Source organism: Arthrobacter sp. TMN-50 (assembly GCF_054511125.1).
On sequence record NZ_JBTNDG010000011.1, the window covers coordinates 1 to 57,671 of the forward strand.

A 57,671-nucleotide genomic window follows, 5' to 3' on the forward strand; every position below is an offset into this window, starting at 1 on the left:
CCTCGAACGGCCCGGCCGCGAACATCCCCCTACCGGAAAAACCAGCTTTAGCGGATGAAAACACGGTCGAAGGTTTGGAAGCGTTCACCGAATACTGGTTCGAACTCCTCAGCTACGGGTACGAGACAAATGACTGGGCCGAGTTCCTGGAAATCACTGATAGCGGTTGCGGAACCTGCGCAAACGTCGTGGAGGGTGTGAAGGAACATTTCACGACTGGCGGATGGGTCGTGGGTGGAAACGCTGAGATGGGTGACTTCTCATCGAGATTTGAAGTCAATACCGCAGGCTCGATTAATTCCTTCGTTGAAGTGGGGCAGGACGAAGTAACGATGTTTTCCCCCGCAGGAAGGATAGTCGGAGAGTCACCGCGTTCAGATCCGACTATTGACGTCGTCATTGCCATTTACGAAGACGATCGATGGATCATGCTTGACTTCGGGTCGCCCGAGGGGACGTGAACACGGTGTACGTGAGGCGACCCGTCTATGCAACAGCCATAGGTATCAGCATCCTAGGATTCATGCCTTTATTCGCCCCTGCTTATGCGGCCGATAATACGACTGGAATCACGTTTGAAGAGTCAAATGTGAACGCGAGAAACTCGACCCGAGAATCAGTACCCGGGTTCGGCCAGTCTGAGGCAACCCGGACGACCGGTGCCTCGAGTGCCAATCTTCCGTCGGATGATGGGGTCGATTATACGTATGAGCGGGTGTGTACTGCTGGGGTGCAGGATTATATGGATCCGGCGTATTGCGTGGAGTTGAATGCTCAGTGTGATGCGCGTGAGGGTGGGGTGTTGGTGCAGTGGATTGAGGTGGATCGGAATGTGAGTCCGCCGGTTCGGACGGCGACGGGTCGGAGTGGGTGTTTGTATCCGGGTTTGCCGCCGGTGGCTCCGACGGGTGGGGCGTTGGAGGAGGCGCCGATTGTGGTGTCGTTGGTTGAGTTTGAGAGTCAGCCGATTGTTGCTGCTGGGGTGTTTTCGCAGCCGGATCATTTTGGGGTGCGGAATGCTCACAGTAATTTGTATGCGGTGGCGGGGGAACAGGAGTTCACGTTCGTGTTCGAGGATGCGCGGATCCGGTTGAGGGCGTGGCCGGTGTCGTATGAGTGGTCGTATGGTGATGGGTCGGTTCTGGTGACTACTGATGCGGGGTCGGCTCTGCCGGGTGATGGGTTCAATGTTGAGACGCCGACCAGTCATGTGTTCACGGAGACGGGGGATTATTTGGTGGGGTTGGATACCTTGTTCGCTGGGGATTATTCGGTGGATGGGGGATCGTGGTTACCGGTTGCTGGGCTGGCGAGGGTCCCGTCCGAGCCGCATGTGATGAGTATTTGGCGCAGCGAACGTCACAGTGTCGCGGAGACGTGTCTGGAGAATCCCGCCGGAATCGGCTGCTAACCCAACTTTCGATCGGGAGGCTGGGACGGCCGGACAACCAAACCAGTTAGTGTCCACTAACTGGACTATGTGTCCATATAGTGAGACGCCTTGGGTGCTCGTTTGACACCCCCAGAGGGTGAGTGGAAACTACAGATATGCAGTTCGAATCCGTAGTAGTCCTTCTTACCAAGCGCGTGGCCTAAAGCCCGACTGGTAGTACTACGTCACGCGCAACCCCTCACGGAGCCAACCAGGCTGAGGGGTTTTTTTGTTCCCACCAGACGCAAAGCGCACGACACCCGAAGTACACGAGCAGTATCGATTCATCAAGGAAGTCACCAATGTCCAAGGGATCGCCCTCCAGCCCCTCGCTGATGGCCAAACCAACCGCTCCGGCGGCTCCGGCGCGCAGCCAGCCCCGCGACGCAGCGCAGGCCGCCCAGCCCACTGCCGTCCGAGGCCCCAACACCGTTGTTCCACCCACTGAGATGCTCGGATCGGCCGCGATCGTGCGCTCCCTTGAGGAACTCGGCGTCGACGACATCTTCGGCCTTCCGGGTGGTGCAATTCTTCCGACCTACGACCCACTGCTGGCCTCCAAGAAGCTCCGGCACATCCTGGTGCGCCACGAGCAGGGTGCTGGCCACGCGGCTCAGGGCTACGCAATGGTTACCGGCCGGCCGGGTGTCTGTATCGTCACGTCCGGTCCCGGTGCCACCAACCTGGTGACCGCCATCGCTGACGCCCATATGGACTCGGTCCCTATGGTGGTCATCACGGGCCAGGTCAACAGCGCTGTGATCGGATCCGACGCCTTCCAGGAGGCCGACATTGTGGGTATCACCATGCCCATCACCAAGCACTCCTACCTGGTAACCAAGGCAGCTGACATCCCGCGGATCATCGCTGAGGCCTTCCACATCGCGTCGACCGGCCGCCCCGGTCCCGTCCTTGTGGACATCTCGAAGGATGCGCAGCAGGCGACGACGATGTTCTCCTGGCCGCCCAAGATCGACCTACCCGGCTACCGCACTGTGGTCCGCGGGCACTCGAAGCAGGTTCGTGAAGCCGCCCGACTGATCGGCGAGTCCCATCGACCCGTGTTTTACGTGGGCGGCGGAGTCATTAAGGCGCACGGTGCAGCCGAGCTGCTGGAACTGGCCGAGCTGGTCGGTGCGCCCGTGGTCACCACACTGATGGCCCGTGGCGTGTTCCCCGACTCACATCAGCAGCACGTTGGCATGCCCGGCATGCATGGTTCGGTGTCGGCGGTAACGGCACTGCAGCAGTCGGATCTGCTTATTACCCTCGGCGCCCGGTTCGACGACCGCGTCACCGGTGTCCTCTCCACCTTCGCCCCCGGCGCCAAGGTGATCCACGCTGACATCGACCCGGCTGAAATTTCCAAGAACCGCACCGCCGATGTGCCCATCGTCGGGTCGGTCAAAGAGATCATGCCCGAGCTCACCAACGCCCTGCGCGAGCAGTTTGCGGCCACCGGCGCGCCGAACCTTGAAGCTTGGTGGACCATGATCAACCGGCTCCGCGAGACCTACCCTATGGGTTACACCCAGCCCGACGACGGCCTCTCGGCACCGCAGCACGTGATCAAGCGCATCGGCGAAATGACCGGACCTGAAGGGGTCTACGCCGCGGGCGTGGGCCAGCACCAGATGTGGGCCGCACAGTTCATCAAATACGAGCGCCCTCACGCTTGGCTGAACTCCGGCGGTCTCGGCACCATGGGGTACGCGGTGCCCGCCGCCATGGGCGCGAAGGTGGGCAACCCAGATCGCGTGGTCTGGGCGATCGACGGCGACGGCTGCTTCCAGATGACCAACCAGGAACTCGCCACCTGCGTGATCAACAACATCCCCATCAAGGTCGCCATTATCAACAACTCCTCTCTGGGTATGGTCCGCCAATGGCAGACCCTGTTCTACGAGGGCCGGTATTCCAACACCGATCTGAACACCGGCCATGACACGGCGCGGGTGCCCGACTTCGTGAAGCTCGCTGACGCCTACGGATGTGCAGGCCTTCGATGCGAACGGGACGAGGACATCGATGCCACCATCGCCCAGGCGCTGGAGATCAACGATCGCCCGGTCGTGATCGACTTCGTGGTGAGCCGCGATTCAATGGTGTGGCCGATGGTCCCCTCGGGAGTCAGCAATGACCTCATCCAGATTGCCCGCAACATGACCCCGGATTGGGAGCAGGAGGACTAACATGGCTCGACACACGCTTTCCGTTCTAGTGGAGGACGTCCCCGGCGTCCTGACCCGCGTCGCCAGTCTGTTTGCGCGCCGCGCGTTCAACATCAACTCTTTGGCAGTCGGCCCCACCGAGGTCCAGGGCATGTCCCGGATCACAGTGGTGGTCGAAGCCGAGGGTGACCTGCTGGAGCAGGTCACCAAGCAACTGAACAAGCTCATCAACGTGATCAAGATTGTTGAGCTGATTCCCGAATCCTCCGTGCAGCGAGACCACATCCTGGTCAAGGTGCGGGCGGACGCCGCAACACGGCTGCAGGTAACCCAGGCAGCCGACCTGTTCCGGGCCTCGGTGGTGGACGTCTCGACCGACGCCCTGATCATCGAGGCCACCGGCACCGCCGAAAAGCTGACAGCGCTATTGTCAGTACTCGAGCCGTTTGGGATTCGCGAAATTGTTCAGTCCGGGACCCTGGCCGTTGGCCGCGGGGCAAAGTCCATGAGCGATCGAGCTCTCCGCAGCGCCTGAAACACGCCGGCAGTTCCACCACAAGACCACAAGCTGGACTCCAGCACGAAAAACACAGGAGAAAATCAAGTGACTGAGTTGTTCTACGACGACGATGCAGACCTTTCAATCATCCAGGGCCGCACCGTGGCCGTCATCGGCTATGGCAGCCAGGGTCACGCTCACGCGCTGAGCCTCCGCGACTCCGGCGTCGACGTCCGCGTGGGCCTCAAGGAAGGCTCAAAGTCACGCGCGAAGGCTGAGGCCGAGGGCCTGCGAGTCCTCAGCGTCGCCGACGCCACCGCTGAAGCTGACCTCATCATGGTGTTGACACCGGACCAGGTGCAGCGCCACGTCTACGCAGACGACATTGCACCCAACCTCCAGGCCGGCGACGCCCTGTTCTTCGGTCACGGCTTCAACATCCGCTACGGCTACATCAAGGCACCCGCCGACGTCGACGTCGCACTGGTCGCGCCGAAGGGCCCCGGCCACATTGTGCGCCGCGAGTTTGAGGCAGGCCGGGGTGTCCCTGACCTGATCGCCGTCGAGCAGAACCCGTCCGGCAAGGCCCGCGAACTCGCGTTGTCCTACGCCAAGGCGATCGGTGGCACCCGCGCAGGCGTCATCGAGACCACCTTCACTGAGGAGACCGAAACTGACCTGTTCGGCGAGCAGGCAGTCCTTTGCGGCGGCGCCTCACAGCTCATCCAGTACGGTTTCGAAACGCTGACCGAGGCTGGCTACAAGCCCGAGGTTGCCTACTTCGAGGTCCTGCATGAGCTGAAGCTGATCGTGGACCTGATGGTGGAGGGCGGCATCGCCAAGCAGCGGTGGAGCGTTTCCGACACGGCTGAGTACGGCGACTACGTCTCCGGTCCCCGTGTCATCGACGCTTCGGTGAAGGAAAACATGAAGGCGGTCCTCGCCGACATCCAGAACGGTGCCTTCGCGAAGCGCTTCATCGACGACCAGGACAACGGTGGCAAGGAATTCGCCGAGCTGCGCAAAAAGGGCGAGGACCACCCGATCGAGGCCACTGGCCGCGAACTGCGGAAGCTCTTCTCCTGGATCAAGACGAATGACGACTACAACGAGGGCTCAGTAGCCCGCTAGGACAGCGGCAACGCAGCGACACCACGCACTCGGCCAGGACGCTCGCTCCGGCGTCCTGGCCGAGTGCTGTGACGACAAGGCAGGCCAGCGAGGCTCCGAGTCACAAAGCGGACCCAATTGCGGCGCGCATTTAGACTTGCCAGAGCGCCCCGAATTCACTAGTTCATACAGCACAGCAGCGAAGGATCACCCCCGTGACCAGCAAACCCGTAGTTCTCCTTGCCGAAGAGCTGTCGCCAGCCACTGTCGAGGCTTTGGGCCCCGACTTTGAGATCCGGCAGACCGACGGGTCGGATCGCGCCCAGCTGCTCGCCGCGATTGTCGACGCCGACGCCATCCTGGTGCGCTCGGCCACCCAGGTGGACGCCGAAGCCATCGCTGCGGCCCCGAACCTGAAGGTCATCGCCCGCGCCGGCGTCGGGCTGGATAACGTGGATATCAAAGCCGCCACCCAGGCCGGCGTCATGGTGGTCAACGCGCCGACCTCCAACATCATCTCCGCCGCCGAACTGACCGTCGGCCACATCCTCAGCCTTGCCCGCCACATTCCGCAGGCCAGCGCAGCGCTCAAGGGCGGCGAATGGAAGCGTTCCAAGTACTCGGGCATCGAACTATACGAAAAGAAGATCGGCATCATCGGCCTCGGACGCATCGGCGCCCTCGTCGCGGCCCGTCTGCAGGGCTTCGACACCGAGATCCTCGCCTATGATCCGTACATCACCTCGGCACGCGCCGCCCAGCTCGGCGTCCAGCTTGTCACCCTTGACGAGCTCCTCGAACATTCCGACTTCATCACCATCCACATGCCCAAGACTCCCGAGACGCTAGGCATGCTCGGCGAGGCTGCCTTCAAGAAAATGAAGCGGTCCGCCTACGTGGTCAACGTGGCCCGTGGTGGGCTCGTGGACGAGGCGGCGCTGTTCACGGCGCTTCAGGCGCACCAGATTGCGGGCGCTGGCGTCGATGTTTTCGTCACCGAGCCCAGCACCGATCTCCCGTTTTTCACGCTCGACAATGTCGTGGTTACCCCGCACCTGGGCGCGTCCACCGACGAGGCGCAGGAGAAGGCGGGCGTTTCGGTTGCCAAATCGGTCCGCCTCGCCCTTGCCGGTGAACTGGTGCCCGACGCCGTCAACGTCGCTGGCGGCGTCATCGCACCCGAGGTACGCCCGGGCATTCCCTTGATTGAAAAGCTGGGCCGGATCTTCACCGCGCTGACCCACGACTCGCTCACCCAGATCGAGGTGGAGGTAGCCGGGGAAATCGCGTCCCTGGATGTTAAGGCGCTGGAGCTCGCCGCCCTCAAGGGAGTCTTCACCGACATCGTTTCCGAGCAGGTCTCCTACGTTAACGCACCGATCCTCGCCGAACAGCGCGGCATTAACACCCGCCTCGTCACCACCCCCGACTCGGAGGAGTACCGCAACGTGCTCACCATCCGCGGTGCGCTGTCCGACGGATCGCAGATCTCCGTGGCTGGCACCCTGACCGGTCCCAAACAGATCGAGAAGCTGGTCGGGGTCAACGGCTACGACCTCGAGATCCCCATCAGCGAACACCTGCTGGTGCTCCTCTATCAGGACCGACCCGGCGTGATCGGCACCCTCGGCCGGCTGCTGGGGGAGAAGGACATCAACATCGCCGGCATGCAGGTGGCCCGCAACACTCAGGGCGGCCAGGCCCTCTCCCTGCTCACCGTTGACAGTTCGGTTCCCCAGGACGTGCTCGACGCGCTCAAGGAAGCAATCGGCGCCACCGTGGCCCGTGAAGTGGACCTGCAGAGCTAGCCACCCTCCTGTTTGAGGGCCTCCCATCCCAACACCGGTCGGAGGCCCTGTACGTTCGCCCGGGTGTGCCGGCCGGTCACGAAGCGACAACCAGCAGGAAAACAGGGTAATTTCTTTAGGTGACATCCACAGAGCAGCTGCCCCCGTATTACCTCACCACCGCGATCTCGTACCCCAACGGGATCCCGCACATCGGTCACGCCTACGAGGCCATCGCCACCGACGCGCTGGCTCGGTTCAAGCGGCTCGACGGCTTTGATGTGATGTTTCTGACCGGCACCGATGAGCACGGCCTGAAGATGCAGCAGACCGCCGACCGGGAAGGGATCCCCGTTCGTGACCTGGCCACCCGCAACGCCCTCGCTTTCAAGGCCATGAACGACGACGTCGGCAGCTCCTATAACCGCTTCATTCGCACCACCGACGCGGACCACTACGCGGCCGCGTCCGCGATCTGGAAGCTGATGGAAGCCCGCGGCGACATTTACCTGGACAAGTACGCAGGCTGGTACTCGGTGCGGGACGAGGCCTTCTACAGCGACGACGACACCGACCTCCGCGACGACGGACTCCGCTACGCCACCGAAACCGACACCGAGGTGACCTGGACCGAAGAGGAAAGCTACTTCTTCCGCCTGTCCGCCTATCAAGACAAGCTCCTCGCCCTCTACTCCGACCGGCCCGAGTTCGGTGCACCCCAGTCGCGGTTCAACGAGGTCATCAGCTTCGTCAAGCGCGGCCTGGAGGACCTCTCCATCAGCCGCACCACCTTCGACTGGGGTGTGCCAGTCCCCGGCAACAAAGACCACGTGATGTACGTGTGGGTGGACGCGCTCACCAACTACCTCACCGGCGTCGGCTTCCCCGACGTCGACTCGGAGCGCTTCAAAAAGTACTGGCCAGCCGACGTCCACGTCATCGGGAAGGACATTTCACGCTTCCACGCCATCTACTGGCCGGCGTTCCTGATGTCCGCGGGGCTTGAACTCCCCAAGCGGATCATGATCCACGGTTTCCTGTTCAACAAGGGCGTCAAGATGTCCAAGTCGCTGGGCAACACGGTGGCGCCCAAGGACTGGGTGGACCAGTATGGGCTTGATCAGGTGCGTTTCTTCCTGCTGCGTGAGGTGCCTTTCGGCGCCGACGGGTCCTACAGCCATGAGGCGATCGTGGGTCGGATGAACTCCGATTTGGCCAACAATCTGGGCAACCTTGCCCAGCGGTCGTTGTCGATGGTCGCCAAGAACTGCGAAGCGCAGGTACCCTCACCGTCGTTGTTCGCGCCGGCCGACGAGGCGATCCTTGCCCAAGCCAACGGGCTCCTCGAGGCGTCCCGGGCAGCGTTTGACCGGCAGGAGTTCTCCCGTGCGCTCGAGCAGATCTGGGCGGTGCTTGGCGACACCAACGCCTATTTCGCCGACCAGCAGCCCTGGGTGCTCCGCAAAACCGACCCCGAGCGCATGAACACCGTGCTGTTCGTGACGCTCGAGGTGCTGCGGATCGTCTCGATCCTCGCGCAGCCGGTGATGCCCGACGGCGCCGCGCGTCTGCTGACCGCACTGGGTCAGGGGATCAGGCCCGACGACGCCGCCCGTCAGTTCAGCGCTATCGCTAGCCCGCTGGTCCCGGGCACACCGCTGCCAGTGCCGTCGCCGATCTTCCCGAAGTACGAGGAGCCGGCCGAGCCCCCACCCCCGTCCCCGAACGGTTGATCTGGCGACTTGCCGGCTTTATGAGTCGCCCGATCTCACCCGTCGGCGGGAGGGGAAGGGTCTCGGGCTAGTGATCTCCGGTGAGGAAGCGCTCGTGGGCCGTGACCCGCATGACGTGTGCCAGCTGCTCCTGCTGGGTGCGGGCCCTCTCGGCCAGGCGCCGAAGCTGCGCCCCGTCCAGCGCCGTCGACCCGCTCTCGGTCAGAGCCTCAAGGGTTTCCCACATACATTCCTTGCCGCGGACAGCGCTCTGCAGGGCTTCGAGTTCCAACTGGGCGCCGCTGCCCTTTTCCGATCGGCGCAGGTTGAGCGGATTTACCTTGCTCAACTGCGCACCAATCTGGGCGATGACCATCTTCACCTTGCTGGGCGTGTAGCCGAGGGAGCTGATAATTTGCACCAGTTCCTCCCGGTCAGCAGAAATCTCCTTCACCAGCGAGGCGAAGGTCTGCTCGTGCCCCGTGCCCGCCCAAGATGCTTTGGCGGTGGCGAACAGCTTTACTCCCGACGCCGCGGCAACCAGATGGTTATCGAGGTAAGCCGATAGCCTGCTGGAGTCCGCCGGGTTTGAGTTGCTGCGCGGTGTTGAAGACTGATCCATGGGTCTGACCTTTCGAGCGGAACCTGCGAAGTGGAAAATCTTATCTTCGCAGGTTCTGCCCCGGGACGCCCGTGGTTCGGGATGCGTCAGCAATAGTAGGTGGGGAGGCCACCGGACGCGCTGCAGCCATATCTCAGTAAGTGAGACAAATTGTCCATCATGTGATCTAAATCCCTAATCTTTTCGTATGAGCGAACTACCTTCAACAGTCCAGCTGGCCGTTATCCCGGGCGACGGGATCGGTCCCGAGGTGATCACCGAAGCGGTCAAGGTGCTGCGCAGTGTCACCGCGAACCTTGAGACCACCTTCGCCCTGACCGAGTTCAAGCTGGGCGCCGAACACTGGCTGGAGTCCGGTGTCACTCTTCCCGACGAGACACTGGATCAACTGCGCACGCATGACGCGATCCTTTTTGGTGCCGTCGGCGCCGCCCCGGGCGACACCCGCATCCCCTCCGGGCTCATTGAGCGCGAAATGCTGTTGAAGCTCAGGTTCTCGCTGGATCACTATGTGAATCTGCGACCCTCCCGTCTCTACCCGGGCATAGCGAGCCCGCTCGCATCCCCCGGTAACATCGATTTCGTCGTCGTCCGTGAAGGAACCGAGGGTCCCTACGCCGGCAACGGCGGCACCCTGCGTGCCGGAACCGCTCACGAAATAGCCACCGAGGTCTCCCTCAACACCGCCCACGGCGTAGAGCGGGTCGTCAGAGACGCATTCCGCCGGGCGAGCGGCCGGCCCCGCCGTCACCTGACCCTCGTCCACAAACACAATGTGCTCGTGTACTCGGGTCACCTCTGGCGTCGGACGGTCGAGGCGGTTGCCGCTGAGTTCCCCGAGGTGACCCACGACTACCTGCACGTTGACGCCGCCATGATCTTTCTCGTCACCGACCCGGCGCGGTTCGACGTCATCGTCACCGACAACCTCTTCGGCGACATCATCACGGACCTCGCTGCCGCAATCACCGGCGGAATTGGGCTCGCTGCCTCAGGTAACATCAACATGGACCGCACCGCGCCGTCCATGTTCGAGCCAGTCCACGGGTCAGCACCGGACATCGCTGGGCAGCAGAAAGCCGATCCCACGGCGGCCATCCTGTCGGTCGCGCTGATGTTGCGCCATCTTGGTTTCGACGACGCCGCCGCGCGGGTTGAGGGTGCTGTGGACGACGACGTCGCCTCCCGCACCGAGGCCCGGCGCACCACGGTGCAAATTGGCGATGCGATCGCCGCGTTGGTGTCCTAAGCTGGTTAACCATGACAGCCACCGACCTGGAATTTAGCCAGTACCCGTCCGCCAACCCGAAATCTGATCAGCAGCGCGCGGAGATTCTCGCCGAGCCCGGGTTCGGTAACCACTTCACTGATCACACGGTTGTGGTCGATTTCAAGGCGGACACCGCCGGAAACGGCGGGTGGGGCAACGCACGGCTCGAAGCCTACGGCCCTATTGCGCTTGACCCGGCGGCGGCGGTGCTGCACTACGGTCAGGAGATCTTTGAGGGCATGAAGGCTTACCGCCACGAAGACGGGTCGGTGTGGACGTTCAGGGCAGATCAGAACGCTGCACGTTTGAACCGTTCGGCAGCCCGGTTAGCCCTACCGCAGCTCCCGGAAAGTATTTTCCTTGAGTCTTTGCGCCAACTGGTGGCGGCGGACCAGAACTGGATCCCTACCCGGGAGGGCGAGAGCCTGTACCTCCGGCCATTCATGATCGCCACCGAGGCGTTCCTTGGTGTGCGCCCAGCGCGTGAAGTGTCCTTCAGGGTGATCGCTTCACCGGCCGGCAACTACTTCGGCGGCGAACTAGCGCCAGTCGACATCTGGGTCTCCCGGAACTACGCCCGCGCCGGGCGGGGCGGCACGGGAAACGCCAAATGCGGCGGCAACTACGCTGCGTCCCTCGCGGCACAGCTCGAGGCCGAAGCCCAGGGCTGCAAGCAGGTCCTGTTTCTCGACCAGTTCAATGACAACGCGGTTGAGGAACTAGGGGGCATGAATGTCTTCTTCGTCTTCAAGGACGGTTCGTTGGTCACCCCAGCTCTGTCCGGCACCATCCTGGAGGGTGTCACCCGGTCGTCGGTGATCCAGCTGGGCAAGGACCGCGGCCTGACGGTGACCGAACGGAAGATCACGCTCGACGAATGGCGCGACGGTGTGGCCTCCGGCGACATCACCGAGGTTTTTGCCTGCGGCACAGCGGCGGTCATTACCCCGATCGGACAGTTGAAGGATGGCACCGAGGTTATCGGCGCTCCTGACTCAAGGGCTGGTGAGGTCACCATGTCCATTCGGGAGCAGCTTCTTGGTATCCAGACGGGCACCTCGCTTGATACCCATGGGTGGTTGACCCGTCTGGTCTAACCCCCCCCCATTGCGGGTGGACGCGTCCGCAGCTTCGGTAGGTCAGACCTAGCGAAACTGCGGACGCTTTGCCGTTCGGCGCAGGTCAGGAGCCGAGGGGAAGTTTGGCGGCTGACTGCAGGAGGGCGGTGGTCTCCTCAACGGGCAGCGGCCGGCTGAAGTAATACCCTTGGCCGCCGACGCAGCCCATCTCTTGCAGCCTCAGCGCCTGTTCCTTGGTTTCGATTCCCTCGAAGACGGCTTCCAGCCCCGCAGCACGAATCAGCTGCAGGATAGCCGCGATGAAGCCGAACTGGATCGACCCGGTGGCCAGCTCGCTGAGCAGTGACCGGTCCACCTTCACCATGCTAACCGGCAGTTTCCGCAGGTAACTGATCGAGGAGTAGCCGGTGCCGAAGTCGTCAATTTCGATGCACACACCGAGCTGTTTCAGGCTCAGCAGGGAATAGGTTTCCACTTCACCACCGGTCACGAGGGCGGTCTCGGTGATCTCCAGCACCAACGCCACCGGGGGAATGTCGAACCGTCTAAGCAGGGCGCGCACGTGGTCCACCAGGTCGAGCTGCTGCAGTTCGACCGCCGAAAGGTTGAGCCGCAGCTGGAAATCGTCGTCGAGCTGCATTTCTGCGCGCCACAGCGAATACTGCTGGATTGCTGAGCGCATCACCCACCGGTCAAGTTCGATCACGGCCCCGATCTCCTCCGCCAACGGGATGAACTCGTCGGGCATGATGAAGCCGCGGGTCGGATGGTTCCAGCGGACCAGTGCCTCCAGCCCAAGTACCCGACCGTCGCGCAGGTCGACCACCGGCTGGTAGTGCAGGCTCAACTGATCCGATCGGATGGCGTCCCTCAGTTCGGACGCAATCTGGCTGCGGAGCTGGCGCTGCAGCAGCATCACCGGTTCGAAAACCTGGATGGTGCTGCGGCCCTCGCGCTTGGCAGCATACATGGCGGTGTCGGCGTCAAGGAGAATACTCTCGGCACTTTGCTCGGCGTCCGCGAGCCTGACGCCGATGCTTGCACGGGAAAAGACGTGAAGTTCTTCCAGCGAAATGCGGTCGTCCAACGCAGCCAGGGCGCGGTTAGCAATCCGGAGGGCAATTTCCTGGGTCGCCTCGGGCACCAGAATAGCGAATTCGTCGCCCCCCAGCCGCGCAACAGTGTCGGAATCCCGCACCGCCCCCATCAGGCGGTGGGCAACCTCCTGCAGCACTCGGTCGCCGGCGTCGTGCCCAAAACTGTCGTTGACATCCTTGAACGAGTCCAGGTCTAGAAGAATGAGGGCCGGCGGCGTGGTCTCTGCGGCGGCACTCAGTTCATCCTCGAGTTTGGACAGCAGGGCGATCCGGTTGTCCAGGCCGGTCAGGGCGTCGGTCATCGCCATAGACCGCATATCCTGGTGCGCCTGATGAAGCATGGCCGTGCGGCTGGCTACACGCTCCTCGAAGTCTCGGTGTACCAGTTCGAGCTCCTCCGCGAGGAGGTTGAAACCGGTGATAACGGCGTCGACGTCGTCGCGTGCGGCGGAAGGTTCCATCCGGCTGCTGAGATCGCCTCGGGAGAGCCTCACAATTCCGTCGACCAACATGGCTAGCCGGGGATCAGCGTCCTTCTCAGGCATCGGGAGAGCTACCTAGCCAGGCCAGCGCCTCGGACTCGGTGGTGAAAAAACGTGTGGGGCACGGCGGCGGGTCACCGCCGAGCAGGAAGCTGGCTAAAACGCGGTCGACGGGGGAAACACCCAGCACAGCAATTGCTGATGAGCTACGTGAGCCGCTGAACACGGCCCTCGCCTCGCGGCTGATCGAGCCAACCCCCGAGATGTCCAGCAGCAACGGGCGGAGGCTACCGTTGGCGATAGTGCGCGCGCGCTCGGCGTGGGCCGCAGCGATGTCACCGGTGATCTCCACACCTTGCGGCATGACGAGGCGGATGACGTCATCCGGGTGGCCCTCGCCCGGATGGTTGCTCTGTGTAGCTATTGCCGACATGGTTCCCTTCACTGCTCCTGGTACTGCCATTCGGCCCTGTGGGTGGTGGATGGACGGCTACCGCGAGGACACGCGACGACGGCGGTCGTTTGATCCCCGCAGGTCACGGTTGAGGCGGCGGTCTCCGTGGTACAGGATGGAGGACCAATCTGCTTCTTCCGGTGTCTTGTCGATGACCGGTGACTTCGTTTCAAGCTTTTTACGGGGAGGAACGTAGAGCCAGTTCAGGACCCCGAGCACCATGTCCACAATTGAGTTGCTTACTCCAATGTAGGCGCGAATGGCCCCCGCCGCCAGCACCGCGTTCAGACCGGCAAACGCGGCGTTGCCCCAGTTCCCCTGCTGTACATCGCGCCAGAGGGTGAAAAGGGAGAACACGACAATCGCATAGGGAATGAATACGTACAGAGCCGGGGCCGCCGTGCGATTCTTGACCTTGGGTGTGCGTACAAAGGGAATCTTCTCGCCAGTGAACGCCTGCTGGATAGACTTCAGCACACCTGCCAGGTTCACGGGGAGCAACACAATGTTGAAGCCATAGATCCTGAAGATGTCGCTGAAGCGGTGCCCGCAGTCACGGAGGTCGCTTCCCATGGCGAGGAAGTACGGCAGGGCGGTAAGGAACACCAGCGGACTCAGGAGCCGGCTGTCGTAGGGATACCCCAGCAGGAACATCAGCCCGAAGCTGGCCCACGCGATGGAGGCCATGTAGTTGACGCGGAGCATCACTTCACGCACCAGAATCCGGTCACGGCGGTAGCGCCGGTCCTGGAGTTGGTTCCACAGCTTCGGAAGTATGAGGAGCCCGCCGTTCGCCCAACGACGTCGCTGCACCACCAGGGAGCCGAAGTCCGGGGGAGTAGCGCTGTAGCTGAGGCGTTCGGGATAGTTGACCAGCGACCAACCGTGCGCGCCAAGGTCAACGCTGGACTCGGTGTCCTCGATGACCGTGCGGTCCTGGATATAGGTGTGGATCTCGAAACCGCCGACATCCTCGATCTCGAGGATGTCCATCAGGGCCTCCTTCCGAATCACCGCGTTGGCGCCAACCCAGAAGGTGGCGCCGTAATAGGTCATGCCCTGGTGCAGAATGTGCTGGATGTCGGTGGTGGCGCCAGCGACTCGTTCGATGCGGGTCGGTGCCCCGCGGAAGGAGGAATAGGGGGTCTGCGTCACGGCGACCCGTTCATTTCCTGGCGATTCCAGAAGGTAAACGAGGCGGAGGCAGTAGTCGCGAAGGAGCAGCGAGTCAGCGTCCAAAGTCAGGAGATAAGTAGAATCCGGCACGTCGAGGTCCACCTGGGCGGGACCGTCGGCGGGCCGCAGGAGGATGCCGTTGGGGGACTCCTCACGGTGCCAGCGCTTTCCCATCAGTGAAATGTAGGAATTAAGATTCATGGCCTTGTTGGCCTCATGGGAAAGGGACGCGAACATTTTCCGTTCGAATGTTTCAAGACGAGCGGTGAAGATGCGGCACAGTCGGAGGTATAGCTCCGTCAGCCGGTCCTCGTTGGGTTGTTCGCCCTGTGCATGGGCCGCGGTAAGTCCCAGTACCGTCAACCGAAGCTCGCGGGCCAAGCCCATTAGCACCAGATCGACGAAGAATTCATCGACGTGGTCCTCGACCCGCTCCGCTGCTGCCATGTCCTCAAGCCAGGCGGCGGCTGCGACGTACTCCTTGGTGAGAGCTTCCAATTCGTCTATCCCGGGTGGGACCGGCGCGGCTATCCGCTCGCGATAGCTGGCTAACGCATCGTTGAAGCGGGTTGACGGCTCGAGCAGCTGCGACTCGATCCCGTCGGAGAGCTCACGGGTGGCCTTCAGACGTTCCGCAACCGCGGGATCGGTGGGGAATGGAGGATCATCGAGGAGCAGGACAACCCGGAGGTCAGGAAACTCCTGGAGGGCGGCAGACCAGAGGGTGGCGCGCACCACCTGGGGTTCTTCGGCGTAGGAGGGCACCAGAACGGTGATGCCGTCGTCGTAGTGGGCAAAGTGGCGGTCCAGTTCACCCCGTGGCACCCGCTTGTGGTCCCGGAATCGGTACAGCGCACCCTGGCGCGCAACCAGATAGAGCAGGGCGGAGAAAGTCAGGAACGTGACGACGATCAGATAGGACACCGCCTCGAACTGGAAGCGGAAGCCCGCATTGGGGTTGTCGACAAGCTGCCGCAGGATCGTCGAGACGACGTACGACGCCCAACCCACCATGGTCGCAACGATCGCCAACCGGCCGAGGGCTATCTTCCGGCGAGACGGGATGGGGTGGACTATGGAGAGGGGCTCGGAGCGCTTCTCGGCACCCCATTGACGCTTACGCGCGGCCGGACTGGTTTCCTTGGTGTGCGCACCGGACGTTGCAGACACTTTGTGATCCTTCATTTCGCTCCCCAGCGACTCGACTGCAGGATCGGTACCTGCCGCTCCTTCCGCAAACGGCAAGAGCCACCCACCCGACGGGTGGAGTTTTATCTGCGTTCACTTGGCGGCTCCGCGCAGCGGCAATGAGCCGGCTGCAGCCGTTATATGACGCTGCAACAGTAGCACTAGGAAAGGGGACTTATAGTAGTGATGTAACACAAAAGTTTATAGTTCAAGTTCCCACTGTAAGGCGGGAGCAGGATTCGTGGGGGCATACATTGGCAAGGCACTTTCCCGGTCGGAAACTTTCGTTCGTTCGTCTTGTCCTGGTGGTCGGTGTCGCTGCCGCAGTGGTCGCGGCGTCGTTTACCGGCTGGAACCGTTTCGAGGATGCCCGGGCGGCAGAGAACAGCGGTTCCTGGTTCGCCGGCTACGTGGATGCAACAGCCACCCCCTTCTATGCCTTTGAACGGCCGCAGACTGATGAAGGTGGCAGCGTGGTGCTGTCCTTCATCGTCGCGGATCCCGAAAGCCCCTGCGAGCCGTCCTGGGGTGCGGCCTATACCTTCGACGAAGCCGAGTCCACGATGGACCTGGATCGCCGGATCGCCCGCCTGATTCAGGGCGGCGGAGAAGTTGCAGTCTCCTTTGGGGGCCTGCTTAACGACGAACTGGCAACCTCCTGCACCGACGTCGATGACCTGAAGGATGCTTACGCCTCAGCGGTTGAGCGCTACAACCTCACCACTATCGACCTAGATGTGGAAGGCGAGAACCTGCTCGACACCGCGGCCGGAAAGCGCCGGGCCGAAGCCCTCGCGCTGCTCCAGGAGGAGCGCCTCGCTGCCGACAAACCGTTGAACGTCTGGCTGACGCTGCCCGTCGCGCCATCGGGGCTCACCGAACCGGGCACCACAGCAGTGACCCAGATGCTCGAAGGGGGAGTCGACCTCGCCGGCGTCAACATCATGACCATGGACTTCGGAGGAAGCCGCCCGCAAACCATGAGCATGCTTGATGCCTCAATCGCGGCCGCCGAGGCGACCCACGCGCAACTGTCCACCCTGTACAGCCGGGCGGACCTGCCGCTTGGCCCCCAGGCGCTCTGGACCAAGCTGGGGCTTACCCCCATGATCGGTCAGAACGACGTCGTCAGTGAGGTCTTCTCTCTCGAACACGCCGCTGGCCTCAACGCCTTCGCCGTCGAACGCGGCATTGGCAGAATGTCCATGTGGTCGTTGAACCGCGACGCCACCTGCAGCGACAACTACGCCGATGTGACAGTGGTGTCTGTGGGCTGCAGCGGCATCGATCAGGATGGCCAGAGCTTCGCGCAGATCCTCGGCCAGGAATTTGAGGGCACCGCAGAGAGCATTGCCACCACATCGGCGTCGCCGGAGCCAACACCGGAACTGGTGGAGGATGACCCCAAGACCAGCCCGTATCCCATCTGGTCCGAGGAAGCCACCTACGTTGCCGAACAGCGAGTGGTGTGGCACGGCAACGTTTACGTGGCCAAGTGGTGGAACGAAGGGGCAGTCCCCGACAACCCGGTCCTGCAGGCTGACGAAACGCCGTGGACTCTTATCGGCCCCGTTCTTCCCGGCGAAAAGCCGGTCTCGGCTCCTACCATTCCGGCCGGAACCATTGACGAATGGGATCCGGAGAAGGTGTACGAGAGCGGTGACCGTGTTCGGCTCGACGACCACGTGTTCGAATCCAAGTGGTGGAGCCAGGGCGACAGCCCCGAGGCCGCACTGCAGGGGTCGGCTGGCTCGCCATGGAACCGGCTGTCCAACGACGACGTCGTCAAGCTCCTGGAAGGTCTTGAGGGGAAGGACTCTGCTAGCGCTAAGCCAACGACGACGCCGAGTCCCGCCGCGAAGCCGACGGACATGCCGAGGGCCGACAAAGACTCCTGAGACGAGTTCGACGTCAGCGCGGGTAACCGGGCTTACGTCGAACTGTCCTGAGGCTGCATCAGGGACTCAATCAAGCCGCTGACGTGTGCCGCGCGGTCATGCGCTCCGGACTGAACGAAGAACGTCTTGGCCGTATCAAGGTAGCCCATGGCCACGAGATCGTCACCACGTCCGGCGAGTGCTCGTCCGAGCAGGAGATTGGCTTCGCCAGCCGTCTGCGGGGCAAGAATGATTGCGTCTGTGCAGATCGGCTTTAGTTGTTTGACGGCCGCATTGAGTTGACCTGTCAGAACCAGCCAGTGCGCACGGGTAAGAGCCAGTTCGAGCTGGTCACGGTCGTTTCCACCGACAATTGAGCTGGCGGTTTCGGCGCGCTCAATGCATTCGAGGGTTTCGGCGTCGACCACGCCTGCGGCAAGCCGTTTTGCAGCGGACGCGCGATTGAACCGAGCCCAAAGGTCGAGGTCGTTGTTTGGGGACAGATGCGCGGCAGCCAGAGAATGGAACTTAGTACCGTCGGCCACCTTTTGCCGCATGAAGGCAACGTTGCCGATCACCCAGTACGCTTTTCCGGAGATCTGGGTGGACGTATCGGGGGTAATTAAGGCCGAAAGGATCAGGCACTTATCCCATGCTTCGTCGACCCGATCGCTTTCTGCGAGGGTCGCGATTAGTGCACGCAGCGCATTTATTTGGAGCTCAGGAGGAGCATCATCGTCGACCGCCAGATCGACAGCGCTCCGTGCCGCGTCAACGGCGGATGGAAGCTGGCCTATTCCCTGAAGCCCAATGCCAAGCAGGGTGAGAACTCGAGCTGCGAGGGCTGGTGACTGGCTTGTAAGCGAGTGCGCGCGGAGTAGTTCGGCGACTTTGACCGATTCCTCGACGGACCCTTCCTCCCGAAGGCACTCGGCTTGGAAAAAAGCCATGTTCCACCAGGCCACCTCATTGCCATCGGCAAGCGCCAGATCAACAGCCTGACCGGCGATCTCGCGCGCTTTCCCGTAGTCGCGTTGGCTCCAGGCTTCTCTGGCCCGCAGCTCATACAACAGCTGGTCGCCGGGCTGGTTTGTTGCCATGGGTCGGTAGCCCTTTCGTACTGTCTTTATATGGACCTCGCGTAGTGAAAGGCATCCCTCGACAAAAGCGGACCCTATTCTTAGAGTTTAGGGGGTAGTCAGCGCGTAAGGCTTCCAAAAGTTCATCTTTCCAAACGCTTGGTTTTTTGTTGACAGTTCGTATACTAAGAAAACTGCGCGAGGTTCGGTGCCTCGCGCTTTCTCTCATCAGCAAAGGACTCTCGTATGAAAAGATTACTTACCTCACTTCTGGTAGTGGCCGTGTTTACAGTCGGTGGTGTCTCAACAGCGACTGCTGCTGATGCCGCTATTGGCTCCAAGAGCACCACAATCACCAAAATTGGTGACTGGCCCAACTAAGCTGGAAGCCATTGATCGCCGCTCGAACTGAACGGTGTTTAACGGATGGCCGTGAACTTGCCCGCTGGGGACAAGGTTCACGGCCATCTGCATGTCCGGACCACTTACTGGCCGAATTAGTCGTAGCCGATTCCCAGGCGGGACAGGGGTCACGGTAACGTGTGATTCATGCGTATAGCCCGGTTTGTCGTTGACAGTGATCCAGCATTCGGAGTAGTAGAGGGAGAGGAAGGCCAGGAAGAGATCGCGGTCATGGCCGGCGATCCCTTCTACTCGGGTGTGCAGCTCACCGGAGTACGTCACCAGCTAGCAGATGTCCGGCTCCTGGCTCCGGTCATCCCGCGCAGCAAGATTGTCGGCATTGGTCGCAACTATGCCGAGCACGCCAAGGAGCTGGGCAACGAGGTGCCACCAGCCCCCCTCATGTTCTTCAAGCCCAACACCTCGGTGATCGGTCCAGGCGACCCCATCGTGCTCCCAGCGTTCTCGGACGAGATCTCTTTTGAGTCCGAGCTCGCCGTCGTGATCGGTCGCATCTGCAAGGACGTGCCGCTTGATCGGGTTGACGAAGTCGTCTTCGGCTACACCTGCGCCAACGACCTCACCGCCAGGGACGCCCAGAAGACAGACAACCAGTGGGCTCGCGCCAAGGGCTTCGACACTTCCTGCCCGGTCGGCCCCTGGATCGAGACCGACCTCGACACCGAGAACCTGCGCGTTCTTGGTCGGCTCGACGGCGAGCTGAAGCAGGACGGTTCAACCAGTCAGATGATCTGGGGAGTCAGGGAACTGGTGTCCTATGTATCCCAGGCTTTCACGCTGCTTCCCGGTGACCTCATCCTGACCGGCACCCCAGCCGGAGTAGGCCTGATCAGTGAAGGCGAACGCTACGAGGTTGAAATCGAAGGCATCGGACGCCTGTCCAACCCGGCGCGGCGCTGACCGTGCGGCGGGTACCGCGCGGACCTGTGCGGAAAGGCAATCCGAGCGCTGAACGTCGTCGCCTTGGAAGACTAATTGCCATCGCTGCCTGCGCCATCCCGTTGGTTTCGGCGCGGGCTGCCTCCCTGAGCGGGGCACCGCAGGTATGGGTGTCGGCTCTTGCAGCGCTGGGATTTGGTGCGGCAGCGGTTCTGCCGCTGCGGTATTTCCGTCCGAAGACCCCAGTCCGCATCCAGGTGGCCGTCGGACTGACAGTCGCGGTGCTCATCTTCGCGGCCTGGTGGTACTCCGCGGGTTAGCTCGGAGTCGGGGCCCTCGCCCCGTAGCGTCTCCGGGGCTCCCAACTCCTCGCTTCGCTCGGGGTCGGGGCCCTCGCCCCGTAGACTTAGCACCATCATGACTAATGCTGCTGAGATCCCCCTTGTCACCGATCAGACCCCGGTACGAGTCCGGTTTTGCCCCTCGCCTACCGGTACACCGCACGTCGGCTTGATCCGCACCGCGCTGTTCAACTGGGCCTATGCCCGGCACACCGGGGGCACCATGGTGTTCAGGATCGAGGACACCGACGCCGCCCGCGACAGCGAGGAAAGTTACACCCAGCTCCTCGACGCGCTGAAGTGGCTAGGCATTGACTGGGACGAAGGCGTGGAAGTGGGTGGACCCCATGCACCCTACCGGCAGTCACAGCGCGGCGACTTGTACCAGGACGTGATCGCGAAACTGCGGGCGGCCGGCCACCTGTACGAGTCTTATTCCACCCCCGAGGAAGTCGAGGAACGCCACCGTGCCGCAGGCCGGGACGTGAAGCTCGGTTACGACAACCACGACCGCGCCCTCACCGAGGACCAGCAGGAGGCCTTCCGTAGCGAAGGCCGTACCGCCGTGTTGCGGCTGCGGATGCCCGACGACGACATTACGTTCACTGACCTGGTGCGCGGCGAGATCACTTTCCGTGTCGGTAGCATCCCCGACTTCGCAGTGGTCCGCGCCAACGGCGCCCCCCTCTACACGCTGGTCAACCCGGTGGACGACGCCCTGATGGGAATCACTCACGTGCTCAGGGGCGAGGACCTTCTCTCCTCCACGCCGCGTCAGATTGCGCTGTACCGCGCACTCCACGACATTGGCGTGGCCAGCTACATGCCCTTGTTCGGTCACCTGCCCTACGTCATGGGCCAGGGCAACAAGAAGCTCTCCAAACGGGATCCCGAATCCAACCTCTTCCTCCACCGGGAGCGGGGGTTCATCCCCGAAGGTCTGCTGAACTACCTGTCGCTGCTGGGCTGGAGCCTGTCCGCCGATGAGGACATCTTCACTGTCGATACCCTCGTGGATAAGTTCGACATCCATGACGTCCTGGCTAACCCCGCCCGCTTTGATCTGAAGAAGGCCGAAGCGATCAACGGTACCCACGTCCGACTATTGGAGCCCGAAGACTTCCGCCAGCGGATCATCCCGTACCTGCAGGGAGCTGGCCTGCTCGGCGACACCCTGAGCGAGCGTGACCGCCAGATTCTAGCGGAGGCCGCCCCGCTGATTCAGGAACGGATCATCCTCCTCGGCGAGGCCCCGGACATGCTGGGCTTCCTCTTCACCGACGACGCTGGCCTCAAAATAGCCGACGACGCCCGCAAGGGCCTCCCGGACAACCTGAACGAGGTACTCGACGCCGCCCACGCAGCGCTGCAGCCACTCGACGAGTGGACCACCGAAAACATCCAGGCTGCCCTTCGGCGGACACTGGTCGACGAGCTCGGGATGAAACCGAGGCTTGCCTTCGGGCCGGTCCGGACCGCTGTCTCCGGTAAACGGATCTCCCCGCCGCTCTTTGAGTCGATGGTGATCCTGGGCAAGGACTCATCGCTGGCCAGGATCAGCGCGTTCCGCACGGCCGGCTGAGCGTGGACAACCTCCCGAAGATCGCCGGAGTGTTGTTCGATATCGACGACACCCTGGTGGACCTGGAAACGGCGATGGGCCGGACGCTTCATCACGTCGGCGCAGACGCGTTGGCGCACCTCAGCGACGCGGACTGGCTTGAGTACAAGCGGCTGTTCGTCCACGACCCGTTGGGCTCATACGACCGGTTTCTGGCCGGCGAGCTCACCTTTACCGAGCAACGGCTGCACCGTGCCAGGCATGCCCAGGCGGCCTTCCTTGAGGAGCCGCTGGAAGGCGAGGCAGCCCGGCACTGGAACACTGCCTATGAGGCGACGTTGCCGCTGCATTTCGAGCCCTACGACGACGTCGTCCCGCTCCTCGACGCGCTGGACGCGGCGGGCGTCCCCTACGGCGCGGTCAGCAACAACGTTCACGATTATCAACGTGTCAAACTCGACCGCTCAGGACTGTCCCGGTTCGGCGTCCTTGTGGGGATTGACACCGTTGACGCCGCGAAGCCTGATCCGGCCATCTACCGTGAGGGTGCCCGGCAACTCGGAACCCCGCCGGAACACACCCTGTATGTGGGAGACAACAGGATTGTCGATGCCGAGGGTGCCGATACGGCCGGACTGGTCGGCGTATGGCTGGACCGGCGTGTTGCCGGACCAGCCGACTTTACTGGCCGCAGGATCACGTCCCTGCTTGACGTTTTGCAGTTCCTGCCGCATGTCCGGTAAAGTGATCTCTCGGCGCAGAGCGGTTTCCGCGGCCTGGATGCTCTGGAAGGAGCGGTCCGGTATGGGCCATTGGGGTATGGTGTAATTGGCAACACACTGGTTTCTGGTACCAACATTCTAGGTTCGAGTCCTGGTACCCCAGCGTTAGATGTGGACAATTTGGCCGCATCTATCAGATGTGAAACAATCATCTAGCTCGTTTGGCGCAAGCCGAATGGCACACAGTACTGGCCCCATCGTATAGCGGCCTAGTACGCTGCCCTCTCACGGCGGTAACGCGGGTTCGAATCCCGCTGGGGTCACAATTACCCCCGGAATCTCTCAGGTTCCGGGGGTTTTCCTTGCCTACCGCAGACACCGCGGTGCGTACGGCAGAATGGGGTGGTGACTGACACTCTTCCCGCCGCCCAGCCGCTGCTGGCTACGCTGCGCCAGACCGGGGAGGCCCTGCGCGGGTTGTCCTTCCCGCTCGCCGTCCATGGGTCCGCCGCCGCGCAACTCAACGCGGCGGCCGCTGCAGCCCAGCTTGAGGACTACGTTGTCCCCCGGCTGCTCAGCCTCGACGCACCCCTGCTCGCCGTCGTCGGCGGATCCACCGGGGCCGGGAAGTCGACCTTGGTCAATGCCGTTGTTGGGCACCCCGTCACCCGTTCGGGCGCCATCCGACCCACAACGCGTCAACCGGTCTTGTTGCATCACCCGGCCGACGGCCACTGGTTCTCCGACCAACGTATCCTTCCCACGCTGAGCCGGGTCCGTGCTGGCGACGCCGGCGTCGCCGAGCCGGCGCCAGAACAGCGTGCCGACACCGGATCCACGGGCGCTGGTACCCTCCTGCTGCGCCCCGACGCCATGATTCCGCGGGGGCTCGCGCTGCTGGACGCCCCTGACCTTGACTCCATCGCCGACGAAAACCGGCGGCTCTCCGGGCAACTCCTCGCCGCCGCTGACCTTTGGGTCTTCGTCACCACTGCCAACCGTTATGCCGACGCGGTGCCCTGGACGCTGTTGGCCGACGCCGCCGCCCGGGACATTCTGCTCGCTGTGGTTCTGGACCGGGTTCCCGCCGGGGTTGAGGAAGAGGTCCGCAGCGACCTGCACACGCTGCTCGCCGCCGCTGACCTGGGCCATGCACCAATCTTCATCGTCCCCGAGTTGCCGTTGGATTCGCAGGGCATGCTTCCGGCAGATGCAGCAGACCCGATCCGCCGGTGGTTGCAGGCGCTGGCCGCCGACGCGTCAGGGCGTCAGGAAATTGCCCGCCGCACCCTTTACGGTGCTGTCCGCGCGGTCGCGGGCCGGGTTCACGCGGCAGCCGACGCCCAGGACAACCAGCACGCTGAATACCTGCGACTACAGGCCGCGGCGACCCGAGCGTACGACGACGCCCTCAGGGGAATCCACGAATCCACCAGGGACGGAACGCTGCTCCGCGGGGAGGTACTGGCCCGGTGGCAGGATTTCGTCGGAACTGGCGAGTTCATGAGGGGGCTCGAATCGAGGGTTGGCAGGGCCAGGGATGCTATCGGCTCGTTCTTCAACGGCCGGCCCACGCGGGCCGTCACCGTCGAGACCGCCATCGAAACCGGGCTCCACGCCGTCATCGTTGAACAGGCTGCGCGGGCGGCGGAGAAAACCGAGCATGCCTGGCGGGACGGCGATGCGGGCCGGGACCTGCTCACAGGGCTGCCCCCACGCGGCGACTTCTCCGCCGATGCCGCGCGGGAGATCCGGGCTTGGCAAAAAGACCTGCTGGACCTGGTCAGTGCGGAGGGCGCCGACAAACGGTTCACCGCCAGGATGCTCTCCTTCGGTGTGAATGGCGTCGCGGTGGCCCTCATGGTCGTAGTGTTCGCATCTACCGCCGGGCTGACCGGACTGGAGATCGGCGTCGCCGGAGGGTCGGCCGTCGTCGGGCAGAAGCTGCTGGAAGCTGTGTTCGGCGAGGACGCGGTACGGCGCCTGGCCAAAACGGCGCGGGAAAATCTGCAGCGCCGGTGCGAGTCGTTGCTCCGCGCCGAACAGCAGCGGTACCAGGTGCTGCTGGAGCCGGTTGGCCGACAGCTCCCAGCCGAGATGCTCCGCTCCTACGCCCGGCAGCTCGAATCACACAGGTCGGCTCCCCCCACCGAGGTTGTCATGAACGACGACGGCGACGGGAGGAACCAGTGAGCCGGCACAAGGGCAAACACGCCGAATCGGCAGTGCAAAACCAGCTCGAAGCGCTGGACACGGCCCGCGAACTTGCCGCCGGGCGACTCCCGGAACGGGACCTGCAAGCCGCCTACGACGTGCTGGACCGAGCCACCACCCGCCGGTCGCTGTCAGCCGCCCACACGGTCGTCGGCATTTTCGGCCCCACCGGTAGCGGCAAATCCTCGCTGCTGAACGCACTGACCGGAACGGACGTCGCGCGGGTTGCGGCCCGCCGCCCGACCACCTCCGAGCCGCTCGCCGTACTCTGGAAGACCGACGGCAGCGGGCCGCTGCTCGACTGGTTGCAGGTAGCCCAGCGCCACGAACTGCCCGGCGACTCGCAGCTGGCCTTCGGCGGACGGTCATCAGCCGACGGCGGCGGCGGGTTGATCCTGCTGGACCTCCCCGACTTCGACTCCACCGCCGCCAGTCACCGCGAGGTGGTGGAGCGCCTGGCCGGGCAGGTCGACGTCCTGCTCTGGGTGGTAGATCCGCAGAAGTATGCCGACGCGGCACTCCATCACGGATTCCTCAGGGGCATGTCCACCCACGGGGCTGTCACAGTCGTGGCGCTCAACCAGACCGACCGCCTGGTCGGGGACGAGGCAGACCAGGTGACGGCGTCGCTGCGGGGCATTCTCGCCGCCGAGGGGCTCGGCTCCGTGGCAGTTCACCCGGTCTCCGCCGCGACGGGAGCCGGGCTGGACAACCTGGTGAAGGAGATCGGGCTGACGGTGAAACGCCGCCAGGCCGCAACCGCGCGGCTCACCGCCGACGTCACAGCAGTGGCCACCCAACTGGCCGGGCACGCAGGACCCACCGACGCCACTCTGCCATCCAAGGCCGCCCGGTCGCGGCTCGTGGATCGCCTCGCCGGGGCGGTCGGCACCGAAACGGTGGTCGACGCAGTGGTCGGGTCCTATCGTCGGGATGCCCATGCCGCCACCGGCTGGCCCGTGACCCGCTGGCTTGGAAAGCTCCGCCGCGATCCGCTGCGCCGCCTGAACCTGCGCCGCTCCGAGGTTGACGCCGCAGTCAGTCGTACCTCGCTGCCGACGCCGGGTCCCGCCCAGCGTGCCGCGATGGACGGTGCGCTTCGCGAATATGCTGACGCCGCTGCCGAATCGGTCACCGGGCCCTGGCGGGAGCAGATCCGTTCAGCTGCCCACGGGACGGGCGAGTCGTTAGCAGACGGGCTGGATCAGGCCATCGCACGGACCGACCTGCGGTGGGGGAGGCGGTCGTGGTGGTGGCCGGTGATTGGAGTGCTGCAGTGGGTGCTTTTCGCCGCAGCAGTCGCCGGGCTGGCATGGCTCGGCGTGCTGGCCGCGCTGGGTTTCGCCCAGCTCCCTGTCCCCGAAACGCCGCTGGTCGAGGGGTTCCCGCTGCCCACGTTGCTGGCCATTGGGGGAGCCGTGCTGGGGGTCGCACTGGCGGTGCTGTCCTCGGTCGCCGCGAGATTCTCGGCAGCGTCGCGTGGTCGCCGGGCACGACGGCGGCTCCACACCGCGGTAACTGAGGTTGCCGTGCGGGACGTGGTGACGCCGGTGGAGGCCGAAATCACCAGGTACAACGGATTCCGTAAGGCAGTGTCGGCGGCACGCGGCCGCGGTTAGAGGTTAGAGGTTAGCGGTTAGCGGATAGGGGAGACGGACATCGGTGGGCACCGTTTCCCTCCCGGAGGTCTAGGTCGACCCGGCCTGTCGGAGTTGCTCACCGAAAGGGCACTCCCGACGGCGAACCAACCGGCCGCTAGCTTGTCGGGGCGGCGCGTCGTGGTTCAGACACCCAATTAGCTGCTGAAAGCCGCGAGGACCTTGTGCAGGGTCCGCAGGTTTCTGGTCGTGGTCGAGTTCTTGAACCGCTGCTTGGCCGTCAGCTTGCTCAGTGGGGACTCAAGGGTTCCGCCGCGGGGTGCCGGCCAGGCGGCGGCTTCCGGTCCGAGCACGATGAGTCCGGAGTCCAGACCCTTCGCGGCCTGAACCAGATCGGCGAGCGCGTCCGGATCCGAGCAGAGGGTGATGTAGCTGTGGGTATCAGGATCGTCGGCGGGAAGCGGACAGGATTCCACCAGTTCGCGGAGCCGACCCGCCTCGAGGACCACCACCCACGCGTCGTAGCCAAAGGTCGACCGCAACAGTGCCTCAACCGAGTCCTTGAGCTCCGACGACGGTAGATCAGTCGAGCAGGTGAGATTGCCGGATGCCAGTAGGGTCTTCACGTTGCTGACGTTGAGGGTCTGAACGGCCGCACGCAACTCAGCCATCTTGAGGTTTATCCCGCCAACGTTGACCCCGCGCAGGAAGACAGCAAAGTGGGTCATGCGCCACCGACTCTCATGCCGCTCCGGCACTCATGCAACACTAGGATTCATAGCCACACCCTACCCGGGCACCGGGTGTAAGAGAGCCGGGCCTCGACGGTCAGTCGGCGGATTTTCCGACCGCGTGGGTCAGCTGGAGCGCGGCGTTGAGCACCACCTCAGCGTGGATGCGTCCGGGCTGCCGGGTGAGCCGCTCCATGGGTCCGGAGATCGACACTGCAGCAATCACCCGCCCCGATGGCCCCCTCACCGGCGCGGAAACCGAGGCTACTCCCGCCTCCCGTTCGCCGAGGCTCTGAGCCCAGCCCCGCCGTCGTACTCCGGCCAGCACCGTCGGGGTGAACCGGGCGTCCTGCAGGCCCTGGAGGAGCCGGTCGTGGTCCTCCCACGCGAGCAGGCACTGGGCCGCGGAGCCAGCCTTCATGGACAGCTGGGTGCCCACCGGAATGGTGTCGCGGAGCCCGATCGGGCGTTCGGCCGACGCCACGCAAACACGCCACTCGCCTTGCCGGCGGAAGAGCTGGGCGCTCTCACCCGTCGCGTCCCGCAGGTGCAGCAGCACCGGCGACGCCGAGGCGATCAACCGGTCCTCGCCGGCTGCGGCCGCCAGCTCGACGAGCCGGCTGCCCAGCACAAAGCGTCCCTGAATGTCGCGGCTGACCAGTCGGTGGTGGACCAGCGCCTGAGCCAGCCGGTGCACCGTGGGTCGAGCCAGACCGGTGGCTGCAACCAGCTGTGCCAGCGTGGTGGGGCCAGCCTCCAACGCGTCGAGCACTGTCGCCGCTTTGTCTATCACACCTACACCGCTAGAATTGTCCATAAGATGATATTGCCGTCTCAGCATTTGAGATGCAACTGTCTGGGATGTGTCAATTTTAGACGTCAGTGGAACAGCACCGAAGGGAACCGGTCATGGGCAACACGCTCGCAGAGAAAGTCTGGGACGCGCACGTTGTGCGCAAAGGCGAGGTTCAGGGTGCCGAATCCCAGCCGGATCTGCTTTACATCGACCTCCATCTGGTTCATGAGGTGACGTCGCCGCAGGCCTTCGAGGGGCTGCGGCTCGCCGGTCGTCCGTTGCGTCGTCCCGATCTCACCATCGCCACGGAGGATCACAACACTCCCACCTGGGACATCGACAAGCCGATCGCTGACCTCACCAGCCGCACCCAGATTGAAACCCTCCGCGCCAACTGCAAGGAATTCGGTGTCCGACTGCACTCGCTGGGCGACGCCGAGCAGGGCATCGTTCATATCATCGGCCCGCAGCTTGGCCTTACCCAGCCTGGCCTGACGGTCGTCTGCGGCGACTCGCACACCTCAACCCACGGCGCTTTCGGTGCTCTCGCGCTTGGTATCGGGACCTCCGAGGTGGAGCATGTGATGGCCACCCAGACCCTCTCGCTCAAGCCCTTCAAGACCATGGCCATCACTGTTGAGGGCACTCTGAAACCCGGAGTGACTTCCAAGGACATCATCTTGGCCGTGATCGCCAAGATCGGTACCGGCGGTGGCCAGGGCTACGTGCTGGAATATCGCGGCTCGGCCATCCGGGCGCTGTCGATGGAAGCCCGCATGACCATCTGCAACATGTCCATCGAGGCTGGCGCCCGTGCCGGCATGGTGGCGCCGGACAAGATTACCTTCGAGTATCTGAAGGACAAGCCGCACGCGCCTCAGGGCGAGGACTGGGATGCCGCCGTCGAGAATTGGATGACGCTGCGCACCGACGACGACGCCGTGTTTGACGCCGAGGTCTTCCTTGACGCCAACGAACTGGAGCCGTTTGTGACCTGGGGCACTAACCCGGGCCAGGGTGTCTCCCTGTCGCAGGCCGTGCCGTCCCCCGACAATTTCGCCGACGAGAATGACAAGGCCGCCTGCGAACGCGCGCTTGAGTACATGGCCCTAGATGCCGGGACGCCCATGAAGGACATTCGCGTGGATACGGTCTTCCTTGGCTCGTGCACCAACAGCCGCATCGAGGATCTACGGATCGCCGCCGACATCATCCGCGGCCGGGTCAAGGACCCGGCGATCCGCATGATGGTGGTTCCCGGTTCGGCTCGGGTGCGGCTCGAGGCCGAGGCCGAGGGTCTGGACCAGGTTTTCAAGGACTTCGGCGCCGAGTGGCGTTTCGCTGGCTGTTCGATGTGTCTGGGCATGAATCCTGACCAATTGGCGCCGGGGGAGCGCTGCGCCTCGACGTCGAACCGCAACTTTGAGGGCCGGCAGGGCAAGGGTGGTCGCACCCACCTCGTTTCCCCGGTGGTTGCCGCCGCGACGGCGGTGCGCGGGACCCTCAGCTCGCCGTCGGACCTCGAGCCCCTGCCGCCCACCGGCCAGCACGACGACGTCGTCCCCTCCGCTTCGAACGCCGCTTAGGAGAGCCCCATGGAGAAGATCATCACGCACACCGGTATCGGAGTGCCCCTGCGCCAAAGCAACATCGACACCGACCAGATCATCCCGGCGGTGTACCTGAAGCGCATCACCAGGACCGGCTTCGAGGATGCCCTGTTCGCCGAATGGCGGAAGGACCCGAACTTCATTCTGAACCAGTCGCCGTTCAGCGCCGGCTCCGTCCTGGTGGCGGGCCCCGATTTTGGCACCGGATCCTCCCGCGAACATGCTGTGTGGGCGCTGAAGGACTACGGGTTCAAGGCGGTGCTGGCGTCCCGGTTCGCCGACATTTTCCGCGGCAACTCCGGCAAGCAGGGACTGGTCGCAGCGCAGGTGGGCCAGGACGACATCGAACTGATCTGGAAGGTCCTCGAGAATCACCCCGGTACTGAGGTGACCGTTGACCTGCAGGAGCGCACTGTGGTGTGCGGCAGCGTCACGGCGCCCTTCCAGATCGACGATTACACCCGGTGGCGGCTGCTGGAGGGCCTCGACGATATCGGGCTGACCCTCACCCACGAGGAATCGATCACCCAGTACGAGGGCTCCCGTCCGGCCTGGAAGCCAAAGACCCTCCCGGTTCGCTCCTGAGCATTGCCAGCGGGTCGGCGGCGGGGGCGCTTGCCGCGGAACGGCGGGGAATGAATAGCGGCACCTGGGAGTTCTCGGTAGTACCCCCGGGGAGCCTATTTCAGTCTGGTTGGACATGCTCCTATGCTTAGCGGGAGGCAATTGCTGCTTTGGGGGCAATCTCTGTGTGTGCAAATCGAAGGAATTAGGTGTTCATGGGAAGCGTGCTGACCATTCGTGGTGGAGTCCCTCTGGCCGGCAAGGTCTCCGTTCGTGGAGCCAAAAACTTGGTGCCCAAGGCGATGGTGGCCACCCTGCTGGGTAATGCTCCCTCTGTACTGCGGAATGTCCCTGAAATCAAGGACGTCGAGGTGGTCACCAGCCTCCTGAAGCTCCACGGCGTTGAGGTCACCAAGGACCCCGTCACAGGTGACCTGAGCATGGACCCCAAGGGCGCGAAGATGGCCCAGTCCAAGGACATCGACGCCCACGCCGGTGACTCACGGATTCCCATCCTCTTCTGCGGCCCCTTGATGCACAGCATCGGTGAAGCCTTTATCCCGGACCTCGGCGGTTGCAAAATCGGGGACCGCCCGATCGACTATCACATGCAGGTGCTGCGTAACTTCGGTGCGGTAGTGGACAAGCGCCCCGGTGGAATCTCCATCTCTGCGCCCAAGGGCCTACACGGCGCGAAGCTTGAACTGCCGTACCCGAGCGTCGGTGCCACAGAGCAGGTATTGCTGACCGCCACCCGCGCTGAGGGGATCACCGAACTCAAGGGTGCCGCCGTCGAACCTGAGATCATGGACCTGATTGCCGTCCTGCAAAAAATGGGCGCGATCATCACGGTACAGACCGACCGCACCATCCGCATCGAGGGCGTCAAGGAGCTGACCGGCTTTAACCACAAGGCCATCTCGGACCGCAACGAGACGGCGTCCTGGGCGTCGGCGGCATTGGTCACCCAGGGTGATATCTATGTCGAGGGCGCGCGGCAGCTGGATCTGACCGCTTTCCTGAACACCTACCGCAAGATTGGCGGCGCGTTTGACGTCGACGACGACGGCATCCGCTTCTACCACCCGGGCGGCAAGCTGTCTCCGCTGGTCCTTGAAACCGATGTGCATCCTGGCTTTATGACCGACTGGCAGCAGCCTCTCGTCGTCGCCCTGACGCAGGCCGAGGGCGTGTCAATAGTCCACGAAACCGTCTACGAGAACCGCTTCGGCTTCACTGACGCGCTAATCCGCATGGGCGCCAACATCCAGGTGCACCGGGAATGCCTGGGGAGCGTTCCTTGCCGGTTCGGGCAGCGGAACTTCCTCCATTCGGCGGTCATTTCCGGCCCGGCGCAGTTGCATGGCGCGGACATCGACATCCCCGACCTGCGCGGCGGTTTCAGCCACCTCATCGCGGCCCTGGCGGCGAAGGGTACCTCACGGGTAACCGGCATCGAACTGATCAACCGCGGTTACGAGCGGTTCCAGGACAAGCTCGAAGGCCTCGGCGCCGACTTCGATATCACCTCCGACACCGCTGCGGCACCGGTGGAGGACGGCCGCTAGGCACGGCGGTACTCATTCATGAATGAATCCAGGAGATCCCGCGCCACATTTGCCGTGCTATCTGTCACCGTCCGTCCCATCATGAACGCTTTGATGGCCAAAAAATGGTCGGGGACGGAGAAACTGCCGCGGGACACCGGGTTCATTGTGTGCCCCAACCACATCACCGAGATCGATCCGGTGGTGATCAGCCATTTCCTCTATAACCAAAAGGTCACCCCGCACTTCCTTGCCAAGGCATCCCTGTTCAAGGTGCCTGTTATGGGGTGGATCCTTCGCGCTACCGGTCAGGTGCCCGTTGATCGAACCGCCGCTGGTGCTAACCGGTCGCTGGAGGCAGCGCGTGAAGCCATCAGCGCCGGCGGTGGGATCGTGGTGTACCCGGAGGGCACGCTCACCCGGGATCCCGACCTGTGGCCCATGAAGGGACGGACCGGTGCCGCGCGACTGGCCCTCCAGACCGGCGCTCCGGTGGTGCCGATTGCCCATTGGGGAGCGCACGAAGTCTTCCCCCGCTACGCCAAACGGTTTTATCTCTTCCCCCGGAAGACGTCGCGGGTCATGGTCGGCGACCCGGTGGATTTCTCGGACCTCATCGGGCAGCCCATCACCAAGACGCTGCTGGACACTGGTACCGAGCGGATTCTCGACGCGTTGACGGCGTTGGTCGCCGAACTCCGGCAGGAAGCACCGCCCGCCGAACGCTGGAACCCCGCCGATAAACACCAGAAGAGCACCGGCAGGGATTTCGAGAGAACGCCCGAGGAGAATCCGTGACGCGTACGCCGCCAGCAGTGGTCGCCGTCCTCGGCGCCGGGAGCTGGGGGACCACGTTCGCCAAGATCCTCGCCGACGCAGGGACCGCCCACGGCACCCAGGTGAGGTTGTGGGCACGCCGTGACGACGTGGCGTTGGAAATCAACACCTCCCGTCGCAACAGCAGGTACCTCGCCGACACAGCGCTTCCGGAGAACATTACGTGCTTCACCGACATCGCCGAGGTGCTCGACGGCGCCGAGCTGGTCGCCGTTGCCGTCCCCGCGCAATCGCTGCGTCCACAACTTCAGCAGTGGAAGCATCTGCTGCGCGACGACGCCGTCGTGGTGTCGCTGATGAAGGGGCTTGAAGTCGGATCGGATGCCCGGATGAGCCAGGTCATTGCCGCGGAACTGGGCATCCCAGCCAACCGGATCGCAGTCGTCTCGGGGCCTAACCTGGCTTTGGAGATCGCGCGGCAGGAACCCACCGCCTCTGTGGTGGCCTGCCCGGATGAGGAGGTCGCGGCGTGGATCGCCGCAGCCTGCACCGCGAGGTATTTCAGGCCCTACACCAACCCTGATGTGGTGGGTGTGGAGATTGGGGGGATCGTCAAGAACGTGATCGCCCTCGCCGTCGGAATCTGCGAAGGCAAGCAGATGGGAGACAATACCAAGGCGTCCGTTATCACCCGCGGACTGGCCGAGACCACCCGGCTTGCTGTCGCGCTGGGTGGCGAAGCGGAAACCATGGCCGGACTTGCGGGGATGGGCGACCTGATCGCCACCTGCTCTTCTGCCCTGTCGCGGAACCACACGGCGGGCCGGCTGCTGGGCCAGGGGCTGACCCTCGACGAAGTCACCGAGACCATGAACCAGACTGCCGAGGGGATCAAGTCAGCCCAGGCTGTCCTGGACCTGGCCGGCCAGCTGGGTGTGGATATGCCCATTACCGAGAACGTGGTGGCGGTGCTTCAGGGCACCGTCTCCGTCCATGACCTGGGGCCGCGTTTACTGGCCCGCGATCTGAAATCTGAAGGCTGACTGTGACTGCTGTTTTTCCTGATTCCACCGGTCCCGATTCGACACGGCGGCCGCGGGTGCTGGTGCTCTTTGGTGGACGTTCCAGCGAACACGCCGTCAGTTGCATCACGGCGGCAGGGGTCCTGGAAGCGATCGATCGCGATAAGTACGAGGTGATTCCGGTCGGGATCGCCAAGAACGGTCAGTGGGTCCAGGTGTCGGGTGACCCCTCTCAATGGTCGCTGCGGTCAGCGACCCTTCCGGAGGTCACCGCGTCTGACGAGTCACTGGTGCTGGCCGCCGCCGCGTCCGGCGCGGATTTCGCTTCCACCGAGCTGATGGTCACCGCAGCAGATCAGATGCCGCGCAGCCTGGGCGGGATCGACGTCGTCGTCCCCCTTCTCCATGGCCCATTTGGCGAGGATGGCACCCTGCAGGGTCTGCTGGAAATGGCCGACATCAGGTATGTGGGCGCCGGCGTGTTGGCGTCCGCGGTCGGGATGGACAAGCACTACATGAAGGTGGTTTTCGCCGCCGCCGGACTGACGGTCGGGCCGTACGAGGTCATCACCGACCGCCAGTGGGTCACGGATCCTGACGGGTGCCTCGAGCGCGCCGCTGCCCTGGGATTTCCGTCCTTCGTCAAGCCCGCCCGCGCTGGGTCTTCGATGGGGATCACGCGGGTCTCCACGGAATCAGATCTCGCGGCCGCCATCGAAACCGCCAGGGCGTTCGATCCGAAGGTGCTGGTTGAGGCTGGCATTATCGGTCGGGAGATCGAGGTAGCGGTGCTGCAGGGCCGCGGCACCAACGAACCCCGTACCTCCCTGCCCGGCGAGATCGCTGTCCAGCCGGGGGAACACGACTGGTACGACTTCGAGGCCAAATACGTCGACGGCGCCGCCGCCGAACTGAGCTGTCCCGCGGATCTGCCCCCCGCCGCCAGCGAAAGGGTCCGGGCCCTGGCCGCGGCCGCGTTCGACGCAGTGGGCGCCGAGGGCCTGTCCCGGGTCGACTTCTTTTACACTTCCGACGGTGACCTGATCATCAACGAGATCAACACCATGCCTGGCTTCACGCCGATCAGCATGTATCCGCAGATGTGGGCCAAATCGGGCCTCACCTACACGGAGCTGATCGACGAGCTGATCACCATGGCCCTGAGCCGAAAGACCGGCCTCCGCTAGCCCGCTTATGGGGTCGCCCGATCCGGTTGCGGTGATGCAGCACGACGACGACGGCGCCCGCCGCGTTTGGCGGGTCAGGCGCGGACGACGACGTCGTTCCGGTGAGCAGTCTGGACTGGCGGGGTCAACCTCGACGAGCGGGGCGGAAATGTCGGCCTCCGATGTCCAGTTTGCCCACCGATCCAGGCAAAGCCGGAACCGAAACGCAGCTAGGCGGAGACCAGAACCGCCCCCGCGAGCGTGATCCCGCCAAGGAAAATAGTGGAAATGCCGCCCAACGCCAGGTTTTTGCCACCGGTGCGGGCCAGATGGGGAATGTCGATCCCGGTGCCGAGGCCAAACATCGCCGCGGCGAGCAGCAGGGTCGCAGTCAATGAGGCGAGCTCCAACACTGGCTCGGGCACCACGCCAGTGGACCGCAGCAGCACCAGGGCCAGGAACCCCACCACGAACAGTGGCACTATCGGCGCCACCCGCCCGGGAACGCTCGGCCGGCTACCCTCGGCGCGGCGGATACCGATCGAGACGAACGCAGCAACCGGCGCCAACAGCACCACACGGCCGAGTTTCACCACGGTCGCGACGGCAAGCGCTACCGCCCCGGCGGTGCTGGCTGTTGCCACCACCTGGGCCACCTCGTGCACGGCGAGTCCGGACCAGATGCCAAACGTCTCGGGGGACAACCCCAGGAAACTGCCGATCAGCGGCAAGCCCAGAATGACCGCGGACCCATAGAGAGTCACCATGGCGATGGCGCTGGCCACTTCGTCGTCGTCGGCGTTGACGATGCTCTGCATCCCGGCGATCGCCGACGCCCCGCAGATGGAAAACCCTGCAGCCATCAGCGTGGCGGCGGCCCGGCTCAGCCCGAGCCGCTCACCGATGTATCGGGTGAAAAGGAAACTGATGAAGACCGAGGCGATAATCAACGCGAGCACCGGAAAGCCAAGGCTCATAATCTCGGGAAGTGAAAGTTGCAGGCCCAGGACGACGACGCCCAGCCGCAGAAACCTTTTGGTAGCCCGTTGGATACCGGGCCGGATCCGCGGGTGGAACATCCCCGTGTTGCGCACCAGGAGCCCCAGGGCCAGGGCCACAACGAGCGCACCGATGAAACTTTGAAGGCTGGCGATGAAGAGGGAAAGGGCCACGGCGGCAGCCATGACGAGTACTCCGGGGAGCAAGCCGAGGAGAGCGGCCGAGCGCTGTGTGGTCACTGGATTACTTTCAGGGCGCTCGGGAGGGAAGGCCAGACGGGGGAGTGCTGCCCATCCCGACGACGAAGCCCGCCGGAATGGGCAGCAAGCTACCTATAGGAGGTCGTACTCTTCGAGGAAGGCCGTCGCGACAGTCGCGCTCGATTCCTTGTCCACCTGGACCCGTGCAAGGTACTCGGTGAGGTTCTCGGTGGTCAGTGCGGCGGAGACCGCGTTGAGCGACTCGGTCACGGCGTCGGTGACCTTGGCTTCGCGAACGATGGGCACAATGTTCTCCGAAAGGAACAGGTTCTGGGTGTCCTCGAGGACGACCAGCGACTCGGTTTCGATCGTCGAATCGGTGCTGAAGATGTTGGCCACATCCACTTCGCCGCTCAGCAGGGCCTCGCGGGTCAGCGGACCACCGGGATCGAGGGGTCGGAACTCACCGAAGGTGATGCCGTACACCTCTTCGAGGCCTATCAAGCCCTGGAAACGCTCGGAGAACTCAGGGCCAGCGGCGAGCGTAAGATCACCAGCGATATCCGTGAGGTCATCCATGGTCTCCAGGCCAAACTCCTCGGCTGTTTCGGGCAGGACGGCAAGGGTGTCCTTGTCCTCGGCCTCTGACTGCTCAAGTGCGACGATGCCTTCGGGCAGCACCTCAACCATCGCGTCATAAACTTCGTCGGGACCGGTGACGCCCTCCGGCGCTCCACCCTCAACGAGCGAGGAATACAGTGCGCCGTTGTACTCGGGCAGCAAGTCGATCGAACCATCTTCAAGCGCTGCCAGGTACAGGTCGCGTGCACCGATGTTGAAGCTACGTTCAACTTCGATGCCCTCGGCTTCGAGGACCTGGGCGTACATCTCAGCGAGCAGTTCACTCTCAGGGAAGTTGGCCGAGCCAATCGCAATGGTCTCGGCGTCAACCGACTCCCCACCGGTATCGGATTCCAGCGGATCTCCGCCACAGCCGGAAAGGGCGAGGGCAGCTACTCCGAGGAGTGCAACACTACTCAGCAGTTTGGGTGAGCGTTTTTTTATCATGGGTCGTGCCTTTCGGTCTGGTCCTTACAGCTTATCGGGCATCAGGACGCCGGAACATCCGCACTCACGCGCGCGGCGCGTCCCGAGGGCTGGTTCGACGTGCGGGTCAGCGCGCGCCCGGACACGCCAGGAGACACCACCAGCCGTTGAAGCGCCGCCGCACCCAGGTCAAGAATGATGGCCAGGAGTGCTACGACGACGGCGCCCGCCAACACCCGGTCGTACTGGTTCAACGCGATGCCTTCGATCAGTAGCCGGCCCAGTCCGCCCAGACCGACATAGGCGCAGACGGTTGCGGTGGAGACCACCTGCAGGGTAGCGCTGCGCAGACCGCTCATGATGAGGGGCAGCGCCATAGGAATCTCCACCCTGAACATGATCTGTAGCGGTCGCATCCCCATGCCCTTCGCCGCATCCACCGAGGCGGGGTCAAGGGCGCGCAGACCGGCATAGGTGGAGGTGAGAATCGGCGGGATGGCCAGGATTACCAGCGCTGTAATCACCGGTACCAGTCCGAAGCCGATGAGAGTTACCAACAAGATGATCAAACCCAGGGTGGGCAGCGACCGTCCGGCGTTACCGGCGTTGATGGCAACGAAGGCGAACTTTCCGGTATGGCCGATATACAGCCCAACGGGGATGGCAATCAGCGCACCGATGACCAGAGTCAGAAACGTGTAGAACAAGTGGTCAACGATCAACGAGGGGATGGTGCCTCTCCGGCCCAGCTCCCAGTTTTCGGGGTCAAGGAGAAATTCGAAATAGTCCATTAGGCCCGTCCTCCCACTCGTGTCCACGGAGTCAGGCGCCGCTGGATCAGCACAATGATGGTGTCGCAGACCGCCGCCAGTAGCACTGACAGGATGATCCCCACAAAGATCGGTGCAAGATAGTCGAGCTGCAGACCCCGCAAGAACAGCGCACCGAGTCCGCCCACCCCGATCAGCGCGCCAACGCTGACGATGCTGACGTTGGCAACTGTCGCCACCCTGAGTCCGGCCAGCATCACCGGCAGGGCAATGGGAAGTTCAACACTGACCAGGCGTTTGACGCGCCGGTAACCCATCGCTGTTGCTGCCTGGGTGACAGTCGGGTCCACCGAGTTCAGACCGTCGGCCACCACGCGGACCAGCAGCGCCACCGTATAGATGGTCAGGGCAATGATGATATTTAGCGGCGACAGGACGGGAGTTCCAATCACTGCCGGAATGAGCAGGAACAGGGCCAGGGAGGGGATCGAATAGAGGATGCCACTCAGGTTGACCAGCGGGTAGTAGAGCTTTTTGTAGCGGACGGCGAGATACCCCAACGGCAGCGAAACGATAATTCCCAGGATCACCGGGATCAGTGCCAGATACAAATGTTCCCGAAACGCAATCCAGATCAGCTCCGAGTTGTTCGCGATGTAGTCGATCATGAGGTGGTCCCCGCACGCTGACGGCGTCGCTCGTCCAGCTGTCGCACCAGGCTTGGATGCCTGATGACGCCGTCGGCCGCGCCTGAGGCATTAACCCGGACGGCGATGCCCACCGGGGAGCTGATGGCCAGGTCTGTCACCACCCGGAGGGAATCGGTAGCGGTAAACGTACCAGCGACGGGAAGGGGCGAGCGCTCATCGGCCAGGCCCGACCCGGACCACCCGAGCGGGCGCCCAGCGCCGTCGAGCACCAGCACCTCGTTCCCCGAGGACACCGACTCCACCGGCTCCAGCACCAGCATCTCGGAGGAGTCGAACGATAGGCTACGGAACCCGCGGTCCCGGCCCACGAAGTCGGCCACGAAGGCGTTGGCAGGGTTCTCGAGCAGTTCCTGTGGTGAGGCGTACTGGGCCAGATGCCCGCCTTCCCTGAACACGGCCACCATGTCGCCGAGCTTGATGGCCTCGTCAATGTCGTGCGTCACGAACGCAATTGTCTTCCCCAGTTCGCCCTGGAGGCGAAGGAACTCGGTCTGCAGACCGGCGCGCACAATCGGGTCGACGGCGCTGAACGGTTCGTCCATCAGCATGACCGGCGGATCGGCGGCAAGCGCCCGGGCCACACCGACGCGCTGCGCCTGGCCACCCGAGAGTTGGACCGGGTACTTGTTGGCCATGCTCTCGGTGAGTCCGACCCGGAGCAGCAGCTCCATCGCCGAATCCCGCGACTTCTTCTTGTCGGTGCCAATCAGATGAGGCACGGTCATGACGTTTTCAATCACCGTGCGGTGGGGGAACAGTCCCGCGTGCTGGATGACATATCCGATGGATCGGCGCAGCAGGGCCGCATCCTGCGAGGTGACGTCCTGCCCGTCAATGAGGATCCGGCCGCCGGTGGGCTCGATCATGCGGTTGATCATGCGAAGCGAAGTGGTCTTGCCGCAGCCCGAGGGGCCCACAAACACGGTGATCTTCCCGGTGGGCAATTCGAAGTTCAGGTTATCGACGGCCAGGGTGCCATCCGGAAACGTCTTGCTTACCTTGTCGAACGTAATCACGGTGGTTCTCCAGGTTCCTTGGCACCAGCCCCAATAAGCGGCAGTGAATAAGTTGATTCATAGTTCCAGCGAATGAATAGACAGTCAATCCAAACTGTGAGATGACTTACCTAATCAACATGTAAAGGACAACGGTGCGCCATGACTTCCGAGGACAACATCAACCGGGTGGTGCTGGACGGCGCCTCGCTGACACTTGACGATCTTATTACTATTTCATCGGGTACCTCCCGGGTGGAGGTTCCCGACGGCGCGTTCCTCGCCTTGGAGGGGGCTCATACGCAGCTCGTGCAGGCCAGGGCATCGGGCCGGGTGTACGGGGCCAATACCGGGGTCGGCGCCAATCGGGCCATGAATGTTGACCCGGGTGAATCACCGGCCGAACGGCGGGCAGCCCACGCTCGGCGCCTGTTGCTGAGCCACTGCGCGGGGGCTGGCAGGGTGGACGAGGAGAGCACCGTCCGCGCTACCATGGCCGTGCGACTCAACCAGTTCCTGGCGGGCGGCTCGGGAATCAGCAGCGGAGTTGTGAAGGGGTTGCTGGAAGCCCTCGACAACGGATCGGTTGCTACCATTCACAGTCTCGGCGGGCTCGGGACCGGCGACCTGGCGGCGATGGCCGAACTCGCCCTGACCCTGAGCGGCGATCGCCCCTGGCACCTCGGGGGAATCCCCCCAGTACATTTCGAGGACACCGACTCGCTCCCCTTCATGAGTTCCAGTGCCCTCACCCTGGCTACGGCAACCCAGGGCACCGTCGCAATGGAACGCCTCCTGAAAAGCGCTCTGGTGGTGGCATCCCTGACCATGCTGGCACTCGAAAGCTCACCGGAACCGTATGCTGAGGCAGTTCATCGGGCCAGAGTCCACCCGCACCAGGCCGCGGTCGCGGCGGACATGCGACGGCTGACCGGACCAGACACGCCGGCCGCTCCGGCCCGGTTGCAGGATCCCTTTGCCCTCAGGGCCTTGCCGCAGGTGCACGCCCCGGCGCTCGACGCTCTGCAGCGGCTAAGGTCCATCATCGAAGCGGAACTCAACGGTGCTGCTGAAAACCCGTTGCTGACCCAGGAGGGACTCTTTCACCACGGACAATTCCACCTGGCCATGCTTTCCACGGCCTTGGACGCAACAAGAAACGCCGTCTATCCGGTAATTTCCCTTTCGGCGGCAAGGCTATCGCACCTCTTCCGCCCCGAACTGAGCGGCCTGCCGTCCTTTCTAGCCGCGGGACCGGCGGGAAGTTCGGGCTTGATGATTGCCGAGTACGTGGCCCAGGATGTGCTGTCGATCCTGCGCACCGATGCGACTCCGGTCAACGGCCCCGGCATCAGCGTTTCCCTGGGCCTTGAGGAGCATGCCGGGTTTGCCACCCAGGGAGCCCGGTTGCTGCGCCACCTGGCCGCTGAAGCTCCGGTCGTCGTCGCACTCGAAGCTGTAGCGGCGGTGAGGGCCTTGCGGATGGCGCCGCAGCGTCTCGGGACAGCCCCGGCGCGGGCTGCATTCGACTACCTCGCGGCAGGGCTGGACCCAGACCAGAACGACAGGCCGCTGGGGGAGGACCTGGAGCGGGCGCTAGACCTGCTCCCCGGCCTCGCCCAGTTCTAACGTTAAAACACTACCGACCCAGCTCATCGGTGACGGACTGCAGCGCCTTGTACCTCTCAATGACGCTCTCGTCATCCATCGGCCGCAATTCGTCGGCGTAGCTCACCGACATCCGCCGGATCACTCCATTGCGCCCAATCGCATACTGCCCCATGCGCCACAGTGGCGGGGAGTACGCGTGGATGGAGACCGAACCGTCCACCTTGCCGCCCATCCGGTGCACGTGGTCGGGCCCGAAGGAAAACGAGCGGCCCGCCTCGACCACGCGGCGCACCGGTTCGCCGTTCATCCGCGGGCTGGCTTCGGTGACGGCGCCCTGGGTGACGACGACCGCGCCCGACGAAATGTCGTGATCATGCCAGCCCGTGTCGTCCTGGGTGTTCCAGCACAGCAACCAGACGTCGATGTTGGAGTCCCGGTACACGGAGGCGTAGTGGCGTTCGCCACCCTCGTGGTTGATGTGGTGTTCCCACAGTTCGGGGCGGGCCGCGAGGCTGGTGACCCAGTCCTGCAGCTCGTTCCGGCTTAGGGTTCGCCCGGGCAGGGCAGGAACATCTGACTCGGTGAGGGCTGCGCCCTTGAACGGTGTGGTGGTCATCGTGGAGTTCCTTTCAAAAGATGTTGAGGATTGGCGGAAAAAAGTGCATGGGTGAAGGCGTGCCCGAGGCCCGGATCGCGTGGTTCGGCATACGGCCGGTCGGAGCCGTGGATGATCGGGTCGACTCCCACCACCCGGATGGTCGCGTCAATGGCCCGGGTGTCGTAGGAGGACGTCTCGTAATAGACCAGCGGGTCGACGGCGCCAAACGTGCCGCCACGCGCGGCGAGCCGCTCATGATGCAGCGGTGCGAGCCCCGCCAGGGCGACGAACGCTACGCGCAACCGGGGGTGCTGGGCCCGGCCCACTGCGTGCCATGCCAGCCACGACGCGTGCAGTTGGGCCACGTAGGGCACCAGTGCAGGCCACCACGACGGCGTTCCGGAGGTCACCGGCGCAGGCCCCGGGTGAATCAGCAACGGCTTATCTGACGCCTGCACCACATCAAGGACCGGCCGCATCCGGCGGATCGCGTCGGGGTCACTCAATGCAGTGGCGGGCAGTTGCAAACCCACCACCCGCCCGTGCTCGAGGATGCGGGCCAGCCCGTCGAGATCGAAGCTGCTTACCGGCGTCGCCGCCCAGACCAGGAAGGGGTCGCCGAGCTCGACCGCCGATCGGTGCCAAACCTCGATCAGTTCACGCGATTCCTCATACGGCAGCTGCTCAATACCCAGGGGGCTGGAGAGGGAGACGAGCACCTGGTCCTTGCCCTCGCGCGTCTCACGGGTGCGGCGGGCCTCAAGGTCGTGGGCCAGGGGGTCGACGGCGTAGGGTGCCTCTCCGTCGATCAGCAGTTCCCAGCCATCGAGACGTGGAGTGTCGGTGCGGTCGCGGAGGGCATTGAGCAACGCCGCCGGCCACAGGTGCTGGTGGCAGTCGGTGCGCATAGTGTCCTTTCGGGGATGACGGCCGGATGACGGGAGAGCGTGAAGCAAGCTTCGAAGTGAACCGGTTCACTCAACTAATTGAACCGGTTCACAGGCGGTTTTGTCAACCGATCGGTGAGGCCTGTTACGCCCGGGCAGCTTCCACCGAACTCCTTCCGCCGAGAAGTTACATCAGGCGAACCAGAGGCTCTTCAGGTCGCTAGATCTACCTTGTCGAGCGGGGGTGGGCCGCGTCCCACGTATGCTGGTCGAATGACCGGGGCCCAGCGAAAAACACTCCAGGACATCGCCGACGCCGCAGGCTTGTCGAAGGCCGCGACCTCCTACGCGCTGCGGGGGCTCCGGGGCTCGGAAGCCACCCAGGCCAGGGTCCAGGCCCTTGCAGAGGAGTTGGGGTACTCGGCCGATCCGATCGCGCGGGCGCTCGCCAGCGGACGTAGCGGTAACGTGGCCATCGTCGGATCGCTGCGCGACCTGTGGCGCCAGGGTCTTGCGGTCATGCTCTCCGAGGCGCTCCGGGCACAGGACCTCTCCTCCATCATCGCCGACGTCGACGGTTCGCCCCAGCGCGAAGAGGACGTGCTCCGCTCCCTGGCTGCCCAGCGGGTTGACGGGGTGATCGCGCTCCCCGTGGATCCCTCCGCCAACTACTGGGCCGAGGTACCGGCCCAGACCCGGATTGTGTCAATCGGGGATGCGCTGACGGCCCACCCCGCATCGGAAAGCGTCCTCTTCGACAACGAGTATGGGGTTGGCACGGCACTGCAACACCTCGCCGACCTGGGCCACCGAACGGTCGGGTTGTTGGCGCCGACACTGCCCACGACGCCGGGTCGACCCGCCGAGCTGCTCGCCCAGAGCCTTGGGGATTCCATGGGGCTCTCGGTCACGGTGTCGCCGTCGCCGTCGTCAGTCGAAGGAGCGGCCCACGCCGCGGCCCGGCTGCTAGAAGGGGAGGACAGGCCCACGGCGCTGTTTTGCCTGGGTGATTCGATTGCCTTCGGGGCCTACCGTGCGGCCCGGGACCTCGGTCTCTCGATACCCGATGAGCTCTCAATCCTCGGTTTCGATGACAGCGAGCTTGCCTCTCTGGTCAGCCCGGAGCTGACCACCTTCGGTTGGGACGAGCAGGCGATCGTCGACGCCGCGGTCAACGCCCTCACTTCCCCCGAGGGCCTCGGTACCGCTGGCGGGCAGGTGATGTTCCGGCCGGTGTTTATTGCGCGGGCGTCGACAGCTCATCCGTTGACACCCAACGGCCCCAGCCGCTCACCAGCAGTTCGTTGAGTAGGGTGATGTCCCTACCGTAGGCACGGTCGTCGGTACCCTCGGGCAGGAGGGCGGACGCGTCGTCCACCAGGGTTCCGAGGCGCCGGTCAATGTGTTCCAACGGGCGATCCGCCAGCCGCACACCCTGGATAACCGTCAGCAGTTCACACGCCAGCACGTCGCGGAGTCCCATCACAGCGTGGCAGCAGGCCTCCGCTGCTTCAGCCGAGAAGCTTTGCACATCCTCCTGGCCGAAGGAGGTCTCAATCGCACCCAGGCTCGCAGGCCGCGCGGTCGCCACCAGACCGTGAACGACGCCGACCGTGCGTTTGTGTACAGCCACCATCCCGGCGTGCAGGCCGGGCTGGCCGGACAGCTGCCGGGGGAGCCCAGTGAATTTCTCATCCAGCAGGCGATGGACGCGGGCGGCCGACGTCTCGGCCACATGAATCATGGACAGGCGCAGCCCGTCCAGGGCGGCAGCAAGGTCAAACCCGTCGAAGCCAGCAGTTCCGATGAATCGCCCATTCAGGTAAGCCGGCGAATCGGTCACACCATTCAGAGCGCGCTCGACGGCATCCTCCACCGATGCGATGGACCGCAGCAACTGGGCGACGGCCGACCCCAGCACCCTGAACGAAAGGGGTGACTGCAGGGTACGCGGCTGCGGATCGGGTCCGGACAGCCGTCGGATGGCGCCCAGGACAGTGCCCAGCCCGACGTCGGCACGGGCCAGAGCGGGGTCAAACGGATCGCGGCTGGCCCCCACCAGGCAGACCTCCGCGGCAGTAAGGGCGACAGCCTGGGCGGCGAGCAGCCGGGCTTCATCGGCACGGAGAATGGCGAGCGCCGTGGTGACCGGTATCCCCTCGATCAAGGCGACGCCCTCTTTGGTCCCAAAGGAGTAGGGATCCATGTCGGCCGCCCGGAGCGCCGCCGCAGCGTCTACCGCAGCGTCTACCGCCGAGCCGTCGGCCAGGAACTCGCCGGACCCCGTCATTGCCCCGCCCAGATGGGCAAGTGGGATGATCTCTCCGGCAGCACCAATCCGGGTGCGGGGAATGGCCGGCAGCATGTCGGCGCTGAGCAGCTCCGCCAACCTGATGCAGAGGTTCTCCGACACACCGGAATCACCGGAGAGGAAGGTCCGTAGCCGCACCGCAATGACGGCCCGGGTTTCCGGTGCGGTCAGCCAGGGCGCCGATCCGACGGCGCGGCCCAGCATGAGGTTGTTTTGGTGCCTGGTCTGTGCCGCCTGATCGAGGCGGACCTCACTGGCCGCGCCCATCCCGGTGTTGACCCCGTAGACAGCATTTCCGTCAGTTAGCAGGTTGAGTACTTCGCGGCGTCGGGCCGAGATCCGGTCGAGCAGGGGCTGCTCGAGGCGCAAGGGCCGGCCGCCGGCGATATCCGCAACAGCGGCGGCGTCGAGTTGCTCGGCGTGCGAGATCCGCAACACCGGGAGGTGCAGGGCGTGGCCAGGGACGGCGTGCATGGCGATTACCGGTACCTCAGCATGGTTCCGGTCTCGGACTGCTCAGCCTTGGTCAGGATCAGGTGAGCCACCGCCACATCAAGGATGGACAGACCGCGGTGCCAGAACAGAATCCGCTCCTCGTCGGATTCGCGTCCCGGCTTCTGGCCGCTGACAATTTCGCCGAGCTGCGCGTAGAGCGTCTCGGGGGAGAGTCTTCCGGTATCCACGTGCAGACGCAGGGCGCCGAACCGTCCGGATTGCGCCTCGCGCCAGTCATCCACCACCACCTTGTCCATCACGTCGAGCAGGTCGATTTCGACGGCGCTGACCGTGCCGTAGGGGACCACAAAGGCGCCTGGTTTGACCGCTGCGGTCCGTAACAGTGGGGTGGGTTCGTTGAGGCGGGACGCCTCGACCAGGATGTCGGCGTTGTCGAAAGCCTCCTCCGCGGTGTCCACCACGCGCACGGGAGTGCTGATCTCGGCGCGTAGCTGCTCGGCGAACGCCTCCCTGGATGCTGCGCGCTTGCTGGTCACACGGATCTCGTCGAAGTCGAACATGCTGTCCAGCATGGTGACATTGGAGAATGCCGTTCCGCGGGCACCCACGTGTCCCAGGATTTTGGAATCCTTCCGGGCCAGGTGCTTGGCGCCGACGGCGGTCATTGCCCCCGTGCGCACCTCGGTCACCAGCGTGGCATCCATGACGCAGAGCGGCACCCCGGTGGTGGGGTCGTACAGGGTCGCCATGGCAAGTTCGCTGGGAAGTCCCTGCAGGTAGTTGGGGACAAAGTCGCCCACTACTTTGACGCCGCTAATGCCTTGGGCCCCCAGGTTGGAGACGTGCCCGCGCAGGACGTTGAAGTGGCCGATTCCGCCGTTGTTGGGCACCAGGTGCATGCGCGGCTCGAAAACCGTTTCACCCCTGCCATGGGAGGCGACGACGTCGTCCACCGCTTTGATGATCTCGGGGCGGGTGAGGGCAAGAGAATCGATATCCGGACCGGAGAGAAACCTTAGCCAGATTTCGCGGTGACTCTGGTGGGACATCCGAACCTCCGAATATGAATTGTTTCATGCACGTAGCCTGACTGTGTATCATGCTATTCATAGTGAGCGGTATCACCAAACGATGAGGTTACCGAAACCGGGGGACTGACTGTGCTGAGCGACCAATCATCTGCTGACCGCGCGCACGATTGGCTAGTTGACCTCGCCCATCGCCACCGGGTCTCGCCCACCCAGCGCCGAGTGATTCAGTACATGCTCTCTTCCCTGCCGGACGTCGCGTTTGCCTCGACCATCGACGTCGCCGAAGCGGCCGGGGTCAGCCAGCCCACCGTCACCCGGCTGGCCACTGCGCTGGGTTACCCCGGTTACCCCGAATTCCGGAATGCCATTCGTGATGTGGTGCGCGGGAAGTCCGCGCCGCTGAACGGTGCAGGGGTCGAGCGGCCCACCATTCTCGAATTCGAGCAGCAGAACGTCGGGGCACTCGAGCGGACCATCGCCAGTGACCAGATGCAGAAAGCCATCGATCTGCTCGCGGGCACCCAGCCGCTCGGCATCATCGGCCTGCGGGTTTCGGCTGCCCTTGCCGAGTACCTCGGCTATTTCGGCCGTCGGGTGCTGCCCGACGTGCATGTGCTTTCCGATGCCGCCTCCATGGACGACGCGATTCTCCAGCTGCACCGCAACGGCGCCACCGCCGTGGTGGCCTTCGTCATGCCCCGCTACCCGGCCGCGACGGTCCGCGCGTTGGCGCAGGCACGAGCACTGGGGCTGGCGACGGTGGCCATCGTAGACAGCCCGCTGGTGCCGTTTGCCAACGACGTCGACGCCCTGTTGGTCGCACCGATGGGCACCGATCTGGTGTTCGACTCCCACGCGGCAGCCGTCGTCCTCGCCATTTCCCTGCTCGACGCGCTCGCCGCCCGAGATCCCCACCGCACCCAGGAACTCCTCGAGGCCCACGAAGAGTTGGTGGAGCGGTGGGCCCACGGCCAGCGATGAGCGCCATCCTGCTTCCGGCGTTGGTGCACCGGCGGGTGCAGTGGAAAAACGGTGGGGGTCACACCACCGAGCTGGTGCTACGTCCCGACGACGGAGCCGCCTCCACCACCGGTAGCAACCCCTTTGACTGGCGACTGAGTATTGCCACGATTGATAGGGGTGGCGGTTTCTCGGCGTTCCCCGGCGTGGATCGTTCCCTGATGGCACTGTCGCCCCAGGGCCTGGGATTGGTGGATAACGGACACCCGGTGAGCCTTCGTCAGTACGAGGTGCACCAGTTTGCCGGCGAAAATGAGGTTACTGCGGTGGACGTGACCGTTCCGACGCTCGACCTGAACCTGATGACCCGCCGCTCCGCGTTCTCCGGTGGACTGCAGTATCGCGAGCTGGCTTCCGGTCAGGTGATTGGGACTGAGGCCGTCGTCGTCGTCGTTGTGTTGGCAGGAGACGTGAGTTTCCGCGGAACGCTGCTGCAGCCGCACGATGCTGTGGTGATTGACGGCGGATCGGCCGACTTCACGGGTCACGGCAACCTGGCCATGGCTGCAATCTCGCCCAATCAGTCACAAGCCCCCGCTCGGGTGCGTCGATTACCACATCAGACGGACAGGAATCGGTCGGAGTTACAGAACGCCTAACCTGGTGCTTACTGGTGTCGGTATTTGTTGACCATCGGGCAGTCGAACGGGTCGCGTGCCGCTAGCCCTACCCGGTTGAGGTAGGAGACCACTGCACCATAGGAAGCGGTGATGCCGACTTCGGTGTAGGGGACTTTGAGGCGTTCGCAGTGTTCGCGGACGATGAGCGCGGCCTGACGTAGGTGTGGGCGGGGCATGTCTGGGAACAGGTGGTGTTCTATCTGGAAGTTCAGCCCGCCGAAGGCGTTGTTGACGAAGGACCCGCCGCGGATGTTCCGGGAGGTCAGGACTTGTTTTTGGAAGAAGTCGAGTTTGCTGTTCTTCGGGATGATCGGCATCCCTTTGTGGTTGGGGGCGAAGGACGCTCCCATGTAGATGCCGAAGACGGCCAGTTGCACGCCGATGAAGGCAAATGCCATGCCGGCGGGCAGGAACCAGAACAGGATGCCGAGGTAGGCGCCGAACCGGACCGCGAGGAGCGCGAGTTCGATCCAGCGGCCCTGGACGGTTCCGGGGCGGAAGAGGGTGGCGATCGACTTGGCGTGCAGGTTCAGTCCCTCAAGGGTGAGGAGGGGGAAGAAGAGGTAGCCTTGGCGGCGGGTGATCCAGGCGTGGAGTCCGGTGGCCTTCGCGGCGTCTTCCGTGGTGAAGGAAATGGTGTCGATTTCGATGTCGGGGTCCTTGCCCACCACGTTGGGGTCGTTGTGGTGGCGGGTGTGTTTGTTCATCCACCACTGGTAGCTGATGCCGACGATGCCGGCTGCCAGGATCCGTCCGGTCCAGTCGTTGGCGCCGCGGGTCTTGAAGATCTGCCGGTGGGATGCTTCGTGGGCCAGGAACGCGATTTGGGTGAAGACGATGCCGAGGACGGCGGCGATCAGCAGTTGGAACCAGGTGTCGCCGAGTAGGGCGAACCCCGTCCAGGCGGCGCCCATGGTCACCGCGAGGGCAGTGAAGACCGCGACGTAGAAGCGGCGGCGACGGTTCAGCAGACCTTCCTTGCGCACCTGCTTGAGCAGGGTGGAATAGGAAGCGACAAGGTCGTTGGGCTTCGAAACGCGGACGCTACGGGTAGGGATGGTAGTGCTCATTGTTTGATCCTTAGTGAACGAGACCCCCGGTCGGTAAAAAAACCGTAGGGGTCCTGCCGGTGAGCGGGACCCCTACAGTTGCTGTTGCTTCTTAGGTCCGGTTGGCGGTGTTGTGGTCCGTCTTCCGGCGAAGGATCAGCGCCAGGCCGATCATCGCGATGCCCAGGAACAGGTGCAGCCAGTTATCCGCATCGTTCAACGGGACGAAGTTAGCATCGGAGTTCTGATCGATCACCAGTCCGTAAACCCAGAGCACCAAATAGATCACGCCTCCAACGAGGAGGTAGTTCTTGGCGTTCGAGTAGGTACGGGCAAGCGCCAGGCCTGCGATACCGAAGAGTAGGTGGACAATATTGTGCAGGATCGAAACTTGAAACGTGCCCAGAAGCAACGCTTCGGATTCGTGCCCTGCCATGCCGATTTGGTCCATCTGACTGGTGACCCCGGGAACGAAGCCGAGGATACCAACGAGCAGAAACACAGCGCCTATGGCCATTGCAGCTTTCTGCATGGTCGTCTTGTCGCGGGTGCTGTCGACCCTGTTGTGATGCGTGGTCATGATTAGCTCCTAAAGCTACGTATTCGGATTCCTTGAATACTGACGAGAGTTAGATGGCGTTGCTGGTGAACCCGCCGCCGAGCAATGGGCGAAGAGTGAAGTCATGGTAGGCGTAGCCGAAAGGATCATTAGAACGGAACAAGTTTCGTAGCGGGTCCGGGCTACGGAAACTCACAATTTCGACTGCAGCGTGGAACGGGATGAGCCATCTTCGTTACCGTCGTGGTTTGGATACCTCGAATAGGCAAGCAGATTTCTGGAATCACCCGTTCGACAATGTAAGCATGCTTAGGATCTGAATACAAGAGGGGTGTTTGTGGAACGTCAGCCGACAGCCCTTTCCTGGCCTATCGCCGTAGTGCGGCCCGGATTTCGCGTTGCCTGCACGCCGAGCGCAAGCATCGAAATTACCACGCGTGAACTCAGTGTGATGGGTGTCAATGAGATGAACGGCGCGGTACCGGGAGCATCAGTGGCGTCAGAAGACGACGCTGGTCTGGTAGCCGATCATCCCGGCTGCTGCGACGATGTCTCGGAGCACGGCGGGAGATTTCAAGGGGGCGGAGAACTCCGGGGCTGCAGGCATTGAATCGTCCGTCCACAGGACTGTAACCGGGCGCCCGCCGGCCATTGCAGAGGGAGCTACGACGCCGGCCAGGCGTGGCCAGGCGTCATGAATAGCACGAGCCCAGGCCCGGGTGCGGGCCTTCTTGGCCAAAGCGACCTGCGCCGATGCTCCGGCCCTGGTAAGCCATAACCCTCGAAGGTCGGCGATTGCCACGTCACGAGTAGTTCTGAGTGCCGTCACATACGGATCGTTCCGGTCCACGTCGACGAACCTGGTCTGCTGGAACACTTCTGCCAGACATGTCAACACGTCGTCGCCGAGGTAGGCAGCTCCGAGTGGCGCGTAGTCGGCCTCGGGGAGTGGATGGGGGTCCCATCGGGAGCTGACGACAGGGCCCCAGGTTCGGACCCTGTTCCAGGGTGTGATGAACGCCGAAGAGGTGAAATGCACGCGCCACAAAATACTTCCGGCAGGCAGCACAACCGTCTCGCAGCCGAGGGCCCGAAGCTCATCAGTAGAAGGCGGGTACTGGTCTGCAATCAATATCCAACCGCCAGCGCGGCGGCCATGTTGAGTACGGGTTCCGCGGTGCCACCGGCCTCCAGCCATGCCTTCACCGTGACGGGCTCTCCGTCGAGCTCAAGGTCAGGCTGTGGCGTCAGAAAAAACCCCGCCACGGCCTGCGGGTGCAGCTCCGGTAATGCTCCTAGTATCAGATCCAGGCGAGGCATCACTTTGCCGGCGGGGGTGAACTGCCAGTCCGGGAAGACGATGCGCCCGTTGATTAGGTAGGAGAACAACTTCCGTTCCGCCTTGTAGTGCCTGATGGTGGACGGCGACAGCCCAAGCCGGTTGGCCACGTCTGCGGCAGAGTGTGATGTGGCGTCCCCTAAAACGCGCGCTGCGGTGCTGTGCGCCGAGGAGCGCGCAACGTCCTTCCGTGTGGCGGAAAGCCCAGAATGGGCCTCCCAGAACGTGCGGTCACGGGCTGGAAGATTGGCCCCGGAATTCCTGTTCTGTAAATTTTCCAAGGCGTCGATCAGGTCGGCGGGGGAGAACGAGAGGGATGTACGGGCTAACCACTCCTCCACGCTTGGCGGCCGGGCATGTTCCGTGGCCGAAGTACCCGGATTGTCGATCGTCATTGCGGCGCCTTTCGCTTTCCCACAGTATATGCCAGTGCCGTTAATTGTGGGAGGGGTTGGTTCGGGGTGCCCGCTGGCGCGCAATCTCAGTTGACCGTTGATGCAGGCAGCCCAGTCGAGTGAATAGTGATTCCGGGTGCCGGTTCCAGCGTTCCGGTCAATCCGCTCTCGATGTGCAGCACGAGTTTTCTGGCCCCGCTCGGCGTGGGCGTGGGGAACCAAGGCCGGCCACGATTGACCAGTATGAGCAGACCTTCAGGATCTCCGACGGGTTGAAATGTTGGCGCCCCGCTACCGTACAGGTCGACGCCGAGAACTGTCCTGGCAGCTGACGCCATCGCCGGAACGTCGTCGGCGGCGATGCCGACTTCGCTGATGCATTGAACGTGCTTGGGTTGAACGGCCCAGCCTGGTCATCGAGGATGGCTCTGCGGATGATGAACTCAAGAATGTTGCCGTCTGGGTCAGCGAAGTAGAGGGAATGTGCGTTCCAGTGTGGTGACGTTTCGAATTCGTCCTGGCCGTCGGCGTCGAGAAGCAGGGAAACACGCCGGGCTGTCCACTGCTTGGCGCTGTCAAACATGAGTCGGGGGATGGTGAACGCAAGATGCTGCCTGCCCTGATCACGGGCCCCCTCCTTGAGGATGATCGTCGACGTGCCCGCCCGAATGGTGAGGGTGCCGTTCTCCCGGGTGGTGGGGAGGCCAAGAACGGAGCCGTAGAACGTTTCTGCACGGGGGAGATCTTCTGTTTCGAATTCAACTGACATTATTCGCATGCGTCATCTCTAACACGCCTAAGCTGATTTGTGGTCGAGCCGGATGGTTCTGGTTTTCATGGTTATAAGGGTTGTTCCGGCGATCATTCGATACCGATTGAGCCCCGTGGCGCACCGTGCGTGGTTAGGTAGGTGGATGGCGATGCACGAGGACGAGGTCAGTATCGATGCAGAGATTGCGCGCCGGCTGGTCTACGAGAATTTTCCGCAGTTTCACTCGGATGATGTCGAACCGTTCGACTCTATGGGGACGGTGAACGCCATCTTCCGGGTGGGTCAGGGCGCTGCCGCCCGGTTCCCTCTCCGGGCAACAGACCCCGTTGTGGCGACAGAATGGTTGCGGCGGGAGGTGGACGCGGCGCTCGAATTCGCGGCGAGTTGCCCCTTCCCTACACCTCGCCCGATCGGACTCGGTCGACCGGGTCAGTCCTACCCGATGCCGTTCGTGATGCAGACCTGGTTGGAGGGTGACACCGCGACACCCACTGGACTGGGCGACTCGGATGCGTTCGCCGGAGACATTGAGTTACTGCTCTCGTCATTGAGGGCTGCCGATACGCACGGTAGGACCTTCACCGGCGAGGGCCGTGGGGGTGTGATCGATGATCATGATGACTGGATGAGGACCTGTTTCTCACGCAGTGGTGGTCTGGTCGACGTTCCCGTGTTGAGCTCCATGTGGCGGACGTTTCGTGGCCTTCCGCCGGCCAGGTCGGCGGTGATGAGTCATAAGGACCTGAACCCGGCGAACATTCTCGTCCGAGGGGATCGCATCGTCGGGATACTGGATGCTGGCGGGTTTGGACCCGCCGACCCGGCGCTCGACCTTGTTGCCGCTTGGCACCTGCTCGACGATGACCGGCGGGGTCATGTGCGCTCGCGACTGCAGATCACCATGGAGGAGTGGCTTCGAGGCGCCGCTTGGGCGTTCGTCCAGGCAATGGGGTTGGTCTGGTATTACAAGGAGACTAATCCGATGATGAACGCGCTCGGCAGGAACACCTTGCAGCGGCTCATTGAAGATAGCTCGACCCCGCGCTGACAAGCGATCGCGGCAACGAGCCGGAAAGGCGGGTGCAATGAGCTGCACGATAGACCGGAAGCGGCTGCTCCAGTTACGGCTTGCCGCCCAACTGATCCGGAACGACGACGGCGCCCGGCCACCGGTTCGGGATGTCGTCGACCGTCTCCTGGCGATGCAGGCGCAGGACTTCAACCAGGCGCTGTGGGCTATTGGTCTGCGGTCGCCCGGCTCAACCCGGGACGATGTCCTTGCGGCGCTTCAACGCGGCGACATCATCCGGTCGTGGCCCATGCGCGGTACCTTGCACTTCGTGCTCCCGGCCGATCTGCGCTGGCTTCTCAGTCTCACCGCAGAACGCCTGGTTGCCGGCGCTGCTGCCCGCCATCGCGAGTTGGGGCTCGACCAGACGACCCTCGAGCGCGCACGCGGTGTCGCCCTGACGGTGCTGGCTGGCGGCAGACAGCTGGGCCGTAACGAGTTCCTTTCTGCGCTCAATGCGGCAGGCATCGACACCGGCGGCCAACGCGGCTACCACCTGATCTGGTATCTGGCGCAGGCCGGCACACTCTGCTGGGGTCCTCCCGCCGGCACGCAGCAGGCGCTGGTGTTACTTGACGAGTGGGCACCCTCCGGCGCCCAGCTGGACCGGGAGGAAGCGCTGGGCCGTTTTGTCCTTGGCTACTTCACTGGGCACGGTCCGGCTACACTCCGGGATTTCGTCTGGTGGTCCAAACTGACGGTTGCCGACGCGAAGGTCGGTTTGGCAGTGGTCCGGGGCCACCTGACAGAGCTGATCTGCGACGACATCGCCTACTGGGTGGCTACGACGCGATCCGAGGACAAGCCGCGCTCCTCAGGCCTGATTCTTCTGCCCGCATTTGATGAGTACGTTATCGGTTATCAGGACCGTTCACCGGTGCTCGTGCCCGAGTACGCGCAGCGTATAGTCCCTGGCGGCAACGGGGTGTTTAGGCCCACGGTGGTAACGCACGGCCGGGTCACCGGGACCTGGCGCAGATCTGCGGACCGGTCCGGTAGCCCAGTCGCCGATCCGTTCGAGCCAATGTCGATGCGGGATGAGCGGGCGTTCCTCGCGGCGGGACGCTCCTACGAGAGGTTTATCGCCGCCACGTAACAAGCCGCGCTGAAACTAGTTCTCGAGCCGTGCCTCGTGCAGGCGGTCGTCGAGCTCTTCGAGATCCTTCACCGCCGCGCACAGCAGCAACTGTCCAAACGTCGGTGCGGACAGGACCGGTGCCGAACCGAGAGCAATGGCTACTCCATCGGGCTGGGCAGCAAGCGGGTGGGTGGCGGTCCGTTCGCATAGCTCGCGGGCATCGAGCACCGCGCGAACCAGCGGATGCCGCAGTGCTTCCAATCCGGAGAGTCGCTGCTCGGAGCTCTCAATCCGGCGGCGGGGGATCCTGGAGGCGTCAGGAGTTTCGGAGGCGCCAACCATGACGGCGAGGTTGCCAGCTTGCGCGGCGTAGGAGCGTGCCAGGCGGCGTCCGGTGGGTGATGGCCGTTGCGATTCCATGCTGCCTTACGTTGAACGAAGGCAGCACCCCAGCGGGCTGCCCGTACTGCATCACCGGCACATCGTGTACTGGCCGGATGGCTTAGCTGTTGGGGTTAACGCCCCGAGCACACAGCCGGTTCCTGATTCCGACGATAGTAAGCTCCGGACATCCAGGCAACAGTCAGTATGCTTTCTTTATTCGACTGTAATGGATCTCGCCGGTCTGGGACCACTTCGTGACAAGATCGCCGGCAGCGAAGAGGAGGATCCTATGTCTCGTTGGTCGCCTATTGTGGACTCATGTCCATCAGTTCGGCTCCCGGCTGGGGCGCCTCACAGGTAGAACGTACTGTTGAAACAGTGTTGCCAACGCGCTACGGCGTGTTCCGGATGGTGGGCTACCGCGATGCCAAGGATAATGAGCACGTTGCCCTGGTCCGCGGTGATATCGAGGGAACCGTGCCACTGGTGCGAGTCCACTCCGAATGCCTTACCGGAGACGCACTTGGCTCCTACCGCTGTGACTGCGGTGAACAGCTAGCTGCCTCGCTGCAGCGCATCAGCGAGGAAGGCGCCGGCGTCGTCATCTATGTCAGGGGCCACGAGGGCAGAGGCATCGGCCTCCTCGAAAAGCTCAGCGCCTATGCGCTGCAGGACCAGGGGGCGGACACGGTGGACGCCAACACTTCCCTCGGTCTCCCGGTCGATGCCAGGGACTACCGGCAAAGCTCCGGGATCCTTCTCGATCTCGGTATCACTCGAATCCGGCTGCTCTCCTCCAACCCGGCCAAGCAGGAGGCGCTGGAGAGTGGCGGTATCACGGTCACCGGACGCAGCGGGCTGAACGTGACGCAGCGCCCCGAGAACGCAGGCTACATTGCCGCCAAGCGCGCCCGGATGAGGCACGACGGCGAACCCGCCCAGGATGTGTGGCGCCAGCTCACTGAGGGGGTACTCCCGCGGGGGTCTGTTCACGGGCTCGCCTCCGAACTGCTTACGCGGTACGGCCCCCTGGTCCAGGCGATCCGCCCGGAGGGCCGGCTGGTGATTGGCCAGCTCGGGCAGAGTCTCGATGGGTTTATCGCGTCGCGCACCGGCGACGCACGGTTCGTCACCGGCAGCGAAGACCGTGAACACCTGCACCGGCTTCGCGCGCTCGTGGACGCCGTGGTTATTGGAGCATCAACAGTCACGTCCGACGACTGCCAGCTCACTGTCCGCGCCGTTGAAGGACCCAACCCGGTCAGGGTGGTGCTGGATCCGCGGGGTCGGATCCCCCTGACCTCCTCCGTTCTGACCGACGGCGCGGCTCCCACCCTCTGGGTGGTTGGCAACGAGACAGTCGTGCCGATAGACCTCGCTGCGCAGGTGCACGTCCGGCGCCTGTCGGCCGAGGAGTTCGAGCCACGGCACATCCTTGACCTGCTGGCGGATCTCGGTCACCCGCGGGTCCTGGTGGAAGGCGGCGGGCAGACGGTGTCACGCTTCCTGGAGGCGGGTGCGCTCGACCGGCTGTACCTCACGTGTGCGCCCATCCTGGTGGGCGACGGCGTGCCGGGTATCCGGTTTACCGGCAGCGATGCGCTGTCAGAGGCCCTCACCGCTCCGGTGCGGCGCTTCGAATTTGGCAGGGATATCTGCACCGAGTTCGACTTCTCGGCCACTGTTCCCGCCTCTGTTGCGTAGGAGCCCGCGACCGGCCAGCACCAGCAGCAGTGCGGCGCCGGGCAGCACCGACACCAGCGCCAGCAGTCCGTAGCCCACCGACACCTCGAGCCCCAGGGCGCCCGGGTACCCGACCATCATGAACGCCAGCGCGGCTACTCCCTCGCGCGGACCCCACCCGCCCAGGCTCAGGGGAATGGACATTCCGGCCAGGCAGATCGCTGCGAGAACGACGACGTCGGACGCGTTCACCTGGGGTGCCGTCAGTGTGGCTGAGACCGCAAACAGTGACGCGTAGGACGCCCAGCCAAGCACCGAGAGCGCCCACACGGCGACGGCGGTCCGGCCGGGAAGCCGCCGCAAGGACGGTCCTGCGGCAAGGAGTACCAGGACCGAGCCGACGGAAACAGCGGCAGCAAGCCGCCAGTCGGTGGTGAGGAGTGCTGCCGCGGCGGCGAGGAGTACCACGACGGTGCCGGCCAGGCGTTCGCCCAGCACCGAGCCGATGCTGCTCAGCCAGGTGGACCGATAGGCTGACCGCTGCCGGGCCGTGCGGAAGGCGTCGCCGGCGAGCCCGCCGGGCAGCACCGAGTTCAGGAATGAGGCCTCGTAGCATTCGACGAGGGCGCCACCCCGGGGGAGTTGCATGTCGAATCCGTTGGAGACCAGCCGCCAGCGTTGAGCTTGGGCTGCGGTCCCGAGCAGCCCGAGTCCCAGTGCTGCGGCAACCGAGGAAACCGTGAGTGCTTCTGCTCCCGCGGTAAAGGGTGCGGTGCCGAAGGTCTGCACCAGGTAGTAGATCAGCACTGCGGCGCAGGTGGCCTGGAGAATCGCCAGCCAGATCCGGCGCGTCATTGTTGAGGAGTCACAGTTGAGGAGTCATGGTTGGGGAGTCATGGTTGGGGAGTCACGGTTGGGTGGTCACTGCCGGGGCGGCAAAGCCAACAGGTCCCGGTGACCAATGGTCAGGCGTAGTGAGCCCTCCGCGGCCTGGGCACTCCGACGAGATAGCCATTGCCCCACGTCGTCGGCAAGGTCGGGGTCTTCTTCAAGAATGGCGGCGGCCCGGTCGTTGAGGAACCGCTCAATGAGTTGGCCATGA

The 57,671-nt window shown here is 63.7% G+C and carries 53 protein-coding genes and 2 tRNA genes (1 of these 55 running past the window's edge); 31 read left to right on the top strand and 24 right to left on the bottom strand.

The window, feature by feature from the left end; genetic code table 11:
* The 7 genes from ACX80A_RS12140 to metG form a co-directional block, all read left to right on the top strand.
* Positions 1–461, top strand: a 461-nt coding sequence (locus ACX80A_RS12140; protein ID WP_459259987.1) for a DUF6318 family protein, incomplete at its 5' end; no start/stop codon positions are given.
* Between the two features lie 434 nt (positions 462–895).
* Positions 896–1,411 carry a hypothetical protein gene (locus ACX80A_RS12145; protein WP_459259053.1) on the top strand — a complete coding sequence of 172 codons (516 nt, stop codon included), beginning with the start codon at positions 896–898 and terminating at the stop codon, positions 1,409–1,411.
* Between the two features lie 323 nt (positions 1,412–1,734).
* Positions 1,735–3,624 (top strand): acetolactate synthase large subunit, encoded by a 1,890-nt coding sequence (locus tag ACX80A_RS12150; protein ID WP_459259989.1) that lies wholly within the window; start codon positions 1,735–1,737, stop codon positions 3,622–3,624.
* A 1-nt stretch (position 3,625) separates the two neighbouring features.
* A complete protein-coding gene (gene ilvN, locus ACX80A_RS12155) occupies positions 3,626–4,138 on the top strand; it encodes an acetolactate synthase small subunit (RefSeq protein WP_171584288.1) in 513 nt (170 codons plus the stop codon).
* Between the two features lie 69 nt (positions 4,139–4,207).
* Entirely contained in the window at positions 4,208–5,233 is a 1,026-nt protein-coding gene (gene ilvC, locus ACX80A_RS12160; RefSeq protein WP_459259991.1) for a ketol-acid reductoisomerase, read from the top strand.
* A 194-nt stretch (positions 5,234–5,427) separates the two neighbouring features.
* Positions 5,428–7,020, top strand: a complete 1,593-nt coding sequence (gene serA, locus ACX80A_RS12165; protein WP_459259993.1) for a phosphoglycerate dehydrogenase — start codon at positions 5,428–5,430, stop codon at positions 7,018–7,020.
* A gap of 119 nt (positions 7,021–7,139) precedes the next feature.
* Positions 7,140–8,732 carry a methionine--tRNA ligase gene (gene metG, locus ACX80A_RS12170; RefSeq protein ID WP_459259995.1) on the top strand — a complete coding sequence of 531 codons (1,593 nt, stop codon included), beginning with the start codon at positions 7,140–7,142 and terminating at the stop codon, positions 8,730–8,732.
* A gap of 67 nt (positions 8,733–8,799) precedes the next feature.
* Here metG and ACX80A_RS12175 read toward each other — a convergent pair whose 3' ends face one another.
* On the bottom strand, positions 8,800–9,333 hold the full coding sequence (locus ACX80A_RS12175; protein ID WP_459259997.1) for a hypothetical protein: 534 nt from the start codon (positions 9,331–9,333) through the stop codon (positions 8,800–8,802).
* A 187-nt stretch (positions 9,334–9,520) separates the two neighbouring features.
* Here ACX80A_RS12175 and ACX80A_RS12180 point away from each other — a divergent pair, with 187 nt between their 5' ends.
* Positions 9,521–10,582 (top strand): 3-isopropylmalate dehydrogenase, encoded by a 1,062-nt coding sequence (locus tag ACX80A_RS12180; RefSeq protein WP_459259999.1) that lies wholly within the window; start codon positions 9,521–9,523, stop codon positions 10,580–10,582.
* An 11-nt stretch (positions 10,583–10,593) separates the two neighbouring features.
* Positions 10,594–11,700 (top strand): branched-chain amino acid aminotransferase, encoded by a 1,107-nt coding sequence (locus ACX80A_RS12185; RefSeq protein WP_459260000.1) that lies wholly within the window; start codon positions 10,594–10,596, stop codon positions 11,698–11,700.
* 85 nt (positions 11,701–11,785) lie between these two features.
* On the opposite strand, the gene ACX80A_RS12190 is transcribed toward ACX80A_RS12185, so the two are convergent.
* From ACX80A_RS12190 to ACX80A_RS12200, 3 genes are read right to left on the bottom strand one after another with little or no spacing between them, the layout of a single operon-like run.
* A complete protein-coding gene (locus tag ACX80A_RS12190; RefSeq protein WP_459260002.1) occupies positions 11,786–13,324 on the bottom strand; it encodes a putative bifunctional diguanylate cyclase/phosphodiesterase in 1,539 nt (512 codons plus the stop codon).
* On the bottom strand, positions 13,317–13,724 hold the full coding sequence (locus ACX80A_RS12195) for a SpoIIAA family protein (protein WP_459260004.1): 408 nt from the start codon (positions 13,722–13,724) through the stop codon (positions 13,317–13,319). Before ACX80A_RS12195 ends, ACX80A_RS12190 begins: the two co-directional genes overlap by 8 nt.
* Before the next feature lie 27 nt (positions 13,725–13,751).
* Complete coding sequence (locus ACX80A_RS12200; protein ID WP_459260005.1) at positions 13,752–16,076, bottom strand: glycosyltransferase family 2 protein; 2,325 nt, start codon at positions 16,074–16,076, stop codon at positions 13,752–13,754.
* Positions 16,077–16,384: 308 nt separating this feature from the next.
* Between ACX80A_RS12200 and ACX80A_RS12205 the strand changes: the two genes are divergently transcribed.
* The gene (locus tag ACX80A_RS12205) at positions 16,385–17,977 is read left to right on the top strand and encodes a carbohydrate-binding protein (protein ID WP_459260007.1); all 1,593 of its coding nucleotides are present in this window, start codon (positions 16,385–16,387) and stop codon (positions 17,975–17,977) included.
* Between the two features lie 32 nt (positions 17,978–18,009).
* On the opposite strand, the gene ACX80A_RS12210 is transcribed toward ACX80A_RS12205, so the two are convergent.
* A complete protein-coding gene (locus ACX80A_RS12210; RefSeq protein WP_459260008.1) occupies positions 18,010–19,056 on the bottom strand; it encodes a hypothetical protein in 1,047 nt (348 codons plus the stop codon).
* Positions 19,057–19,584: 528 nt separating this feature from the next.
* On the opposite strand from ACX80A_RS12210, the gene ACX80A_RS12215 reads away from it, so the two are divergent.
* From ACX80A_RS12215 to ACX80A_RS12250, 8 genes are all read left to right on the top strand, one after another.
* Positions 19,585–20,358, top strand: coding sequence for a fumarylacetoacetate hydrolase family protein (locus ACX80A_RS12215; RefSeq protein ID WP_459260009.1), 774 nt, complete (start codon positions 19,585–19,587; stop codon positions 20,356–20,358).
* Between the two features lie 26 nt (positions 20,359–20,384).
* Positions 20,385–20,657 (top strand): hypothetical protein, encoded by a 273-nt coding sequence (locus ACX80A_RS12220; protein ID WP_459260010.1) that lies wholly within the window; start codon positions 20,385–20,387, stop codon positions 20,655–20,657.
* 97 nt (positions 20,658–20,754) lie between these two features.
* Positions 20,755–22,260, top strand: a complete 1,506-nt coding sequence (gene gltX / locus ACX80A_RS12225) for a glutamate--tRNA ligase (RefSeq protein WP_459260011.1) — start codon at positions 20,755–20,757, stop codon at positions 22,258–22,260.
* 2 nt (positions 22,261–22,262) lie between these two features.
* A complete protein-coding gene (locus ACX80A_RS12230; RefSeq protein WP_459260012.1) occupies positions 22,263–22,982 on the top strand; it encodes an HAD family hydrolase in 720 nt (239 codons plus the stop codon).
* A gap of 70 nt (positions 22,983–23,052) precedes the next feature.
* Positions 23,053–23,124, top strand: a tRNA-Gln gene (locus ACX80A_RS12235).
* An 87-nt stretch (positions 23,125–23,211) separates the two neighbouring features.
* Positions 23,212–23,284: transfer RNA gene (locus tag ACX80A_RS12240), tRNA-Glu, on the top strand.
* A gap of 82 nt (positions 23,285–23,366) precedes the next feature.
* The gene (locus tag ACX80A_RS12245) at positions 23,367–25,154 is read left to right on the top strand and encodes a dynamin family protein (protein WP_459260013.1); all 1,788 of its coding nucleotides are present in this window, start codon (positions 23,367–23,369) and stop codon (positions 25,152–25,154) included.
* On the top strand, positions 25,151–26,794 hold the full coding sequence (locus ACX80A_RS12250; protein WP_459260014.1) for a GTPase: 1,644 nt from the start codon (positions 25,151–25,153) through the stop codon (positions 26,792–26,794). The genes ACX80A_RS12245 and ACX80A_RS12250 overlap by 4 nt, the downstream gene beginning before the upstream one ends.
* Before the next feature lie 176 nt (positions 26,795–26,970).
* Here ACX80A_RS12250 and ACX80A_RS12255 read toward each other — a convergent pair whose 3' ends face one another.
* Together ACX80A_RS12255 and ACX80A_RS12260 are read right to left on the bottom strand one after the other, a co-directional pair.
* Positions 26,971–27,501 carry a DUF1697 domain-containing protein gene (locus ACX80A_RS12255; RefSeq protein ID WP_459260015.1) on the bottom strand — a complete coding sequence of 177 codons (531 nt, stop codon included), beginning with the start codon at positions 27,499–27,501 and terminating at the stop codon, positions 26,971–26,973.
* 100 nt (positions 27,502–27,601) lie between these two features.
* On the bottom strand, positions 27,602–28,321 hold the full coding sequence (locus ACX80A_RS12260; protein WP_459260016.1) for an IclR family transcriptional regulator: 720 nt from the start codon (positions 28,319–28,321) through the stop codon (positions 27,602–27,604).
* 92 nt (positions 28,322–28,413) lie between these two features.
* Between ACX80A_RS12260 and leuC the strand changes: the two genes are divergently transcribed.
* The 6 genes from leuC (at position 28,414) to ACX80A_RS12290 (ending at position 35,007) form a co-directional block, all read left to right on the top strand.
* Complete coding sequence (gene leuC / locus ACX80A_RS12265; RefSeq protein ID WP_459260017.1) at positions 28,414–29,886, top strand: 3-isopropylmalate dehydratase large subunit; 1,473 nt, start codon at positions 28,414–28,416, stop codon at positions 29,884–29,886.
* Between the two features lie 9 nt (positions 29,887–29,895).
* Positions 29,896–30,495 (top strand): 3-isopropylmalate dehydratase small subunit, encoded by a 600-nt coding sequence (gene leuD / locus ACX80A_RS12270; protein WP_459260018.1) that lies wholly within the window; start codon positions 29,896–29,898, stop codon positions 30,493–30,495.
* 194 nt (positions 30,496–30,689) lie between these two features.
* Entirely contained in the window at positions 30,690–32,042 is a 1,353-nt protein-coding gene (murA, locus tag ACX80A_RS12275; RefSeq protein ID WP_459260019.1) for a UDP-N-acetylglucosamine 1-carboxyvinyltransferase, read from the top strand.
* Between the two features lie 18 nt (positions 32,043–32,060).
* Entirely contained in the window at positions 32,061–32,819 is a 759-nt protein-coding gene (locus ACX80A_RS12280; protein ID WP_459260021.1) for a lysophospholipid acyltransferase family protein, read from the top strand.
* Entirely contained in the window at positions 32,816–33,841 is a 1,026-nt protein-coding gene (locus tag ACX80A_RS12285; protein ID WP_459260022.1) for an NAD(P)H-dependent glycerol-3-phosphate dehydrogenase, read from the top strand. The genes ACX80A_RS12280 and ACX80A_RS12285 overlap by 4 nt, the downstream gene beginning before the upstream one ends.
* 2 nt (positions 33,842–33,843) lie before the next feature.
* Positions 33,844–35,007 (top strand): D-alanine--D-alanine ligase family protein, encoded by a 1,164-nt coding sequence (locus ACX80A_RS12290; protein ID WP_459260023.1) that lies wholly within the window; start codon positions 33,844–33,846, stop codon positions 35,005–35,007.
* Positions 35,008–35,216: 209 nt separating this feature from the next.
* Here ACX80A_RS12290 and ACX80A_RS12295 read toward each other — a convergent pair whose 3' ends face one another.
* The 5 genes from ACX80A_RS12295 to ACX80A_RS12315 form a co-directional block, all read right to left on the bottom strand.
* Positions 35,217–36,224 (bottom strand): YeiH family protein, encoded by a 1,008-nt coding sequence (locus tag ACX80A_RS12295; RefSeq protein WP_459260024.1) that lies wholly within the window; start codon positions 36,222–36,224, stop codon positions 35,217–35,219.
* 93 nt (positions 36,225–36,317) lie between these two features.
* Complete coding sequence (locus ACX80A_RS12300; RefSeq protein WP_459260025.1) at positions 36,318–37,253, bottom strand: ABC transporter substrate-binding protein; 936 nt, start codon at positions 37,251–37,253, stop codon at positions 36,318–36,320.
* A 41-nt stretch (positions 37,254–37,294) separates the two neighbouring features.
* Positions 37,295–38,023 carry an ABC transporter permease gene (locus ACX80A_RS12305; protein WP_459260026.1) on the bottom strand — a complete coding sequence of 243 codons (729 nt, stop codon included), beginning with the start codon at positions 38,021–38,023 and terminating at the stop codon, positions 37,295–37,297.
* The gene (locus tag ACX80A_RS12310; RefSeq protein WP_459260027.1) at positions 38,023–38,670 is read right to left on the bottom strand and encodes an ABC transporter permease; all 648 of its coding nucleotides are present in this window, start codon (positions 38,668–38,670) and stop codon (positions 38,023–38,025) included. Before ACX80A_RS12310 ends, ACX80A_RS12305 begins: the two co-directional genes overlap by 1 nt.
* Positions 38,667–39,728: an ABC transporter ATP-binding protein gene (locus ACX80A_RS12315; protein WP_459260028.1), complete on the bottom strand. Its 1,062-nt coding sequence runs from the start codon at positions 39,726–39,728 to the stop codon at positions 38,667–38,669. The genes ACX80A_RS12310 and ACX80A_RS12315 overlap by 4 nt, the downstream gene beginning before the upstream one ends.
* Positions 39,729–39,869: 141 nt before the next feature.
* On the opposite strand from ACX80A_RS12315, the gene ACX80A_RS12320 reads away from it, so the two are divergent.
* Positions 39,870–41,336, top strand: a complete 1,467-nt coding sequence (locus ACX80A_RS12320; protein ID WP_459260029.1) for an aromatic amino acid lyase — start codon at positions 39,870–39,872, stop codon at positions 41,334–41,336.
* 10 nt (positions 41,337–41,346) lie between these two features.
* Here ACX80A_RS12320 and ACX80A_RS12325 read toward each other — a convergent pair whose 3' ends face one another.
* Together ACX80A_RS12325 and ACX80A_RS12330 are read right to left on the bottom strand one after the other, a co-directional pair.
* Positions 41,347–41,934, bottom strand: a complete 588-nt coding sequence (locus tag ACX80A_RS12325; protein ID WP_459260030.1) for a cysteine dioxygenase — start codon at positions 41,932–41,934, stop codon at positions 41,347–41,349.
* The gene (locus ACX80A_RS12330) at positions 41,931–42,824 is read right to left on the bottom strand and encodes an amidohydrolase family protein (RefSeq protein ID WP_459260031.1); all 894 of its coding nucleotides are present in this window, start codon (positions 42,822–42,824) and stop codon (positions 41,931–41,933) included. Before ACX80A_RS12330 ends, ACX80A_RS12325 begins: the two co-directional genes overlap by 4 nt.
* A 252-nt stretch (positions 42,825–43,076) precedes the next feature.
* Here ACX80A_RS12330 and ACX80A_RS12335 point away from each other — a divergent pair, with 252 nt between their 5' ends.
* Positions 43,077–44,111 (top strand): LacI family DNA-binding transcriptional regulator, encoded by a 1,035-nt coding sequence (locus ACX80A_RS12335; RefSeq protein ID WP_459260032.1) that lies wholly within the window; start codon positions 43,077–43,079, stop codon positions 44,109–44,111.
* Here ACX80A_RS12335 and ACX80A_RS12340 read toward each other — a convergent pair.
* Complete coding sequence (locus ACX80A_RS12340) at positions 44,041–45,588, bottom strand: aromatic amino acid lyase (RefSeq protein WP_459260033.1); 1,548 nt, start codon at positions 45,586–45,588, stop codon at positions 44,041–44,043. The two genes, ACX80A_RS12335 and ACX80A_RS12340, sit on opposite strands and share 71 nt — an antisense overlap.
* Before the next feature lie 5 nt (positions 45,589–45,593).
* Positions 45,594–46,619, bottom strand: a complete 1,026-nt coding sequence (locus tag ACX80A_RS12345) for an ornithine cyclodeaminase family protein (RefSeq protein ID WP_459260034.1) — start codon at positions 46,617–46,619, stop codon at positions 45,594–45,596.
* Between the two features lie 111 nt (positions 46,620–46,730).
* Between ACX80A_RS12345 and ACX80A_RS12350 the strand changes: the two genes are divergently transcribed.
* Positions 46,731–47,582, top strand: coding sequence for a MurR/RpiR family transcriptional regulator (locus ACX80A_RS12350; protein ID WP_459260035.1), 852 nt, complete (start codon positions 46,731–46,733; stop codon positions 47,580–47,582).
* Positions 47,561–48,220: a HutD/Ves family protein gene (locus tag ACX80A_RS12355; protein WP_459260036.1), complete on the top strand. Its 660-nt coding sequence runs from the start codon at positions 47,561–47,563 to the stop codon at positions 48,218–48,220. Before ACX80A_RS12350 ends, ACX80A_RS12355 begins: the two co-directional genes overlap by 22 nt.
* 8 nt (positions 48,221–48,228) lie before the next feature.
* Here ACX80A_RS12355 and ACX80A_RS12360 read toward each other — a convergent pair whose 3' ends face one another.
* The 5 genes from ACX80A_RS12360 to ACX80A_RS12380 form a co-directional block, all read right to left on the bottom strand.
* Positions 48,229–49,311: a fatty acid desaturase family protein gene (locus tag ACX80A_RS12360; protein WP_459260037.1), complete on the bottom strand. Its 1,083-nt coding sequence runs from the start codon at positions 49,309–49,311 to the stop codon at positions 48,229–48,231.
* Between the two features lie 91 nt (positions 49,312–49,402).
* A complete protein-coding gene (locus tag ACX80A_RS12365) occupies positions 49,403–49,870 on the bottom strand; it encodes a DUF4383 domain-containing protein (protein WP_459260038.1) in 468 nt (155 codons plus the stop codon).
* A gap of 478 nt (positions 49,871–50,348) precedes the next feature.
* Entirely contained in the window at positions 50,349–50,888 is a 540-nt protein-coding gene (locus ACX80A_RS12370; protein WP_459260039.1) for an RES family NAD+ phosphorylase, read from the bottom strand.
* Between the two features lie 89 nt (positions 50,889–50,977).
* A complete protein-coding gene (locus ACX80A_RS12375; RefSeq protein ID WP_459260040.1) occupies positions 50,978–51,583 on the bottom strand; it encodes a hypothetical protein in 606 nt (201 codons plus the stop codon).
* 157 nt (positions 51,584–51,740) lie between these two features.
* The gene (locus tag ACX80A_RS12380) at positions 51,741–52,352 is read right to left on the bottom strand and encodes a VOC family protein (protein ID WP_459260041.1); all 612 of its coding nucleotides are present in this window, start codon (positions 52,350–52,352) and stop codon (positions 51,741–51,743) included.
* A gap of 145 nt (positions 52,353–52,497) precedes the next feature.
* Between ACX80A_RS12380 and ACX80A_RS12385 the strand changes: the two genes are divergently transcribed.
* Positions 52,498–53,403: a phosphotransferase gene (locus ACX80A_RS12385; protein ID WP_459260042.1), complete on the top strand. Its 906-nt coding sequence runs from the start codon at positions 52,498–52,500 to the stop codon at positions 53,401–53,403.
* Positions 53,404–53,440: 37 nt separating this feature from the next.
* Positions 53,441–54,520 carry a winged helix DNA-binding domain-containing protein gene (locus ACX80A_RS12390; RefSeq protein ID WP_459260043.1) on the top strand — a complete coding sequence of 360 codons (1,080 nt, stop codon included), beginning with the start codon at positions 53,441–53,443 and terminating at the stop codon, positions 54,518–54,520.
* Positions 54,521–54,535: 15 nt separating this feature from the next.
* On the opposite strand, the gene ACX80A_RS12395 is transcribed toward ACX80A_RS12390, so the two are convergent.
* A complete protein-coding gene (locus ACX80A_RS12395; protein WP_459260044.1) occupies positions 54,536–54,922 on the bottom strand; it encodes a hypothetical protein in 387 nt (128 codons plus the stop codon).
* A 282-nt stretch (positions 54,923–55,204) separates the two neighbouring features.
* Between ACX80A_RS12395 and ribA the strand changes: the two genes are divergently transcribed.
* Entirely contained in the window at positions 55,205–56,590 is a 1,386-nt protein-coding gene (gene ribA, locus ACX80A_RS12400; RefSeq protein WP_459260045.1) for a GTP cyclohydrolase II, read from the top strand.
* On the opposite strand, the gene ACX80A_RS12405 is transcribed toward ribA, so the two are convergent.
* Together ACX80A_RS12405 and ACX80A_RS12410 are read right to left on the bottom strand one after the other, a co-directional pair.
* Entirely contained in the window at positions 56,492–57,424 is a 933-nt protein-coding gene (locus tag ACX80A_RS12405) for a lysylphosphatidylglycerol synthase transmembrane domain-containing protein (protein WP_459260046.1), read from the bottom strand. The genes ribA and ACX80A_RS12405 overlap by 99 nt on opposite strands.
* Positions 57,425–57,490: 66 nt before the next feature.
* Positions 57,491–57,671: the end of a hypothetical protein gene (locus tag ACX80A_RS12410; RefSeq protein WP_459260047.1), read on the bottom strand. Its footprint extends 743 nt past the window's final position; only the last 181 of its 924 coding nucleotides appear in the window; the start codon falls outside the window, past its right edge — the gene reads right to left on this strand; it ends in the stop codon at positions 57,491–57,493.

What these genes read in the sequence shown, in the direction of transcription:
- gltX (WP_459260011.1), top strand. Translation starts at nt 20,755, where the DNA reads ATGACTAATGCTGCTGAGATCCCCCTTGTCACCGATCAGACCCCGGTA.
- ACX80A_RS12175 (WP_459259997.1), bottom strand. Translation starts at nt 9,333, where the DNA reads ATGGATCAGTCTTCAACACCGCGCAGCAACTCAAACCCGGCGGACTCC.
- ACX80A_RS12365 (WP_459260038.1), bottom strand. Translation starts at nt 49,870, where the DNA reads ATGACCACGCATCACAACAGGGTCGACAGCACCCGCGACAAGACGACC.
- ACX80A_RS12255 (WP_459260015.1), bottom strand. Translation starts at nt 27,501, where the DNA reads ATGACCCACTTTGCTGTCTTCCTGCGCGGGGTCAACGTTGGCGGGATA.
- ACX80A_RS12360 (WP_459260037.1), bottom strand. Translation starts at nt 49,311, where the DNA reads ATGAGCACTACCATCCCTACCCGTAGCGTCCGCGTTTCGAAGCCCAAC.
- ACX80A_RS12200 (WP_459260005.1), bottom strand. Translation starts at nt 16,076, where the DNA reads ATGAAGGATCACAAAGTGTCTGCAACGTCCGGTGCGCACACCAAGGAA.
- leuD (WP_459260018.1), top strand. Translation starts at nt 29,896, where the DNA reads ATGGAGAAGATCATCACGCACACCGGTATCGGAGTGCCCCTGCGCCAA.
- ACX80A_RS12325 (WP_459260030.1), bottom strand. Translation starts at nt 41,934, where the DNA reads ATGACCACCACACCGTTCAAGGGCGCAGCCCTCACCGAGTCAGATGTT.
- ACX80A_RS12300 (WP_459260025.1), bottom strand. Translation starts at nt 37,253, where the DNA reads ATGATAAAAAAACGCTCACCCAAACTGCTGAGTAGTGTTGCACTCCTC.
- ACX80A_RS12335 (WP_459260032.1), top strand. Translation starts at nt 43,077, where the DNA reads ATGACCGGGGCCCAGCGAAAAACACTCCAGGACATCGCCGACGCCGCA.
- ACX80A_RS12375 (WP_459260040.1), bottom strand. Translation starts at nt 51,583, where the DNA reads ATGACGATCGACAATCCGGGTACTTCGGCCACGGAACATGCCCGGCCG.
- ACX80A_RS12260 (WP_459260016.1), bottom strand. Translation starts at nt 28,321, where the DNA reads ATGGACAATTCTAGCGGTGTAGGTGTGATAGACAAAGCGGCGACAGTG.
- ACX80A_RS12340 (WP_459260033.1), bottom strand. Translation starts at nt 45,588, where the DNA reads ATGCACGCCGTCCCTGGCCACGCCCTGCACCTCCCGGTGTTGCGGATC.
- murA (WP_459260019.1), top strand. Translation starts at nt 30,690, where the DNA reads ATGGGAAGCGTGCTGACCATTCGTGGTGGAGTCCCTCTGGCCGGCAAG.
- ACX80A_RS12305 (WP_459260026.1), bottom strand. Translation starts at nt 38,023, where the DNA reads ATGGACTATTTCGAATTTCTCCTTGACCCCGAAAACTGGGAGCTGGGC.
- ACX80A_RS12320 (WP_459260029.1), top strand. Translation starts at nt 39,870, where the DNA reads ATGACTTCCGAGGACAACATCAACCGGGTGGTGCTGGACGGCGCCTCG.
- ACX80A_RS12150 (WP_459259989.1), top strand. Translation starts at nt 1,735, where the DNA reads ATGTCCAAGGGATCGCCCTCCAGCCCCTCGCTGATGGCCAAACCAACC.
- ACX80A_RS12395 (WP_459260044.1), bottom strand. Translation starts at nt 54,922, where the DNA reads ATGGAATCGCAACGGCCATCACCCACCGGACGCCGCCTGGCACGCTCC.
- ACX80A_RS12215 (WP_459260009.1), top strand. Translation starts at nt 19,585, where the DNA reads ATGCGTATAGCCCGGTTTGTCGTTGACAGTGATCCAGCATTCGGAGTA.
- ACX80A_RS12405 (WP_459260046.1), bottom strand. Translation starts at nt 57,424, where the DNA reads ATGACGCGCCGGATCTGGCTGGCGATTCTCCAGGCCACCTGCGCCGCA.
- ACX80A_RS12180 (WP_459259999.1), top strand. Translation starts at nt 9,521, where the DNA reads ATGAGCGAACTACCTTCAACAGTCCAGCTGGCCGTTATCCCGGGCGAC.
- ACX80A_RS12210 (WP_459260008.1), bottom strand. Translation starts at nt 19,056, where the DNA reads ATGGCAACAAACCAGCCCGGCGACCAGCTGTTGTATGAGCTGCGGGCC.
- ribA (WP_459260045.1), top strand. Translation starts at nt 55,205, where the DNA reads ATGTCCATCAGTTCGGCTCCCGGCTGGGGCGCCTCACAGGTAGAACGT.
- ACX80A_RS12310 (WP_459260027.1), bottom strand. Translation starts at nt 38,670, where the DNA reads ATGATCGACTACATCGCGAACAACTCGGAGCTGATCTGGATTGCGTTT.
- ACX80A_RS12330 (WP_459260031.1), bottom strand. Translation starts at nt 42,824, where the DNA reads ATGCGCACCGACTGCCACCAGCACCTGTGGCCGGCGGCGTTGCTCAAT.
- ACX80A_RS12345 (WP_459260034.1), bottom strand. Translation starts at nt 46,619, where the DNA reads ATGTCCCACCAGAGTCACCGCGAAATCTGGCTAAGGTTTCTCTCCGGT.
- ilvN (WP_171584288.1), top strand. Translation starts at nt 3,626, where the DNA reads ATGGCTCGACACACGCTTTCCGTTCTAGTGGAGGACGTCCCCGGCGTC.
- leuC (WP_459260017.1), top strand. Translation starts at nt 28,414, where the DNA reads ATGGGCAACACGCTCGCAGAGAAAGTCTGGGACGCGCACGTTGTGCGC.
- ACX80A_RS12380 (WP_459260041.1), bottom strand. Translation starts at nt 52,352, where the DNA reads ATGTCAGTTGAATTCGAAACAGAAGATCTCCCCCGTGCAGAAACGTTC.
- ACX80A_RS12185 (WP_459260000.1), top strand. Translation starts at nt 10,594, where the DNA reads ATGACAGCCACCGACCTGGAATTTAGCCAGTACCCGTCCGCCAACCCG.
- ACX80A_RS12385 (WP_459260042.1), top strand. Translation starts at nt 52,498, where the DNA reads ATGGCGATGCACGAGGACGAGGTCAGTATCGATGCAGAGATTGCGCGC.
- ACX80A_RS12390 (WP_459260043.1), top strand. Translation starts at nt 53,441, where the DNA reads ATGAGCTGCACGATAGACCGGAAGCGGCTGCTCCAGTTACGGCTTGCC.
- ACX80A_RS12190 (WP_459260002.1), bottom strand. Translation starts at nt 13,324, where the DNA reads ATGCCTGAGAAGGACGCTGATCCCCGGCTAGCCATGTTGGTCGACGGA.
- ACX80A_RS12195 (WP_459260004.1), bottom strand. Translation starts at nt 13,724, where the DNA reads ATGGCAGTACCAGGAGCAGTGAAGGGAACCATGTCGGCAATAGCTACA.
- ACX80A_RS12280 (WP_459260021.1), top strand. Translation starts at nt 32,061, where the DNA reads ATGAATGAATCCAGGAGATCCCGCGCCACATTTGCCGTGCTATCTGTC.